The 57,671-nt window shown below is 42.6% G+C and carries 26 protein-coding genes and 12 pseudogenes (1 of these 38 running past the window's edge); 14 read left to right on the top strand and 24 right to left on the bottom strand.

Features of this window, described 5'->3' with window-relative positions:
- The 8 genes and pseudogenes from DXA05_RS11995 to DXA05_RS11960 all read left to right on the top strand — a co-directional run.
- Positions 1-893, top strand: a pseudogene (locus DXA05_RS11995) (SusC/RagA family TonB-linked outer membrane protein); it begins 1,940 nt to the left of the window's first position.
- A gap of 33 nt (positions 894-926) precedes the next feature.
- A complete protein-coding gene (locus tag DXA05_RS11990) occupies positions 927-2,714 on the top strand; it encodes a RagB/SusD family nutrient uptake outer membrane protein (RefSeq protein ID WP_008024359.1) in 1,788 nt (595 codons plus the stop codon).
- Positions 2,715-2,740: 26 nt separating this feature from the next.
- A pseudogene (locus DXA05_RS11985) lies at positions 2,741-3,798 on the top strand (DUF5627 domain-containing protein).
- A gap of 19 nt (positions 3,799-3,817) precedes the next feature.
- Positions 3,818-6,016: an endo-1,4-beta-xylanase gene (locus DXA05_RS11980; RefSeq protein ID WP_004324537.1), complete on the top strand. Its 2,199-nt coding sequence runs from the start codon at positions 3,818-3,820 to the stop codon at positions 6,014-6,016.
- 115 nt (positions 6,017-6,131) lie between these two features.
- Positions 6,132-7,457 (top strand): annotated as a pseudogene (locus DXA05_RS11975) (cellulase family glycosylhydrolase); the annotation flags it as partial.
- A 33-nt stretch (positions 7,458-7,490) separates the two neighbouring features.
- A complete protein-coding gene (locus tag DXA05_RS11970) occupies positions 7,491-9,407 on the top strand; it encodes a sialate O-acetylesterase (RefSeq protein ID WP_049701723.1) in 1,917 nt (638 codons plus the stop codon).
- A 7-nt stretch (positions 9,408-9,414) separates the two neighbouring features.
- Positions 9,415-10,803, top strand: a complete 1,389-nt coding sequence (locus DXA05_RS11965) for a glycoside hydrolase family 43 protein (protein WP_128859182.1) — start codon at positions 9,415-9,417, stop codon at positions 10,801-10,803.
- A gap of 101 nt (positions 10,804-10,904) precedes the next feature.
- Positions 10,905-12,337 (top strand): annotated as a pseudogene (locus DXA05_RS11960) (ATP-binding protein).
- A gap of 34 nt (positions 12,338-12,371) precedes the next feature.
- Here the strand turns inward: DXA05_RS11960 and DXA05_RS11955 are convergent.
- From DXA05_RS11955 to DXA05_RS11860, 20 genes and pseudogenes are all read right to left on the bottom strand, one after another.
- Complete coding sequence (locus DXA05_RS11955; protein WP_128859181.1) at positions 12,372-16,388, bottom strand: two-component regulator propeller domain-containing protein; 4,017 nt, start codon at positions 16,386-16,388, stop codon at positions 12,372-12,374.
- A 159-nt stretch (positions 16,389-16,547) separates the two neighbouring features.
- A complete protein-coding gene (locus DXA05_RS11950) occupies positions 16,548-18,983 on the bottom strand; it encodes a glycoside hydrolase family 95 protein (protein WP_117683183.1) in 2,436 nt (811 codons plus the stop codon).
- A gap of 702 nt (positions 18,984-19,685) precedes the next feature.
- Positions 19,686-22,222: pseudogene (locus tag DXA05_RS11945) on the bottom strand (glycosyl hydrolase 115 family protein).
- Positions 22,223-22,730: 508 nt separating this feature from the next.
- A pseudogene (gene murQ, locus DXA05_RS11940) lies at positions 22,731-23,545 on the bottom strand (N-acetylmuramic acid 6-phosphate etherase).
- Between the two features lie 40 nt (positions 23,546-23,585).
- Complete coding sequence (locus DXA05_RS11935) at positions 23,586-24,422, bottom strand: ATPase (protein ID WP_008024377.1); 837 nt, start codon at positions 24,420-24,422, stop codon at positions 23,586-23,588.
- Between the two features lie 13 nt (positions 24,423-24,435).
- A pseudogene (locus tag DXA05_RS11930) lies at positions 24,436-25,718 on the bottom strand (MFS transporter).
- A 14-nt stretch (positions 25,719-25,732) separates the two neighbouring features.
- Positions 25,733-27,091, bottom strand: coding sequence for a SpoIID/LytB domain-containing protein (locus tag DXA05_RS11925; protein ID WP_128859180.1), 1,359 nt, complete (start codon positions 27,089-27,091; stop codon positions 25,733-25,735).
- Positions 27,088-29,553, bottom strand: a complete 2,466-nt coding sequence (locus DXA05_RS11920; protein WP_128859179.1) for a DUF4922 domain-containing protein — start codon at positions 29,551-29,553, stop codon at positions 27,088-27,090. Before DXA05_RS11920 ends, DXA05_RS11925 begins: the two co-directional genes overlap by 4 nt.
- Entirely contained in the window at positions 29,553-31,046 is a 1,494-nt protein-coding gene (locus DXA05_RS11915; RefSeq protein ID WP_128859178.1) for a sodium:solute symporter, read from the bottom strand. The genes DXA05_RS11920 and DXA05_RS11915 overlap by 1 nt, the downstream gene beginning before the upstream one ends.
- Before the next feature lie 92 nt (positions 31,047-31,138).
- Positions 31,139-32,413, bottom strand: a complete 1,275-nt coding sequence (locus tag DXA05_RS11910) for a hypothetical protein (RefSeq protein ID WP_087317054.1) — start codon at positions 32,411-32,413, stop codon at positions 31,139-31,141.
- A 259-nt stretch (positions 32,414-32,672) separates the two neighbouring features.
- Positions 32,673-33,704 (bottom strand): annotated as a pseudogene (locus DXA05_RS11905) (DUF4857 domain-containing protein).
- Between the two features lie 41 nt (positions 33,705-33,745).
- The gene (locus DXA05_RS11900; RefSeq protein WP_015532263.1) at positions 33,746-34,414 is read right to left on the bottom strand and encodes a hypothetical protein; all 669 of its coding nucleotides are present in this window, start codon (positions 34,412-34,414) and stop codon (positions 33,746-33,748) included.
- A 70-nt stretch (positions 34,415-34,484) separates the two neighbouring features.
- Complete coding sequence (locus tag DXA05_RS11895) at positions 34,485-35,372, bottom strand: ABC transporter ATP-binding protein (protein WP_004314891.1); 888 nt, start codon at positions 35,370-35,372, stop codon at positions 34,485-34,487.
- A gap of 23 nt (positions 35,373-35,395) precedes the next feature.
- Positions 35,396-35,962, bottom strand: coding sequence for a PepSY-associated TM helix domain-containing protein (locus tag DXA05_RS11890; protein ID WP_087321566.1), 567 nt, complete (start codon positions 35,960-35,962; stop codon positions 35,396-35,398).
- Complete coding sequence (locus tag DXA05_RS11885) at positions 35,949-36,536, bottom strand: hypothetical protein (protein WP_008642972.1); 588 nt, start codon at positions 36,534-36,536, stop codon at positions 35,949-35,951. Before DXA05_RS11885 ends, DXA05_RS11890 begins: the two co-directional genes overlap by 14 nt.
- A 115-nt stretch (positions 36,537-36,651) precedes the next feature.
- A complete protein-coding gene (locus tag DXA05_RS11880) occupies positions 36,652-38,274 on the bottom strand; it encodes a fimbrillin family protein (RefSeq protein WP_118407379.1) in 1,623 nt (540 codons plus the stop codon).
- Between the two features lie 56 nt (positions 38,275-38,330).
- Positions 38,331-39,842, bottom strand: a complete 1,512-nt coding sequence (locus DXA05_RS11875; RefSeq protein WP_128859177.1) for a DUF6850 family outer membrane beta-barrel protein — start codon at positions 39,840-39,842, stop codon at positions 38,331-38,333.
- On the bottom strand, positions 39,835-41,067 hold the full coding sequence (locus DXA05_RS11870) for a DUF4876 domain-containing protein (protein WP_118407423.1): 1,233 nt from the start codon (positions 41,065-41,067) through the stop codon (positions 39,835-39,837). Before DXA05_RS11870 ends, DXA05_RS11875 begins: the two co-directional genes overlap by 8 nt.
- Before the next feature lie 4 nt (positions 41,068-41,071).
- Positions 41,072-43,907 (bottom strand): annotated as a pseudogene (locus DXA05_RS11865) (TonB-dependent receptor).
- Between the two features lie 240 nt (positions 43,908-44,147).
- Positions 44,148-45,155 carry an aspartate-semialdehyde dehydrogenase gene (locus DXA05_RS11860; protein ID WP_004299708.1) on the bottom strand — a complete coding sequence of 336 codons (1,008 nt, stop codon included), beginning with the start codon at positions 45,153-45,155 and terminating at the stop codon, positions 44,148-44,150.
- A gap of 507 nt (positions 45,156-45,662) precedes the next feature.
- Here DXA05_RS11860 and DXA05_RS11855 point away from each other — a divergent pair.
- The 3 genes and pseudogenes from DXA05_RS11855 to DXA05_RS11845 all read left to right on the top strand — a co-directional run bounded on the left by DXA05_RS11855 (position 45,663) and on the right by DXA05_RS11845 (position 49,178).
- Positions 45,663-47,797 (top strand): annotated as a pseudogene (locus DXA05_RS11855) (cation:proton antiporter).
- A complete protein-coding gene (locus DXA05_RS11850; protein WP_009039800.1) occupies positions 47,797-48,513 on the top strand; it encodes a tRNA threonylcarbamoyladenosine dehydratase in 717 nt (238 codons plus the stop codon). Before DXA05_RS11855 ends, DXA05_RS11850 begins: the two are co-directional and overlap by 1 nt.
- An 8-nt stretch (positions 48,514-48,521) precedes the next feature.
- Entirely contained in the window at positions 48,522-49,178 is a 657-nt protein-coding gene (locus DXA05_RS11845; RefSeq protein WP_128859175.1) for an ABC transporter ATP-binding protein, read from the top strand.
- Between the two features lie 177 nt (positions 49,179-49,355).
- Here DXA05_RS11845 and DXA05_RS11840 read toward each other — a convergent pair.
- Both DXA05_RS11840 and DXA05_RS11835 read right to left on the bottom strand, forming a co-directional pair.
- Positions 49,356-50,275: pseudogene (locus DXA05_RS11840) on the bottom strand (helix-hairpin-helix domain-containing protein).
- Positions 50,275-51,645: a sodium-dependent transporter gene (locus DXA05_RS11835; protein WP_008642982.1), complete on the bottom strand. Its 1,371-nt coding sequence runs from the start codon at positions 51,643-51,645 to the stop codon at positions 50,275-50,277. Before DXA05_RS11835 ends, DXA05_RS11840 begins: the two are co-directional and overlap by 1 nt.
- Positions 51,646-51,748: 103 nt before the next feature.
- On the opposite strand from DXA05_RS11835, the gene DXA05_RS11830 reads away from it, so the two are divergent.
- Positions 51,749-52,174 carry a VanZ family protein gene (locus DXA05_RS11830; protein WP_055235245.1) on the top strand — a complete coding sequence of 142 codons (426 nt, stop codon included), beginning with the start codon at positions 51,749-51,751 and terminating at the stop codon, positions 52,172-52,174.
- Between the two features lie 115 nt (positions 52,175-52,289).
- On the opposite strand, the gene murF is transcribed toward DXA05_RS11830, so the two are convergent.
- Complete coding sequence (gene murF, locus DXA05_RS11825) at positions 52,290-53,585, bottom strand: UDP-N-acetylmuramoyl-tripeptide--D-alanyl-D-alanine ligase (RefSeq protein ID WP_074909683.1); 1,296 nt, start codon at positions 53,583-53,585, stop codon at positions 52,290-52,292.
- Between the two features lie 77 nt (positions 53,586-53,662).
- Positions 53,663-55,677 (bottom strand): annotated as a pseudogene (locus DXA05_RS11820) (HAMP domain-containing sensor histidine kinase).
- A 117-nt stretch (positions 55,678-55,794) separates the two neighbouring features.
- Between DXA05_RS11820 and folP the strand changes: the two are divergent.
- Together folP and cdaA are read left to right on the top strand one after the other, a co-directional pair.
- Positions 55,795-56,661: a dihydropteroate synthase gene (gene folP / locus DXA05_RS11815; protein WP_225450258.1), complete on the top strand. Its 867-nt coding sequence runs from the start codon at positions 55,795-55,797 to the stop codon at positions 56,659-56,661.
- Between the two features lie 11 nt (positions 56,662-56,672).
- A complete protein-coding gene (gene cdaA / locus DXA05_RS11810; protein ID WP_128859174.1) occupies positions 56,673-57,437 on the top strand; it encodes a diadenylate cyclase CdaA in 765 nt (254 codons plus the stop codon).
- Positions 57,438-57,671: the final 234 nt, after the last annotated feature.

Raw genomic sequence — 57,671 nt, 5'->3', positions numbered from 1 at the left:
AAATCGTGACTTCTACTACTCAGTATCCGGAGTATTTCTTCACTTATTATCCGACTGCTTCGTTTCGTCCGTACATCAACTACGATAATGACCGTCGCATGGGATTTGATTTCAACGTAAACTACAACAAACGTTTCGGCAAGGTTGATTTTACAGCGGGCGTTACCGGAACTTACTATACAACGAAAGCTACCAAGCGGGATGAATTGTATCAGGATAAATACCAATACCGTAAAGGATATGCTGTTGACGGTATTTGGGGATTACAGTGCATCGGATTCTTCAAGGATGAGCAGGACATCATCGATTCTCCAGAACAGCGTCTTGGCGGTACAATAAGACCGGGTGATTTGAAGTATGTAGATCAGAATAATGACGGTATAATTGATGATAAAGATCAGGTTTATCTGGCTCGTGGAGGTTGGTATGGAGCTCCCTTGGCGTTGGGTATAAACTTGACTGCTAAATGGAAAGGATTAACTTTCTTTGTATTGGGTACAGGTGAGTTTGGCGGACATGCCATGAAAAACAACGAGTCTTATTATTGGATATCCGGTGAAGATAAATACTCGGCAGTAGTCCGGGGGCGTTGGACTCCGGAAACGGCAGCAACAGCTACTTATCCGCGTCTGACTACAGAAAGTGGAACTAATAACTTTTATTCTTCCGACTTCTGGATGTATAAGACGGATGCTTTCCGTTTGGCAAAAATACAGGTCACGTATGACCTGCCTTCCAAGTGGTTTAAGAATAGTTTTGTTCATGGAGTATCCGCATATATCAGCGGTTCTGATTTGCTCACAATATCCAAGGAACGCAAGGCGCTGGAATTGAATGTTGGCTCCAGCCCGCAATGCCGCTTCTATAATTTAGGTGTGACTGCAACTTTCTAATACAGATTATTTCAATAATTAAAGAACGAAATTATGAAAAATATATTCAAATTATTGGCTTTCTTACCTCTGCTGACTGCTTGTGACGATTTGTTTGAACCGGCACTAGAGAACAACAGAGATCTTGAGGCTATGTATAAAGAACCGAGCTATGCGCAGGGTATACTTGCGAACGCTTATATTATACTTCCTTACGAAACTTCACCTACAAGTGACTTGGCTACGGATGATGCTGTGACTAATGAGATTTCCAGTAACTATCTGCGAATGGCTACAGGTTCCTGGACTGCCAATAATAATCCGGTTTCCCAGTGGCAGAATCGTTTCAATGCTATCCAGTATATCAATCTTTTTTTGGAGAATGTAGATAAGGTAGAATGGGCAAAAGATGAACGTATCTCTACCATGTTTCTTGATCGTTTGAAAGGAGAGGCTTATGGGTTGCGTGCACTGCATATGTATTATTTGTTACGTGCACATGGTGGCAAGATTGCGGACGGCACATTGATGGGAGTACCTATTATTTTGAAATCGGAAGGACCGGATGCGGATTTTAATCATGCTCGTGCCACTTATTCCGATTGCGTGAAGCAAATAATGGAAGATGCTGATAAGGCTATCGAATTATTGCCGCTCGATTATAAGAAATTTGCAGATAGTGAGATACCGGAAAAATATAAAAACATCGGTGTGACGAATGCGAGTGATTATCGGCGTGTTTGTGGTGAAGAATATAGAGGGTTGATGAGCGGACGGATTGCATTGGCAGTCCGTGCACAAACGGCTCTGTTAGCTGCCAGTCCGGCATTCCAAAGCGGGTCGGGAATGACTTGGGAACAAGCTGCCGATTATGCTGCTGAAATTATAGAGAAAGCTAACGGTGGCGGCGGCTGCGGGCTGGATGCAGATGGATTGGAGTGGTATACACTTGCGGATAAAGATTATGGAACGGGCGGCAGTCCCGCCGAGGTTATTTGGCGTAGTAGTACAGATGATAATAATACATTGGAAACAGCTAACTTCCCTCCATCACTTTACGGAAACGGTCGTGTCAATCCTACCCAGAATTTGGTGGATGCCTTTCCTATGGCGAACGGTTACCCTATTTCTGAAACATCAGGCAATTACGATGCAGAAAACCCGTATGATAACCGTGATCCGCGTTTGGCAAAATACATCGTTTACAATGGTAGCAAGCAAGGTCCTAGTGATACGGAAATTATTACAGGAACTTACGGAACGAATACAGACGTTGTGAATAAGGAAAGCGGAAGGTCTACTCGTACAGGTTATTACTTGCGGAAACTATTGCGTAAAGAGTGTAACCCTAATTCACAGTATAATACAAAGAAGAAGCATTATACCGCACGTATCCGTTATACAGAGATGTTTCTGATTTATGCGGAGGCGGCTAATGAGGCTTGGGGACCACAGAATAATCATGGACATCTTTTTAGTGCTTATGATGTAATCAAAGCCATTCGTACGCGTGCCGGTTTAGGTATCGATAATGGAGATGCTTATTTGGAGAGCATAAAGGATAATAAAGACAAGATGCGTGAACTAATCCGTAATGAACGCCGTATCGAACTTTGTTTTGAGAATTTCCGTTTTTGGGATTTACGTCGCTGGAATGTTGATTTGACCAAACTGAATGAAACTGCTCTTGGGGTGGAAATAAGCAAGAATGGTTCTGTAATGAACTACTCTCCGCTTACGGTAGAGAAAAGAAAGTATGAGGAGTATATGATTTACGGGCCAATACCTTTTGCTGAAGTAATGAAGTGGAGCAATCTGGAACAGAATGTCGGTTGGAAATAATTGTAAAATAATAAATAATGAAGCATATGAAATTAATTAAATTAATATTTGCCATGTCAGTTGGAGTCTTTGTTTCATGGACGATGACATCCTGTGAAAATCAAGATAATGAATTTCCTGATTATGAGGGCGGCACTTCAGTCTATTTTGCAACCCAGTATCCGGTGAGAACGTTGGTTATGGGTGAAGATGAGTATGATACGACGCTGGACAATGCTCATAAATGTAAGATTAATGCTACTATGGGCGGTGTTTATGCTAATAAGAAGGATATCACGATAGATATTGAAGTAGACAATACATTATGTGATAACCTTTATTATTCGTATACTTCTGCATCTGAAAATGTGCCGGTAAAAGCTATGCCTCCAACTACTATACATTATCTGATGATAAGATCACTCTGAAGAATGTATTGATGGATGGTGTGGAAGTCTCATTTACTGATGCTTTTTTTGCTGATCCCGAAGCATTGACCGCTACCTATGTTATACCTTTGGTAATGACAGGTGTGACTAATGCTGACCGTATTTTGAATGGTACTTTGTCCGAAGGGGCAGAAGCCGTCAGATGTAATTCGTCAGTGTGGTTGGTGCAACCACAGGATTATGTACTTTATTGTGTGAAATACATCAATAAATGGACTGGTAAGTATCTGCGTCATGGCGTGGACAAAGTGACAGAAAACGGGACAACTACCGAGAATGATCGCCATAACGAGTATGTAGAAGATGATGAAATATGTCAGACTGTAACAAAATCTTTGACTGAAACCATTCTTACAGTTACTACCAATTTAGGGACAACAGACAATCCGCGTAATATCAGTTATAAGTTGCTGCTGGTTTTTAATGGCGATGAATGTGTGGTTTCCGGGTTGGACGGCGTTACGGCTACTGGTACTGGTAAGTTTGTTCAAGACGGTGAGAAGAATAGTTGGGGTAATAAAGACCGTGATGCCATTTATTTGAAGTATACTGTGGATTTCAGTAATGGATTAAAGCTTGAAACAGAAGATACACTGGTTGCGCATAGTCGTGGCGTGGCAAGAGAAGATTTTACGCCGATCTATGTGAAGAATTAATCGTTAAATCTAGAAGAATATGAAATACTATAATAGAATTTTACTGCTTGCTATGGTTGCCGGAATAACTGTATCTTGTGCAGATGCGCTTTTTGCGGACTACAAGACAGAGAAACCGGAGAGTCTGAAAAAGTATGAGTACTTGAACGAATATGGTGATTTGAAAACATATATTGACCGTATCTCCCATCCCGACTTCAAGTTGGGAACGGGGGTCACGGTGAGTGATTTCTTGAAGCAAGATTTGGTTTATACTTTGACTGTCAACAACTATGACGACGTGACGGCTGGTAATGCCATGAAATATAGCTCCTGTGTAGATGCCAAAGGAAATATGGATTTCGGCACAGTCAAGAAGTTTGTGAAAACTGCAAAAGAAACAGGAATTAGTATTTATGGGCATACGCTCTGTTGGCATTCACAGCAGCAAAATGCTTATTTGAATGGGCTGATTGCGGATAAAGAACCGGAACCGGTTCCTGGTAGTTCAGAAATCGCACTTCATATAAAAACCTCGAAACCTCAAGCGAATGTATGGGATTGGGAATTGTATTATGATTTGGATGAAGCATTAATAGCAAATCAAGAATATACTATAAGTGTGCGGATGAAGGCTTCTTCGGCTATAACCTTTCCGTTCTGGCCGGGGAAGAAAGATGGGACTGACACTCAATATGGTGCAGGGACCTTTTCAGCGGGTGAGCAATGGTCAACTAACACATTCACGTTTACGCCTTCTGCTGATATCGATAGGTTACGGTTCTGTTTCGGTTTGTTTGGCGGTGATTTGTATTTTGATGATTTAACATTGACTGCCTCGGGCTCTGATAGAAATTTGATTATGAACTCTACTTTCGAAGAAAGCAAAGATCTGTCCCGATGGAGTAAAGCGAGTTGGATTGATTTTGCTTATGGGATAGAGGAGGTCCAGGAAAGTGGATCCGTGTTAACTAATGTATATATATTAGAGGATGACTTTTCAAGCGGAACAGCTATGATGGGTTGGGGAAATAACTCGACTCGGCAGGTGATTGACGGAGTACATCAAATGACAAATCCGTCGGAAGTAAATTCTTGGGAGGCACAGGCTGGCTATGATTTTTCAGCTCCTTTGACAGAAGGGACTACCTATTTCTTAAAGATGAAGATTAAAGGCAGTGTAGCAGGTAGTATTGGAGCGGTCTTTCAAAAACCGGACGGATTTGCCGGGCGTGGTGACTTCCCTTCCATACCAATTACAACAGAATGGGAAGAGGTTACTGTATTTACCAACTGCACGGGAGATGCGGCTACTCGTATTCTTTTTAATTATGGGAAGTATGCCGGTACCATCTATATTGATGATTTGTCTATATATTGGCAGAAGTCGGGTAATACGATTCCTCTGACTCCTGAAGAGAAAGAAGAAATCCTCACGAACGAACTGGAACGTTGGATTAAAGGTATGTTGGAATCTTGCGGTGGTTATGTTAAGGCATGGGATGTCGTGAATGAACCTATTTCCGGAAAAGATTCGGATGGGGATGGCTATTACGATCTTCAGTCAGCTTCTCAAACAGATGATAATGGTGTTTCCGGTGAAAACTTCTATTGGCAGGATTATTTGGGTGATGATTACGCCCGTATTCCGATTAAGTTTGCGCGTAAGTATTTTGCGGAGTCCGGTGGTAACCCTGATGAGTTGAAGCTTTTTATTAACGACTATAATCTGGAATCCGACTGGGATCAGAATAAGAAGTTAAAGAGCTTGATACATTGGATCGAACGTTGGGAGTCTGACGGGGAAACAAAGGTGGACGGTATCGGTACTCAAATGCATGTGTCTTACTATATGAATCCTGCTACTCAGGCTAGTAAGGAAAACGCCATTATCAATATGTTTACCCTGTTAGCTTCTACCGGTAAGCTCATAAAGATCACAGAATTGGATATGGGTATTGTCGATGCAGCTGGTGAAACGATACTGACAGAGAATCTGACAGACGAAATGCAGCAGAATATGTCTGATTTCTATCAGTTCATTATTGAGAAATATTTTGAGATTATTCCGGTGGCACAGCAATATGGCATCACTCATTGGAGCCCGACAGACAGCCCTTCTGAAAACTCCTTCTGGAGAAAAGGACAGCCAATTGGTCTGTGGGATTTGAATTACAACCGCAAACCTGTCTATGTCGGTTTCCTTGAAGGTTTGAGAAATGGTACTGCCAGTAAATAAATGAGATAGAAAACTATCATGTAGTTTATGCTGATTTAGATTAGGCACGCTCGTCCGGATAGCGGAGTCTCTCGATAGAGCTCCGCTATTATTTTAAATAGATGTAATTAAATAGATTGATGAAATTATGAAAAGAATAATAGGTATATTAACTTTGTCTTGTCTGTTGTTTTCTGCTTGTGGCAAGGATGAAATTCCGCAAGAGGAAAACGAAAAAAAAACAGAAGAAACAACACCCGGTGATGATACCGGCGGTGATGAATCGGATGATGATCCTGATTCTCCGAAGCTGGTTGTTCCTTTACATGTAGAGGGACGTTATCTGAAAAATGAACAAGGGAAAATTGTCAACTTGCATGGATTTACGCAGACTTATAGTCCTTATTTTAATAACAACGCATGGAGTAATTATGATGTAAGCAGTTGTCTTAGCTATAACAAAAGTATGGTGGATAAAATACTGGCTGCCGGATGGAAATTTAACTTTGTACGTCTGCACATGGATCCTTATTGGAGTGATGATACTACGTTGCCTTATGTGCGTTATGAAGGACATGAACGTTTCTCGGAAACACGTTTCAAGAAGTACCTGAAAGAGTTATTTGTCCCAATGGCGGAATATTTTATTTCTAAAGGGATGTATGTGGTGATGCGCCCGCCGGGAGTTTGTCCACATGCAGGTGATACTGAAGATAACAGGTATCTAGGTATAGAGTTGGGAGATTCTTATCAGGAGTTTCTGCTGAAAGTATGGGACATTGTATCGCAGAATGCTGTTGTGAAGAATAATCCCGGGATTATGTTCGAGTTGGCTAATGAACCCGTTCATATAAAAGGTACAGACGGTAAATATGGTGGTGACGGTGATGCTTGCTTCATCAATATGCAAAAGTATTTTCAGGCGATTGTTGATAAAATACGTGGAAATGCTTGTAACAATATCATTTGGGTACCCGGATTGGGCTGGCAATCTCAGTATAGTGGCTATAAAGACCATCGTATCGAAGGAGGAAATATTGGTTTTGCCGTACACTGTTATCCGGGCTGGTATGGAAGTGATGCCGAACAGGACAGTGGTGAAGGAAATGGCTCCTCTACAGGAGGGGGATATGAACCTTTCCAACGTGGTTGGGACAAGCAAGTAGGTCCGGTAGCTAGTTTTGCTCCTGTCATGGTGACTGAGATAGACTGGGCACCGAAGAAATATGATGCAACATGGGGGAAAAGTATTACGGGAGTGGCGAAAGGCGAAGGTTTTGGAGCTAATTTCAAATACATAGCCGATCAATCCGGCAACGTTTCCTGGCTGTTCTTTACTACAAAGTCTCATGAATTGGCTGCTTTTAAGGATGTAGCGGGTGAACCGGGAAACTATACTTTTTTGAATGATCCAGAAGCGTGCCCGTGGGCTATTTATCACTGGTTTAAAGAGTATGCCGAAATGGATGAATAATAATATCAGTTTTGTTACAAGATGAAGAAGATTATATTATTAAGTTGTTTGTTATGTGCAGGCATATTTGCCTTTGCACAAGACCCTAATTTCCATATTTACCTTTGTCTGGGACAATCCAATATGGAAGGAAATGCAAAGATTGAGGCCCAGGATACATGCAATGTCAATGAACGCTTTCTGATGATGGCGGCTGTTGATTGTCCGTCTTTGGGACGCGTCAAAGGACAGTGGTATAAGGCTGTTCCTCCGTTGGTACGTTGCCATACAGGGTTAACACCGGCCGATTATTTCGGACGTACGTTAGTGGAAAGGCTGCCTGATAATATTAAGGTAGGTGTCATCAATGTAGCTGTAGGTGGTTGCAGGATTGAACTGTTTGATGAGGAGAATTGCGAAGAGCATATTGCCTCTCAACCGGAATGGCTGAAAAATACCGCGAAAGCGTATGGTAATAATCCTTACCGTAGACTAAAAGAATTGGCTGTAGAAGCACAGAAAGCCGGTGTGATTAAAGGTATCCTCTTGCATCAAGGCGAGTCTAATACCGGTGATAAAGAGTGGCCTCAAAAAGTAAAGAGAGTCTATGAGAATCTGTTGAGGGATTTGAATCTTCAGGCAAAGGATGTTCCCTTACTGGCAGGAGAAGTGGTACATGCCGACCAGAATGGCAGATGTGCAAGCATGAATGAGATAATCAATACGCTACCGCAAGCGATTCCGACTGCGTACGTGATTCCTTCTTCGGGCTGTTCTGCCGCAGAAGATAATTTGCATTTCACGGCAGAAGGATACAGGAAATTGGGAGTGCGGTATGCCGAGAAACGACTCCTTTTGTTGGAGAAGGAACCAAACTCCGGGATTACTACCGAACCGGCATCCACTAATATTCCGGGATATGACTATCCCCGGGTGGATAAAGAGGGGCGTGCTCATTTTCGTTTCTATGCTCCGCAGGCTACCAAGCTACAAGTGGATTGTTGCGGAAAGAAGTATGATATGTGGAAAGATGCCGGAGGACTCTGGACGGCAACGACCAACCCTCTGCCTGTAGGATTCCATTATTATTTCTTGATAGCAGACGGAGTGTCGGTAACAGATCCTTCCAGCTACACGTTCTTCGGTTGTTGCCGTGTGGCAAGTGGTATCGAAATCCCTGAAGGTGAAGAGGGGGATTATTATCGTCCTCAACAAGTACCTCACGGGCAAGTTCGTTCCTGTACGTATTACTCCGAAATGCAGAAAGAGTTCCGTCGGTGTATGGTATATACGCCGGCAGAGTATGAAACTCATCCGAAGAAGCGCTATCCGGTATTGTATCTGCAACATGGCATGGGTGAAGATGAAACCGGCTGGAGTACGCAGGGAAAGATGAATCATATTATGGACAACTTGATTGCATCCGGTCAGTGTGTGCCGATGCTCGTGGTGATGGATAGCGGTGATGTGGAAGCTCCGTTCCGGCCGCGTCCGGGAAAAGATGTGAACGAGGAGCGGGCTTTGTATGGCGCCACCTTTTATGACGTTATTCTGAAAGACCTGATTCCTATGATAGACCGGACATTCCGTACGAAAACCGACCGCGAACACCGTGCTATGGCAGGACTCTCGTGGGGAGGACATCAGACTTTCAATACGGTTCTGCCTCATCTCGATAAGTTTTCTTATATCGGAAGTTTCAGCGGGGCGATTTTTGGTCTGGATATGAAGACTTGTTTTAACGGAGTGTTTGCGGATGCGGACAAATTCAATAAGAAAGTGAATTATTTCTTTCTCGGCTGTGGCACGGAGGAACAAATGGGAACAAAGAAGATGGTGGATTCACTCCGGAAACTGGGTATCGAGGTTGATTATTATGAATCGCAAGGCACAGCGCATGAATGGCTCACGTGGAGACGTTGCCTGAAAGAATTTGTACCACATTTATTTAAACACTGAAAATAGCATGAAAATGAAATCTACATTTATTGCAGCCACATTGTTGCTCGTTTCGGTTATGACCGAAGGAGGACTGTCGGCACAAAACCCGATTGTGCAAACTTGCTTTACTACAGACCCGGCCCCTATGGTGCACGACGGCACCTTGTATGTGTATACGGGACACGATGAAGACAAAGCGGATTTTTTCTGGATGCAGGAATGGCGTGTATATTCTACCAAAGATATGGTGAACTGGACCGATCACGGCTCTCCTCTTGCCATCGAATCATTCGACTGGGCGGACGACCGTGCCTGGGCAGCACAGTGCATCGAACGTAATGGTAAGTTTTATTGGTATGTCTGCCTGCATTCCAAACTTTCCAATACGATGGCAATCGGTGTGGCGGTAGGCGATTCGCCTGTCGGTCCTTTTAAAGATGCCATCGGCAAACCGCTTCATGACGGGAGCTGGGACTATATTGATCCTACGGTCTTCATTGATGATGACGGTCGTGCTTATCTGTATTGGGGAAATCCGAATATCTATTATGCAGAACTGAATGACGACATGATTTCCTTGAAAGGTGAAGTGGGCAAACTGGAACAAACTGTTGAGAGCTTTGGTGCACCCAATCCGGAAAAGCGTGTCAAAGGTGTTAAGTATAAAGATACTTATACAGAAGGTCCATGGCTTCATAAACGGGAAGGAAAATACTATCTTCTTTATGCTGCCGGAGGTGTACCCGAACATATTGCCTATTCCATGAGTGACGGACCTCTTGGCCCGTGGAAGTATATGGGAGAAATCATGCCTTTACAAGATACGGGTTCGTTTACTAACCATTGTGGAGTGATAGACTATAAAGGCAATTCTTATTTCTTCTATCATACGGGTAAGCTGCCGGGTGGTGGAGGCTTCGGGCGAAGTGCGGCGGTGGAGCAATTTAAGTATAACGCTGACGGCACTTTCCCGATTATTAATGCTACCCGGGAAGGGGTGTCACCGGTAGGTACGCTCAATCCTTACGAAAGGGTGGAAGCTGAAACAATTGCTTTTTCTGAAGGTGTGAAGTCCGAACCAAATGTGAAAACCGGTATATATATATCTGAAATTCATAATGGAGATTATATAAAGGTACGTGAAGTGGATTTCGGCAATAAATCCCCCAAACGGTTCACTGCTACCGTTGCCAGTGCCCTTCGTGGCGGAACACTTGAAGTACGTACAGACAGTATAAGCGGACCATTAATTGCGGAACTGACTATTCCTTCAACGGGAGGTTGGGAATGCTGGAAAACATTGCGGACTGATATTGTAAAACCGGTCACAGGAATACAAGATATTTATTTTGTATTCAAAGGACGTAAAGGCTGCAAACTTTTTAACTTCGACTGGTATAGGTTTAGTAAATAATTACTCTCAAGCTTTGTGAATAAACGAAAGATTCATCATGGTCTTTCGTTTATTTATGTACTTTTGTATATGAATACACTTTTCGGTATTCATATTGATTTATGACACATGATGATATTATAAAAATAACGCAAACGGCGGAAAGTGCTGTATTGGAATTTAAGGAAACGACCGGTCAATTAGAACGTGGTATGGAGACTCTCTGCGCATTCCTTAATGCACGAGGAGGGACTGTGCTATTCGGTGTAAGTGATAGCGGTAGAATCAAAGGACAAGATATAAGCGACAAAACCAAGCGCGACATAGTTGAAGCTATCCGGCGGATTGAACCGACAGCGCCTATTGAAATTTCTTATGTTTCTGTTCTCAATACCGATAAATTCGTCGTGGCTCTCAAGCTGAAGAACTGTCTTATTTACGCCCTTTTACATATAAAAGCCGGGCATATCAACGCATAGAAAGCGTAACTACTGCTATGCCGCAGGAAATGTACAATCAATTGTTGATGCAGCGTGGCGGTGCTTATTGTTGGGAAGCGATGACCAACGTGAACCTGAAAATCGAAAATCTTGATGAAAACGCCATAATGGGTGCAGTAAGAGCCGGCATTCGGAGCGGGCGCTTGCCTGAAGCTACTATACGTGAAGAAATTCCTGCTATCCTCGAAAAGTTCAACTTACTGTATGACGGGAAGTTGAATAATGCCGCCGTCGTGCTTTTTGGAAATAAATTTTATGACTATCCACAATGTCTGTTGAGGTTGGCTCGCTTCAAAGGAACAGGTAAAGAAGAGTTCATTGACAATCAGCGCGTACAAGGTAATATTTATAAGCTACTGGATGCCGCTATGGCTTTCTTCTTCAAACATCTTTCTATTTCTGGCAAAATCGAAGGGCTTTATCGGGAAGAAGAATTAAGTATTCCTTATAAGGCATTGAGAGAGAGTTGTATTAATGCTTTTTGTCATAGAGCATACGGCCATCCGGGTAGTTCGGTCGGAATCGCTATCTATGATGATCGAGTAGAGATTGAAAATACAGGAACTTTTCCTGCTGATGTGACATTGGAGAATTTGTTAAAAGAACATCATTCCAAACCTCAAAATCCGCTTATTGCTAATGTATTGTATAAAAGTGAGATTTTGGAAAGCTGGGGACGGGGTATTGGACTCATGATGAGTGAATGTCGTCGTGTCGGTATTCCTGAACCGGAATTTCATACTGATGGAAGTTTTGTATGGGTGGTGTTCAGATATGAAGAAGAGAACACCAATAAGCATCCGACAAGCATCCGACAAGCACCCGACAAGTACCCGACAAGCACCCGACAAGTAAAGACTCTTGTCGAGTTGATTGGTGAAGATATGTTTTCTGTAAAGGAACTGATGGGATTAATGCAATTGAAAGACCGAGAGAACTTCTTGAACAATTACCTTAATCCGGCAATAGAAGCTGGTCTGGTTGCACCATTGTATCCGGAAAATCCCAAACACCCTAAACAGAAATATCACTTGACGGAAAAAGGAAAAGAATAGTCGGAATAATATAGGTAACTATAATTCTTGAAGATTATTCTTTCTTCCCCAACTGCTCTTTCATATACATTGAAGGCGGCATTCCATACAATTCTTTGAATGTTGTCGAGAAATTATTAGGATCAGTGAATCCTGTTAACATGGCTATCTCGGATATGGTATGCTGTTTTTCGGACAATAAACGAGCGGCTTCTTTTAAACGTATATTACGTATAAAGTCACGGGTTGTCTGGTTGGTGAGCTCCTTGAGTTTCCTGTGAAGATGTACGCGGCTGATACCTACTTCGGTGGTGATTGTCTCTATTGTCAAGTTAGGGTTACCGATGTTTTCATTGATCACTTTCATAATACGTTCCATCAATTTCTCATCGGGTGATTTCACTTCCAGTTTCTGAACCTTGTTCTCCAGATTTTGCTGGCCTGTAAATACTTTGCGTAACTGCTGCCGTGTATTAATCAGATTTTCTACCGTCTTTTGCAGAATTTCGATATTGAATGGCTTCATGATATAGGCGTCGGCTCCTGTATTCAGACCTTCAAGGTTGTCTTCTTCCCTCGTTTTCGCGGTAAGCAAAATGACTGGGATATGGTTGAGATTTACATTCTGCTTGATCTTCCGGCATAAGGTAAGTCCGTCCATTTCGGGCATCATGATGTCACTAATGACTAAATCCGGAGTCTTTTTAAATATTTGCTCTAATGCTTCTTTACCATTACGGCTTTCCATGATATGAAATTTGTCCCCAAACTCCTTCGCTATATAATTTCGGATTTCTTCGTCGTCTTCTACAACTAATACGCGATATTTAGTTTTTACCCTGACTTTCTTTTCTTCCTCATTTTCTATAATGGGAGAGATGACAGGAACAGTTGGTATGGTTACTGTTACCTTTTGCTCATTGTTGTCAACTTCTTCAGGTCGTAGATGCTTGTTACCCAACGGCAGCCGGATAATAAAACGGCAACCCGGTTGTTCTTTATTATTTTCTACATAGATAATTCCATGATGTAATTCCACTAATGAACGAGTAAGATGTAATCCTATTCCTGTTCCGCCTTTCGGATTCTGTTGGCTGTTACGGATCTGATAGAAACGTTCGAAGATATGTTCTTTTTCCTGTTCATCGATGCCTGTTCCGGTATCCGCGATAATTATTTCGGCATATTGTTTCAAGGGATCGGGCAGTGTATTATCTTCTCCCGTACGGATGGTAATATCTATGTTTCCTTTTTCAGGAGTAAACTTGAAGGCATTAGACAGAATATTCAGGATAATCTTATCAAAATTACCTGTGTCTACCCATACATTCAGTTCCCGGAGCGTACTGTGAAGTTGTAGTTGGATATTTTTTGTATTTGCCTGTTGACCGAAAGTTGTACATAAATCTTCTATAAAAGGAATAATATTGGTCTCCCGGAACATCAGGAACATTTGTCCTTTATCAATTTTCCGAATATCCATTAGTTGATTGACAAGATTCAGAATACGTTCCGCATTTCTGTAGATAATATGATATATTTTCAGGCGTTCATTGTTCTCCTCATTCTTAATCAGTTTCTGTAGAGGGCTGATGATTAGAGACATCGGAGTGCGTATTTCATGAGAGATGTTGATAAAGAACTGCAATTTTGCTTCATTGATTTGTTCGGCATGGATATGTTGCAGCATTTCCTGATGCATTCTGTACCGATGTCTGATCTGAAGAATAATGATAAATATAATGGTCAGTAATAATAAGGAGTAGATAACTTTGGCCCACCATGAAGCATACCATGCAGGAGATATAAAGATGGTAATTTCTTTTATATTTGAATACACAGTGTTGTCTTTTGCTCTGATTTTAAAGTTATAGGTACCGGGTTTCAGATTGCTGAATGAGATACGGTTTACACCTTTGGGCAAACTAATCCATTTTTCATCGTTGATAGAATAAAGGTAGTTGATGTGTTCGGGGGCATTTAATTCCAGAGTGGCAAACTCGATACTGAACACATTGTCTTTATGGGATAGATAAAACTCTTTAGCGTTGAATACAGGGCAGTTGATAATATTGTGAATACCGGATTTCATTCCTTTTCTAACCGGATTGTTATGCAGGAAAAAGTCGGTAATCCGGATATTCCATGTTTTTGCCGGATTGATAATGTCTTGCGGATTGAAATAGGTGATACCATTCATTCCGCCAAACCAGATAATACCTTGTTTATCTTTGAAGGAGGCATTCTTGTAGAACTCATTTCCCTGTAATCCGTCGCTGACATAATAATTGATAAATTTGTCGTTTTTCTTTTGGAATTGGGAAATTCCGGCATTGGTGCTTATCCAAAGAAAATCTTTTCCATCTCCTTGTATGGCATATATTGTATTACTGGGCAATCCGTCTGCAGTAGTATAAGTGGTTAGTTCTTTCGTATTTTTATTCCAACCGGATAATCCTTCGGAACTGCCCAACCAGACAACTCCTTCGTCATCTTCAAAGATTGAATAAATAACATTTTGTGAGAGTATCTTATGACTTTGAAAATCAGGACTGTCAAGGTCTATACAGTTGACGCCGTCATAAGTTCCGACATACAGTTTATTATCATCGGAATAGTGCAGGCAACCTATCCATTCGTTGATTAGAGATGTCTGAGATTGTACGGATGTAAATTCTTTCGTTTTCAGGTCATAGTAGAACAAACCGAATCCCATTGTCGCAATCCAGAGACGCTTGTTTTTATCTTCTGCGAAATCATATACACGTTGTATATAGTTGTTGTTCTTATCTACCAGTTTGTACTGGTAATCGCATAATCCTGTCTGTTTGTTCAGTTTTCCCATACCGTTGATAAAGGAGCCAATCCACATATTGTGTTCGGAGTCTTCATACAATTTAATAACAGTTGAGGGAACTGAATGAGGATGGGTGGTGTGTGAGAAATGTTTTGCCGGCTCCAATTTTTCTGTAAGGGCATAAATACCGTCGTTATCCGTTCCCACCCATAGAGTCCCGTTATTATCTTTGCAGAACGAAGTAATGCAACAGGATCCTATGCAATTTTTATCTGTTGATTTATGTCCGATATACTTAAAGCTGTTGGTGCGGGCTGGGATTAATATAACTCCTTTCTGGTAAACTGCTAACCATAAGTTACCCGAATTGTCCTTTAGGATGGAGTGTATTTTCGAGTTCCCCGAATCGAAATAATTATTGTCAAACTTGTATTCGGAGATTTCGTGTGTTCGGATATTATAAATGACTACTCCCTTGCCGTCAGTGCCGATATACAATTCATTGGGTATCCCGGAATAAAGGAAACAAACAGGAAGTTCGCCTTTCTCTTTCAAATCGATTGGAACAAAGGTTTTACGTTCTTTATCGTAAATGAATAGTCCTTTTCGTATACTTCCTACATAGATGTTGCCTCGTTGATCCTCACATATACTTTTGACGTATCCGTTGTCTTTAGACAAGTGTAACGTAAGCTGATTGTCGGGAGTGAGTTGATATACTCCTTCTTCCCCTTTTGCCATCCATACATTTTGTTTTTTATCTTCAAACAGGCTTCCGGGTGAAGTGACTGCAATATCGACTTTCCGGACAGTCAACAGATGGTCTTTGATGTCCAGCTTGCACAACACATTTCCGGATACCCATATCTCTCCGTTTTTTCGCTCGATGAAAGAATTAATGTTGCTTTCAAGCGTTTCTCCGGTATCTTCCAATTTGGCAAGTGGAGTAAAATTGTCCGTGGCCGGATCATACATTTGAATTCCTATATATGTGCCGATAAGCAAATGACCTTTGCTGTCTTCAAAAACAGTACGAACAAAATTGTGGGCTAACGAATGTTCGTTATTGGGCTCATGTTTGTATATGGTAAATTTAGCACCGTCATAACGGTTCAGACCATCTTCTGTTGCAATCCAAATGAAGCCGTTCCGGTCTTGATATATTTGATTAATCAGACTACTGGAGAGCTCTTTGTCAGTAGTGAATAACTTAGGAGATTGCCCGTTGCATAACAAAGAAAACAATAATAATAGAAAAGTCAATACATTTCTCATAGTCAATAGATCGTTGTTGGTAGTACAAAGAAAACTAAAAACCTACATATAACCTAATAAAAGATGAATATTTTCATTAGGCTCCGGGAGTACAATCGGATGTTGTAACATCGTTTGTAAATAATGTAACATGAGAAAAGATTTACCTCTCGTTATGTATTATTGTTTTCCTTCGGTTGTACTTACAATATAGGTTTTACCGGGCTTTGTTTCAATGTCATATTCATAAACCTTCTGCAGTTTGGGAGATTGCGCACTTACCCCTTTGGCTACAAGAGGTCGTTTGATAGGAGTGGTGGCGAATAATCTATTTGAGCACTCTTTCCCGTTTACTTGTTTTAAGCCTTTCCCTTTCAGTGGGACATAAGACCGGATGCGGAGCGTACCGCCTATATTCGATCGGATGATCGCTTTATTTAACACATTGTTTTTCCACTCCATATCGACAGTAAAGTTTCCACGTGCCACCAGCCCCTTCACACTTCCTTCTTCCCATGCATCAGGCAATGCTGGCAATAAATGTACGGCACCGTCATGACTTTGGAGCAACATTTCCGCTACTCCGGCTGTATAACCGAAATTACCGTCAATCTGGAAAGGCGGATGGGCATCCAGCATATTGGGATAGGTACGCCCGTTCGGATATTCTTTAGCCAAGTGATCGTTGGGCAATAGTTGAATCATATTTTTGATAATTTGGAAGGCATGGTTTCCATCCAGCATACGTGCCCAGAAATTGACTTTCCAGCCGATACTCCAACCGGTAGCCTTATCACCGCGTTGAAGCAATGTGTTTCTTGCTGCCTGGAATAACTCGGGATTCGAGTATGGAGAAATTTGATTACTCGGATATAGCCCGTACAAATGTGAAATATGACGGTGCTCGTCCTTGGGATTGTCAACATCTTCCAGCCATTCTTGTAGTTGGTTATGTTTTCCTATTTGCATAGGTGGCAACTTCTCTAGTGTTTGTTTGAGAGAATCTTGGAAAGAGGGGGCTTCGCCTGCGATGTATGAAGCCAATAAGGTATTATACAGCGCATCGAAAGCAATCTGATTGTCCATGGTGCAACCGGCCGTGATAGGTCCGTGTTCCGGCGACACAGAAGGCGACACTACCAACCATTTATACACTGGATGTTCTACCAAGAAATCCATGTAGAACTGCGCTGTTCCTTTCAGGATGGGATAGTACTCTTTCAGGAACTCTTTATTTCCTGTAAAGAGGTAATGTTGCCAGATATGTTGTGCTAACCAGGCTCCCCCACTAGGCCACATGCCGGCTGCAGCAAAGTCTACAACTCCGCAAATTCGCCATAAATCAGTATTATGATGCGCCATCCATCCCCTACAATCATACATGGTTCGGGCTGTTTCTGCTCCTGTGACGGATAAATCTTTCAACATAGAGAATAGCGGACTATGTGTTTCACTTAAATTAGTGACTTCTGCCGGCCAATAGTTCATTTCTGTATTAATGTTGATGGTGTATTTACTATCCCAAGGTGCATGTGTGCTGTTATTCCATATTCCTTGCAGATTAGCCGGTTGTCCACCCGGTTGCGAAGAAGAAATCAGTAAATAACGTCCATAATGGAAAAGTAGAGCTGCCATTGCCATGTCTTCCCCATTTCCGAAGTTTTCAATTCGTTTGGGAGTCTCCAGTTGGGAAGTTTTGCCTGTCGGTAATGTAAGGCGTACACGGTCAAATTGTTTTTTATAATAAGCGATATGGCTTTTGAGAGCTTTTTCGTAAGGTATTTGCATTGCTCTTTTCAGATATTCGCTGGTCCGTCGGGATTCATCGGCGCTGACATCCTGGTAGTTTACGTAGTTGGTTGCTGCCGATATATAAAGGGTGGCTTCTGTTCCTTCATTAATTTGGAGCGTATTTCCTGCCGGGCGGAGAGTGCCATTCGTTTTTACCTGGATTTGACATTCTGCCCGTAGTGCGGCTTTCAAACCTTCCTGCTCCTTCCCTTGACAGGTGACGGTCAGCTGATCATTCTGAACATTCACCTTATGTACTAGAGGGCAGTTATATGCAATAGTAAAGTTCAGTGCGTTTGCTTTACTTGCTTTGATATGCATAATAATGACATTATCAGTAAATGAAGCAAAAGTGGTGCGGGTATAAGTGACGTCATCCACTTGATAACGGGTAGTTGTCGTTGCATTCTCCAGATTCAGATCGCGGTAAAAGCCGGATGCGTTTTGGTGTTCCGGAAATTCCAGGTAAAGACTACCTAATGTCAGATAGCTCATTCCGTGTTGCTGGGTTAAGAAGTTGGCGTCAATGAGTCTTTGCGCTTCCTTGTTTCTCCCTTCAAAAATCAGTTTGCGTACAATCGGTAGCACATGTACGGCATTCGGGTTATTATTATTGTATGGAGAACCTGCCCAAAATGTTTCTTCGTTGAGTTGTAGTTCTTCGCGTTCGATTCCGCCATATACCATGGCTCCAAGACGGGAGTTGCCAATAGGGAGAGCTTCCGACCAATTTTGTGCAGGTTGACTATACCACAGTTTCAGGTCCTGTCCTGAAACAAGGTTGCTTATTAATAGGAATAATACAAAAAAAGTGTTTCTGTTCATATTGTATGGATTTGTAGCAAAGGTAGCTCATTTACCAATACAAAAGGCAAAAAACTGTTTCTGAAATCTACCTTGGAAGTAACTTCTTTCCATATTTATGTTACTAATATATATGTTGTATGTTCCAAATGATAAAATAATAACTGCCGGTTTCTTTTTGATTTATTATCAGCCTTGCCCTCTTGTCATATAGCTTATTTGCAGGCTGATTAAGTGGGAGGTATAAAAAGAGAAGCTGGTATAGTTGCGTTGGGATGCCGGTATCGTTCCATTAAAGTACCGGTATCATTAATTTCCCACGCGTGACAAGATCTTCCCACGCGTGGTAGGAAGACTCTTCACGGCTGTGGGAAGAAGCTACCACGGCGTGAAGAATTAAGTATACCGGTATCCTGATCGAACAATAGTTATTGAATGATATAAGTATGCCGGTTGTATGACGGATGTTTAATGGAGGCTTTTCTTGAAAAGTAAGTAAAGCTGGATAGGAGATATGGGAGAGCAAAATCATAAAATAATAGGCTGACAATAAAACTTATAAAATGTTATTGTCAGCCTATTGTCAGGGCTTATTGTCAGCATCTAATGGATTGAAAATCATTTATCTAATGAATAGGAATGACGGCTGACAATAAGAACTGCAAAATTTATATGTAAATATAATCAGTGTGTAGTAATTGACTTGTTTCTACATGGATCTTTTTATCTATTATCTCTCTTGCTTTTCGATTCATTCATAAACAGATAAGATTTCTTGTAGCCTCCGTAGTCTACAACCAACTTTTCCAGCACGATGCCCGGATCAAGAGGTTTGAAAATTAGTGTCTGCATGCCGTCTGATGTATTCGGCACATTCAGTTTGACCTTTTTCTCGACGATACGTCTTGCAACTGTCGGATAGTATATGCTATACACATTTTCGGGAAGTTCATTCAAATTCTGATTGAAATTGATAGTCTGTTCCTTCGCCCCTTCGAATCCGATACTGTACTCATGTCCTTTCCGGTCGTGGAAAGCAAGAGTCGATTTCACTATCACGTGAACAGTCACTTTGTCGACTCCTTTAGGCAATTTTATTTTGTAGGAGATAGAAGCTCCGTCGGTCGGCTGGGTATAAGGCATCAGAGCCATGCCGCTAAGGGTTCGTCCCATGTAGGGGATCACTGTCCATTCCGTACTTGGTGCTGCTTTAGTGCTGTAATAGTGTTCGGCTTCCATAGCTACATATCCGTCTTGTCCGGTGAAGACGTATCCGCCGACAGCCTTTTCCGGATGCTTGATTCGGTAGGTTTGTGGTAGTGTATCAGCGGGGAAATTATCATTCCATGAGGTATAACCGATATGTTTCTGAATCATCATGTTCTTCCATTTACCGCCGGACATAACATTGTTATAATCGTCACTCAATGCTTTATCCCGTGCAAAAGCCTGTTCCACTTTATCTGCCCATTCGTTAGTTTGCGGATTGTTTTCTTTGTACAATTTATGGTTCATGGCTTGTGCATAATACATCTCGTACAGGTTTGCATGGCTTGAACAGGGAAGAGGATTAATTGCTTGTAGGCATCTTTATATTCTGATTTCAATGATATGTATTGTCTCAAAGCTTCCGCTTCCAGTTTCAGATATTCATCAGATACTTGTTTCCATTCGCCGGTCTCCAGGTTATAAGTATTCCGGTCGAGCATTTCTCCCGTTACGCGACCGTTATATTTGCTGTACAGGTTTAAGATTCGCATAGCTTCATCCGCTTGATCTTCGCCAAACTGCTGTGCGCAGAAACGACGGGGATGGTCCAGCAAGTTGGAGACGTTGAATTGCTTGGGATTCCATGCCATATCCATGAAGAGCGTGATCGGATATTCCATTGGTTTCAAATCGCCTACATTCAGTATCCACAGCTTTTCTACTCCGTAATCGTATGTGAGTTGAAGTTGCTCCCACATATTTTGTATAGGGGTTACGTTCAGCCATTTGGAGTTTCTCGGAGCACCTACGTAGTCTACATGGTAATACATGCCCCAACCGCCCGGATGCTTACGTTCCTTGGCATTTGGCAGACGGCATACATTGCCCCAATTGTCATCACATAATAGCATGATAACATCATCGGGCACACGCATACCTTTATCATAGTAATCCAGTACTTCTTTGTATAGTGCCCAGACTTGCGGGGTTTCTTTGGCAGGACGTTTAGTCACCTTTTCAATAATTCTGCGTTGGTTCTTTACTATGTCTTCCAGTAGTTTCACGTTGGTGTTTTCGCTCATGGCTGCGTCACCGTCTCCGCGCATACCGATGGTTACGATATCTTCTGTGCCCTGCATCCGTTCGATACCTTCACGGAAAAACTGATCGATCACTTTTTTGTTAGTTGTATAATCCCATGCACCATATTCTTTGCGCTTGCGTGACCATTCCTGATGGTTGCGTGCCATCGGTTCGTGGTGGGACGTGCCGATAATGACTCCCATTTCATCAGCAGTCTTACTATTCTCCGGGTCGTCTGCATAGAAAGCCCAACTCCACATGGCAGGCCAAAGAAAATTACCTTTCAGGCGTAATATCAGTTCGTAAACTTGTGTATAAAAACGGTGGTCACCGTAGTTTGTGCCGTAGGTTTGTTTTACCCAACCAGTCAGACAGGGCGCTTCATCATTCAGGAAGATACCGCGGTAGGTCACCGCAGGTTCTCCGTCTGTATACTGTCCCGGCTTTACATATACATTCTGTTGCTTTCGGATAGGGACGTCTGCCCACCAATACCAGGGAGATACCCCCATTTGTTCGGAAAGTTCATAGATACCATAGATCGTACCGCGTCTGTCGCTGCCGATGATAACCACTGCTTCATCTACTCCTTCACAGGGATTAGTGACAACTTGCAGGATATATTTCTCATTTTTCCCTTCCAGCTCTTTTTTATCTATTTTGTTTGCAGCTATCAGTTTTTTTACAAAAGGAGTATTATAGGTACCTACAATGACACATCGCTTGGCTTTTGCGCTTGTCAGCGACTCGGGCTTCGTTCCGCATATTTGTAGGATGTCTTGCCTGAGATTGTCGACAGCTATCAATACCCCTTTGTTTTCGGAAGGGTCCACATATACCGGACAAGGAACTCCTTGGGATATCAACGGAAAATGATTATCGGTCGGTGTGAATACTACGAATTGTTCAGCGGCAAATGCTGCTATACTCATAACAGAGAGGTAGAAGAATAGAAATAATCTTTTCATGGTTTCAATATTTAATAATTTGTTGTTAATCATTGATCTTACGTTTCACTGTAACCGGATATTCTACTTTGTAGATAATTGGTAATTGAAAAGTATATAACAGCAGGCTCAAAATGATGCAAATATCCTTCTTCATAAATACTATATTTAATGAAATTATCTTCTTTGTGTCTTTAATTCCAAAAATGGTTTATTTTTTGTCTGTACTGTGACACGATGCAAAGATAGTTGGTATTGATAAGAACGGGCTTTGGGTATGTTTCAATTATTTATACTGTTGATACCAATTTGCTTTTTCTTGAAGTTTTTTCTTCGGAGATAAAATGAAGAAGTGTGAACAAACCGGTTTGTTCAATAAATGTTTTTGATTTTGTTTCAAAATCTTTTTGTATTGTATCTATGAGGCTGTCGGATGAATAATGATGGTTAATGTGTCATATTCCGTATTAATAAGATTGGTATGTGATGCGTATAATATAAGTTGGTTAAACAAGAGTAAGTAGAGATTTTAATGATCTTGAGAATATCGGTAAGCGTCAATTGCATTCTTAACCGAACCATGTAACAGTAACAATTTTTGTGCATGGTCATGATTTAATCCTAGTTCCTCCATAATCATCCTGGTGCCTCTTTCTACCAGTTTATGATTACTAAGCTGCATATTTACCATCTTATTTCCTTTCACCCGTCCAAGTTGAATCATCACCGACGTACTAATCATATTCAGAATCATTTTCTGTCCGGTGCCTGATTTCATCCGGGAACTGCCTGTCACATATTCCGGCCCTACAATCATTTCGATGGCGACATCCGCTTCTGCTGCCATTGGAGAATCGGGATTACTGGTGATACAACCTGTCAGGACACCGTGTTTACGGGCTTCCCGTAAAGCACCGATTACGTACGGGGTAGTGCCGGAAGCGGCAATGCCGATAACGGTGTCTTTTTCGTTGATCTGGTGTTCGACGAGTTCTTCCCAACCTCGATTTTCATCATCTTCGGCTCCTTCTACCGGATTGCGCAGGGCTGTATCGCTCCTGCAATCAGTCCGATAATCCAGTTGGGAGACATTCCGAAAGTAGGAGGGATTTCGGAAGCATCCAATACTCCCAGGCGACCGCTTGTGCCGGCCCCCATATAAAAGATGCGTCCGCCTTGTTTCATGCGGGGTACAATCTGATTGACAAGCTCTTCAATTTGTGGAATAGCCTTTTGTACGGCTAACGCTACTTTCTGATCTTCCTGGTTGATATCTTCTAAGATCTCTCGCACAGATTTCTTTTCCAGATGATCGTAAAAGGACGGTTGTTCGGTTATCTGCATTTTTATAATTACTGGTTATAAATTACAATAGGTAAAAGAATTATTGTTGATGGTATTGAATCAGCCCTTCCATCGGACTTTGAAGAATCTTACCGATCTGAATACCTGTTGTTTGCGCAGCCTCCTGCAAAATCTCCTTGTAACAGTGAGCTACGGAACCAATAAAATGTACTGGATATTGCTTATAATCATATTGCATCACGTTTCTGCGGAGAAAAGCGATAAAGCTGTTGAGTACTAGTGAACGGATAGCCGGTTCTTCCAAGTGCTGTGCAAGGAAAGGGGAGAGACTAGCCAGAAAACGGTTCGGAAAGGGTTGGCGGTAAACGCGGTCGATGATTTCGGGGGCCGTCAGGTCGAACTGTTTTAAGAAAGCTTCTTTGATGGCGGGTGGAAGCTGGTTTTTCAGTACATCGCCTACCAGTAGTTTTCCTAAGACTGCGCCGCTTCCTTCATCTCCCAGGATGAATCCAAGAGGGGAGATGTTGTTGACAATCTCTTCACCGTTGTAGAAACAGGAATTGGAACCTGTGCCGAGGATGCAGGCAATCCCTGCTTCATGTCCGCATAGTCCGCGGGCAGCGGCAAGCATATCCGAGTTGGCTTTGATATTTCCGATGACAGGCAGGCTGTCGGCGATGGCCCGCCGGAGGACGGGAGCCTTTTCGGGAGTGCAGCCTGCACCATAAAAAAAGACGGAGTTGATCGTTCCTTCCGGTAGTTGTGGCAGAAGGGAATGTGTCAGCTCTTGTTGAATTTCTTCTTCTGATTGGAAGAAGGGATTAATTCCCTTCGTTCCCATTCGTTTGATTGGGGTGTCGTTGAAAACGATGCACCAGTCGGTTTTTGTAGAACCACTATCTGCAATGAGTATCATATCTTTGAGTTTTTTATTGTTTCTTTCCGAAAGAATCCTCCAGTCGGTTGCGAATCATTAATGAGGCGACGATACCGGGTAGGGTACAAATACAAACCCAGATAAAGAAGTTTGTGTATCCGAGATGTTCCTGTATCCATCCGGCAGGCATACCGGGAATCATCATGCCTAGTGCCATAAATCCGGTTCCGATAGCATAGTGCGCCGTTTTGTGTTCACCTTCTGCTATATAAATCAGATATAGCATATAAGCGGTAAAACCGAAACCATACCCCAACTGTTCGATCGCTACACAAATGGCTATAAATATAGGATTGTCCGGGGTGGCGGCAGCCATCCATACATATAATAGATCGGGAATGTTGATGCTAATGCCATGGGTAATATCCATTTCTTGAATCCGTCACGGGAAACGAGGAAACCACTAATGATTCCACCGAGCAATAAAGCTATGACACCTATCGTGCCGTAGATCATTCCGACAGTTGCTGTGGATAAACCCAGTCCACCTTTATCGGTCGTGTCGAGCAGGAAAGGAGAAGCTATTTTGGCTAACTGTGATTCTCCCAACCGGTAGGTGAGGAGGAAAAAGAACATGAGACCGAGGTTCTTTTTCTGAAAGAATGTGACAAAGGTCAGGAGGAAATCTCCCAACAACTTACCCGGTGTGAGTCCGGGACGTTTAATGTCCGAATCAGGATGGGGGAGGATAAGCCGATGATAGATAGTAAGAGTCAGAAATAATCCGGCAAGGAGGTAGAATGTAATACTCCATGCTAAGGGAATATTGTTCTGTGATGTTTCCAGCCATCCTGCCAGCATGACTAGAATTCCCTGCCCGAAAATATTGGCAAGCCGATAAAACGTATTTCGAATACCGACAAAGAAAGATTGTTCTTTATTATTGAGCCCGAGCATATAGAAACCGTCTGCAGCGATGTCATGCGTAGCGGAACTGAACGCCAACAACCAGAAAAAAGCAAGAGTCAACTGTACATAATGAGCCGTCGGAATAAAGAAGGCTATCCCTGCAAATCCGGCAGCGATGAAACCTTGCATGGCAATAATCCAGGCGCGTTTCGTTTTCACCAGGTCGACGAAAGGACTCCATAGCGGTTTGATAGTCCAGGGAAGATAGAGCCAGGAAGTATATAAGGCTATTTCCGTATTGGATAATCCCAAACGCTTGTACATGATAACAGCAATCGTCATTACCGCTACGTATGGCAGCCCTTCTGCGAAGTAGAGGGTGGGTATCCAGCTCCAGGGATTTCTTTTTGTAGTGGGTGTTGTCATGGTATTATTCTTTTTTATTGATATTGTTTTTCGAGTGTACTGCCGGGGTAATAGTGAGACAGTATTTCTTCATATTTGTAACCTTGCTCTCCCATTACGGCAGCACCAATCTGGCAAAGTCCTACTCCATGCCCCCATCCGGCTCCGGTAAGGATGAATCGTGAAGGGATTTTATCCTCTTTATGTCCTTTTTCCTCATATTCCTTGTCTACTACGAAGGCGGAACTATACAGATGAGAAGTAGATAAGGTACGGCGTATTTCCAACTCTTTTCCAATGATGAGTGTCTGTAAGGTTCCTACAATCTTTAGTCGGACAAGACGTCCGGATGTTCCCCGTTCTATAGGAATTAAATCCAGAATTTGTCCGAAGTCAATTCCCGAACGTTGATGAATCAGTGTTGAAAGTTCTTGTTGGGTATAACTGACTTTCCAACGATAGAAGTCTGCTGTTTCCTGATCGTAGTTGTTTAGTACTTGGCTTAGAATTTTCTTATCCTGCGTATTACAAAAAGCAACAGGTGAGGTACGTATCCATTTATCAGCTTCCGCCTCTATGTTCAAATCGGGAAGTTGTTTTTCAGTCTTGCTATCCCGTTGTCTGATTAGATAAGGATGCTTTACGTTTTCCCAACAATTTTGGAACTCTTCAAAAGCTCCGCCACAACATTTAGAGAAACGGGCATCACAAATCGCTCCTTTATACATCAGCACTTCCCCCCGCGTGGCGGAGACTGCTTCGATGGCTTGTGGTGTTGAGGCTCGTGTAATTCCCTGATAACGCTGGCAATGATCATCGGCACATACATCGAAATTTCTATGTGCTTCATGGTCATACCACTTAATAAATGAAGAATTAGGAATGAAGAATGAAGAATTGGCTGCGCTGTCTTTTTGCAAAGTTCTTTTAAATTCTTCATTCTTCATTCTTAATTCTTTATTTTTTTCGAGTAACCAGCTTCGGGAGATGACGGCGTGAGCCTTTAGTAGCTCTAAAGAAGCTGTTGCGCTCATTTCGGATGAAATTACACTGGTAAGATATTCTTCAATGGAAATCACATTGATGGCGGTTAGTTGTTCTCCTTCGATGATAATCTTTAATTCCCCTTTGAATTTCTGGACTTCTTTGCGTTCCCAATGGAAGTTGATTCCGATGGTTACATCTTTCAGTTCAAAGAAAGCATGTGCACCTTGTTGGGGAGTGAAAGATAATTCATTATATTCTTTCCCTTGCCAATGAATCTTCCTATCCTGATAAATAACTTTCTGTGTCCCGGAAATTTCCGTTCCGACAGAAGAATTAAATTTTTCCGGGAAAGAGAATTCAATCTCTTTCCCGGAAAGAATGCCAACTGCTATTTGAGGCTCTGTCATAAGGCGGCTTTAATGCGTTCTATTATTTCTTGTAGCTTTTCTTTAGATATCGATACTTCCCGATAGATATCATATACCTTTTCAGGAGTCAGTTTCTCCATATCCTCTTCACGTACTATAGGGAATATGCCGTTCATTTCAGCAATAGCAGGACTGATGAGAATTTGTTCGTCTCCTTTTGCGTAATAGCAGTCAGGACGATGTTTGCTGCGTAAGAAGATAATACAATTGTAAGGGTGTTCGGCCACTGATTCAAATTCTTCTTCGTAGCGCTCTCTAAAATCCTCTTTGGTGCGTTCCAAACCATACCAGGCAAGAATATTCATCATTGGTTCTTTTCCGTTATTATTGGCAGCTAAGATGTCGTAAATCAGATGAAAGGTTTTCGACATTGTTTTCTTATTTTTCGCCTGAATCCTGATGAAACTGTACGGGAAATCTTCATAACTAATTCGCACCTTGTCGTTATCTATTAAATCTATGTGATCGTAATATGATCCCTGCATACTTTCCTCTTTACTGCAAGCTTGAAAATGGGCATGATCGGGAGCGGAAGCTCCACATTCCGGTCCATTATACAAAAGGAAGTATTCTTCCATAATGTCGGTGAATTCTATCATATCTTTAAAACGCCCGACTATGGATTGTGACTTGTGTTCCTTATCTACAATTGTAAAGTGGTGTTTAAATATGGGATAGGGATTAACCAGTATCTGATAATTCCTGTAACTGATGAACTCTTGTTCCTGCGGTCGGTTTGTTTGGCAGAGGAAGCAAGGCCGTGAGTGAATGGAGGCAGTATCTGTCTGTGCGGTAGCCGAAAGAATACGTTTCGGATTAAAGAATAGTTTCGCACTTAAACAATTGTTACCAAACCATTTGGATATTTTTTTTGTTCGTGACCGATACTGTTCCAGTGCTTGGTAATTTTCTTTGGCTAGTTCCCAAGAAAGAGTTTGCTTTTGGAATAACTGTTCGATACTTTGCTGAATTTTCTCTAATGTCGTTTTTTGTTGCAGGATGCGCTGTTCCAATTCCCACGTACGAAGCCGGTCTTTATATAGATTATTCTGGTTGATTTTCTCAACAGGCAGTGCAGCATCCGAGTTGCCTTCCCAACGGCGACAAAGGTAAATCACGTCGTATATTCTGCCTATCTGATAATCGTGTGAAATTTTCAATCCAAGGGCATAATCTTCTCCATAGCTTGTGTTCGGGACTTTGATTTCCCGAAGAATGGGCGTGTAGAATGCACGGGGAGCTCCCAGACCGTTGATACGTAATGCATTATTTCGTCCGTTGTCGGGCGTCCATTCCTTATGATCGATGATGCCGGGGGCAATTTCCTGCATATCAAAGTTAGTCATCATATAAGTGCCGATTACCATTGCACATTTCTGTTTATAGAAAGTATCAATGATGATTTGCAGGCTATGTTCGTCTTTATACACGTCATCGCTATCAAGTTGGACGGCAAACTTTCCACATTTCTCGTGATGGATACCTATGTTCCAACATCCGCCTATACCGAGGTCATTTCTTTCGGGAATGACGTGAATCAGGCGCTTGTTCGAACTAAGTTCACGGAGAACTTCACTGGTCCCGTCTGTCGAATGATTGTCGATGACAATGACATTGAACGGAAAGGTCGTTTGCTGGTTCAGTGCCGAGCGTACGGCATCTTTGACTGTACGAATACGGTTGCGTACGGGTATAATGACAGAAGCTTCATACTCAAAAGTGTGGGAAGAAAAGTCTACAGGACGGAAGATAGGATAAAGATATCCGCCAATTTCCTTCAAATGGTTGGTGCATGCCTGTTCCATTTCGATCTGTACCTGACGGTTTTTAGGGTCTACATAATCGAACTGCTTCTCACCGCTTTTCCGCTTGTCACTTTCTACTTCGGTATATAGATATTCGTTGATATGTACCAGTTTGCTCTTTTGGGATATTTTGAGTCTCAAATCATACAAGCCTGCATATTGATATTCCTCTTCCGTATTTTCTATAACTTCCTTGAATGCGTTGGCATTGAACAGTAAAACCGAGCCGAAATTGAAGTCGTCACGCAGGCTACCGGGTTGGTAATCAATGACCGGAGCTGTTTTTTGCACACCGTCTATCTGTTGGTAATGGTCTGCATATACCATGCCAGCTTGGGTCATTTCCATTACTTGAACCATTCTTTCAAGAGCGAACATGCCTATTTTTAGTGCAGTGTATTTGGTATAGAGCAAGGTATATGTTTTATCAGAATGTTCTGCAATAGCTCGCATCGCTTGTGTAGACTGCATTTTCTCTACAGAGATGAGTTCGCATCCGGGAATACAGACATTGGTAATTGGCGATGCTAATAAATAAATTTTGTCTACCAGCGTCGATGCACGTAACTCCTTAACTGTTTGCATAGTTTCTTCCAACCGGCTGAAAGGAAGAAAACAGTTGATTGTTGTTTTCATTATTTTACTTCTTGTTTTGTAGTATGAGTTGTGTAAGATGTTTCTTTGTCTTGTTTTTTGATGAACAAACAAAGTCCAAGGAATGTGAACAGGGCATTGATTATCAACAACTCGTAACTAATTTGGTAACCGTTGAGCCATGCTTCCGAATTTCTTTGCAGGATATAGCAAAGAATAGGAGAAGCGATAGCTACCAACGGAATATATTTATCATAAACTTGTTTCTTGGTGAAGATGCCGAAAGCGAACAGTCCTAAGATAGGGCCATACGTATAACTGGCCAATGTGTAAATCGCATCAATCACATTGGTGTTGTTCAGCAGATTGAATACGAAAATGACTGCTCCCATCACAACTGCCATACCGATATGTACATGTTTGCGTATTTGGCTAAGTGCCGCCTCTCCTTTTTTCTGTGCATGTAAAATATCTACAGTAAAGGAAGTGGTCAGTGCCGTCAAGGCAGAACCCGCTGCAGAATAGGCGGAGGCTATCAGTCCGATAATGAATAATATTCCGACTATGCCGGGAAAATAATTTCCGGTAGCAATCATCGGAAACAACTCGTCGCTTTTTTCCGGATTCCCAATGCCTTGTTGTGCTGTAAACGTATATAATAGTACTCCCAGCATCAGAAAAAGCAGAATGACAAAGAATTGTGAGATACCGCTTGTAATCATATTCTTTTGAGAATCCCGGAAATTCTTGCAACTAAGATTGCGTTGCATCATATCCTGGTCGAGCCCGTTCATGGCAATGACAGTGAACACTCCTGCCAGGAACTGTTTGAAGAAATAGCGTTTGTCGTTCACGTCGTCAAAAAAGAATGTCTTGGAAAAGTCACTATCTGATATGGTAGTAGCCAGGCCGCTAAAGTTGAGGTGCAAGTTGGAGGCTATATAATAGATACATAGTACCACAGAGACTACCAGGCAGAATGTTTTCAATACATCCGTCCAAATCAATGATTTCACTCCGCCCCGGAAAGTATAGAGCCATACTATAAATACGGTAAGCATGACATTCAACAGGAAAGGAAGATGGAAAGGCTCGAAGATCAGCAGTTGCAGCGTCAGGCATACCAGAAATAGTCGAACGGCAGCTCCCAGCATCTTTGAGATAAAGAAGAACCATGCTCCTGTTTTATAGGATGAAGCTCCGAATCTGTTCTCCAAATATTCATAGATAGAAACCAGATTCATCCGATAGAACAGTGGAACAAGCACAAAGGCGATAATAAACTGTCCGACTATAAAGCCGAGTACCATTTGCAGATAAGAGAAACTACTGGCTTGTACCATGCCCGGAACAGATACAAAAGTAACTCCCGAAATGGTGGAACCAATCATGGCAAAAGCAACAACATACCATGCCGATTTACGGTTTCCTACGAAGAACCCTTCATTGTCAGCTTTGCGTCCTGCTATATAAGAGATAGTGAACAGGATTATAAAGTATGCCACAATAGTGATAGATATAACGGCTGGACTCATATCTGCTATTTAAATTCGTTTGAGGATGAATGATCCGAATTAGTTTATCTTTGTCTACAAAAGTAGGGAATTTATCATAGATATGTATACTCTTACCTATTTTTTATTCCCGGTGTGCCTCCGGTCGCGTGTTTGGACGAACGCCAGTTTTTATTGAGCGAGGACAACTCCGGAGATTTCTTTTCAAGCGAAATGCCGGTTATTTTGTCAATGGTGTGCATTTCATCTCTAAAACAACAAGTGTCAAAAGTATGTCCTGGTGCAGTCTCTTTACTACTCGAAAGTGCCAGATACCCACCATTATTGTTCAGTGCCGGGAAGTTCGGTATAATTATTATATTTTCTCCACCAACTTTATGTTTCTGAACAACTCTGTTGAAGTATTTCGTGAAACAAAGATAAGTTTTGGAAGGAATGGCTAGGGGAGTAGAAGGACTCTCATTTTGAAGGATAGTAGTATTGTATATTGTCCCGTCTTCATGCATTTTATATAGATAAAGTGCGGGTAAAATGACTGCCTGTTCAGTTGGATTATAGATTTCTACATATTCTGCACCATCAGTGGCATTGTTATACATTATTTCATTGAAAAGAAGCATACCTCTCACATCTCTCGGTAGTTCGGGAGTGTCCGGATTATCTGGAAGGTCCGTATCGGGGTTATCGGGTGTTTCGTCGGGTGATGTGTTCGTTTCTACGTCATTAGACAACTGTATGTGATGGAACGTGAATCCTTTACAACGGGTTTTGGTGTAAATGCAGTATATACCGCAGTAGCGGGAAGTCTGTATATCGGTATCTTTTATCTGTTTTTCTTTTACGTATTCATTCTCGGATTCAAGCCGTGTCCAAAAAGTCCAGTAACCGTTATTGTCACATTCTACTTTTATGTATAGTTTCGGTGAAGAGTTTCCTTTCATTAGTTCTCTTCCCGAAGCCAGTAGTTTAGATTGGTTTCCGTTTTGGCGATAAAGAGCTACATTATCTTTTGCTCCTCCAATCTGAATGTAATAGCCGTTTAAATTACCGGAAAGAATGTTTGAGGAAGAAGTCAGATAAAATCGTGCATAATTGTTGGCGGAGGGGTTGAAGGTGAGGTGAACTCCAAATTCCCAACGGGTGTTTTTTACAGAGGTAGAAGGAATGGTGATATATGCTGTTCCGGCGTCTTCCTGTGGATCATTTAGATGGATTCCTTCTTTAGAATTGATGGTGAATTTGTCCATCTCTCCTTCCCAAGGAAGTTCGGGTGTGATAGTGTCTCCTCCTTTTAAATCTCCCTTTTCTTCGTCATCAGCAGGGAGCGAACAATTATAGAACAATATGATGAAGATACTTAGGAAAGCAAATGCTTGGTAAACTTTCATACGGTTTTTAGTTTGAGTTATTTCGTTTTACCGTATTTGTTTGAGTATAATGCAGAAGCAATTGCGGTTTAAATAGTTGATGAGTCGGCAAAGGTAAACCTTTTGCTGGGAAAAAACATACTTATTGAAGAAATAATTGTAAATCCTTTTGTTTTCTCTAAATGCGTGGAAAGGAAACAGTGAGGGGTTATCAAAAGTCACATTTAATTTATTGACTTTTGATAACCCCTCACCCATGTTACATTCAATTATTGAAACATTATTCGAAGCGTGGCATTACATATTTATCTGTGTAAGATGTGAACGTAATACCTGGCATGGAATGAACGTTCGATTCGTTCTCCAACTTCTTTATCAACGAATAATCGTTGGCGTCCAATGCGTAATAGTTATCTGAAGCCGGAGTTGTCACACGGACTGTCCAGTCGAACATATTACCGATGATGGTGAGCGCATCCGTTTCCGGATCAAATGCTGGGATTCCTGTTTTTACGATTTCATACGTCCGGTTCTGCAACACATAGAAAGCGTTGTTGGCATCGGTCATAAAAGCAAGCGTCTTTTTATTTCTGAACTCGGTCAGATACAGATGTTCTAATGTCAGGCCTTCAGGCAAGGTGATGGCACGGACATACGGGCGTCCTTTCACCTGTTTCAGATGAAACAGACGACGGTCGGCATCCAACAGAAGATAACCTTCGTCATACTCCTTTTTCACCGTCGGATTTCCTACGATTTCCGTTGCCGGAAAACGAAAATCCTTCTTAGTCATAGCTTCGGTAAACTGAAGGCTTTTGTCTTCCTTCACGCTGTTGGTAGCCATGTCGATAAATTCGATCCCTTTGGAGGTGATACGGAATACGTCATCCGGCATTTTCAGGTCCACACGTCCTGACATAGATTCCATCAGTGGGTAAAGCCCGATAGAAGGTGCGTTTATATCCGAAGGCACACTGCGGAAGTTGAAGTTTTCTGTCTGCACCATTTTAGGAGTCATTGCGATTCCTTGAATGGTATCCGGAAAACGCTCATCAGACATCAACTGACGGAAATAAAACATAGGCAGGATGCTGTCGAAAGCAGCTTCCGAATAAATGTTTCCTGCAAGGTCGCGGCGCACGGTTCCTTTCCCTTCTTCTTGTCCCATCTGCGAAATCGCCAATTACGAAACTATACAGGGTAAAGGGAGTCTTTTCTGGCTTTACGACAAAGAAATTGTAGCACCAGGCAACTGCCAAAGAAGCAGAAAAGCGATGGTTACATATAATAGTATGGTACTGAAACGTCTCATTTCTCAATCTTTTAATTTTTAATCTTTAATTTTTTTATTGGTTAATCCTGTTTTCCGGCCTTGAACCGTACGATAGAGAGCCACGAGAAAGAGGCTGTCAACAAAGTATAGACCACTAAATAAGGGAGAAACTTGTTGTATGCTTCCGGCGTAGGCGACAGGAAGAAGATTCGGAGTAACAATACTGCGATAATGAGATTCAGGATACGGCGTTTCCATGCCGGTTCGAGGCAAATCCATGCGACGAGCAGATAGCCGGAGATGCCGGCGAGATACCACGTTAAAGCGGTAAGCAGTATGTGGTTTTTGAGCTCATGGGCAAGGATTCCGTTCAGATAGATCTCCATCAACAGGAAATTGGAAGCGAAGCAGACAAGAAGCAGTATGAGTCCGGAGAGTAACATATTGCCCGTCATTTTCAGTTCCGGATAAGGCAGATGGAGGGTCAGTTTCAAACATTTGCGTTGCATCTCGGGGACAAATTGCACGATTGCCATCAGGATTCCGGCAATCAGAGGAATATATTGCAACATATCAATGAAGATGACATCCCGTTGCAGCATGACTTCCCATACATGGGCAGCCCCTTTCATTTCTACCACCCGGTTGATACGGAGCATACAGTAGCCTGTAAAACCAAGTGTGGCGAGCACGGCAAGCAGAAAATACCACCGTGTCTTTATCCATTCTTTATAAAATATAGCGTACATTCTTGAGGATTTATGATTTATGAATGATGATTTATGGGTTACGAGTTGCCAACTCTTATTCTTAATTTAATCAGTATTTCCCGGTGAGGCCGATAAAGGCATCTTCCAAATTGACTTGCTCACAGTGCAAGTCTGTATAGGGCACTGACATTGATTTCAGTTTGGCTTCTGTTTCTGCCGGTTGCAGGAAGGAGAAAGTCTCCAACTGGTTCCGCATGATGGAAGGATGGTAGAAATCATCCGATGCAGGAAGCTCGTAACCTTCGGGAATGGTGAAGGTGTAGCGGCGTCCTTTTTCCAGTAATTCGGCGATTGGTTTCTGAATCAGTATCTTTCCGTAGTCCATAATAATGCAGTCGTCAACGAGACGTTCCATATCCTGAATGATATGCGAGGTCAGAAAGACGGTTTTACCTTCCGAACGGGCATAGTCGCGGAGATAGTCCACAAACAGGCGGCGGTAGCCGGGATCGAGTCCGAGCGAGAAGTCGTCCAGTACCAGAAGTTCCGGGTTTTGTGCGAGAATCAGTCCGAGAGCTACTTGAGAGCGCTGTCCGCAGGACATACGTGAGATGCGCTGTCCGGTAGCTACTTTCAATTTATTCATCAGTTCGTAGTACGCTTCTTTTTTCCACTGGCCGGGGTAGAAGGCTGCGTAGAATTTTTCTATTTCGGTGATGGTCATGAATTGGTATTGCACATGACCTTCGATGAGCAGTCCGATATGGCGGCGCAGAGCCGGTGCCATGGTCTGTATCTCCTGTCCGAAGATGCGACATTCTCCCGAACGGGGTTTCAGGTAACCGCTCAAGATATTGATAGTGGTGGTTTTGCCCGTACCGTTCTTTCCCAATAGTCCCAGGATACGTCCTTTGGGCACTGTGAAACTAAGGTTTTCGTAAATCAACCGTTTACCGTAGTAGTGCGTCAGGTTGTTACATTCGATAATTTGTTCCATTTGATTTTATCTGTTATTTCGATTCAAAAGAAGAAAAGGAAAAGAATGGGAATCAAGATTCCGACTATTAGTTCTATTCCTCCTCTGCCGATAATGCCCTTGTTCCCTTTCAGCATGATAATGCCGGAAAGAGTAATGATAATAAGGGCGATAGCGAAAATATCCGCGAAGTAAGTCCACCATTGTCCCGGATTGTAATGTAAACGGGACATCGCTCCGATAAGCGGGCGACGGGTGACGGATTCATATACCGCTTCTCCTGTCTTCACGTTTACCAGAAGGCTGGAACCGCCTTTCAGGAAGACTTTCATTACGTCCGTTTTCGGGAAGTAAAATTTGGTATAGTTGCCGGTTTCTCCCAACGGTTCCAGTAGAGTAAGTACTTTCTCTTTACTCATTCCTGCTTTGTCCGGTAGCTTTTCCGCTATTTTATATTCTTTCCGTGTGATGGAGAAGTTCGGATTAATCGTGTCACGGTGATTCATTACAATTCCGGAAATGGCATATATCAATACCATTCCGGAAAAGAAAAATGACAGGTCACGGTGTATGAGCCGACTCCATTTACGGACAGTACTACTCCACTTCATACGAGTTGGCTTCCATAAAATAGAAAGATAAATACTCTTTTCCTGTTTCTGCTTTGCGGTCGGCTATTTTTGCGCGGAAGTCTGCGATGCGGGCTTCGGGACTGTTGGCTGTTTCGCCACGCGCTTTCTTTTCAGAGTCGCATCCGGCTTCACCGGTTCCGTGTTTTTCGGCAGCTTGTGCTTTGAGTTGTGCTTCCCAGTTTTGGAGGTAGGCTTCGTCGATGCGTTGTTCTTTCAATGTTCCGGTAACACGGACGATAGAGTTCACGCATTTAGGGTCGAAGGCTCCCAATGTTCCGGCTTCTACACGGATCACTTGGGTATCGTCACTGCCCATCAGGAAGATTTTCTTTGCACCATGTTTGCAGGTATGTGTGCAAACGCCTTCAATAGTTACTTCTTGTCCTGCAAGGTTTTCGGCATTGGCAAGGAGAGAATCAATTTCCAAAGCGGAAGATGCAGACTGTTCTGTAGTCGCTTCTGATGCGCTTTTCTGTTGTTTGTTACCACATGAAGTTCCGATAAAAGTCATTGCCATAAGGGCAATTGCGATTGTTAGCTTTTTTGTTTTCATTGTTATTGCTTCGTTTTTATATAGTTTGTAATCTGTTTTTCGTTTGTTTATAGCTTTTAATAGTTCGCCTTACGGGCGGGGAGTTTCAACCATGCTTGAAACAAATACTACTCCTTTAGTTGGCAGCTTGATCCCTTACGCAACGGAGTTGCATACCGGCTTTAATGCTGACATAAGATAATGATAATCTGCCTTCCGAATACTTTGCATTGATTGTACTCATTAATCCAAAGAACTGTATATTGGTAAGTAGTCCGCTGGTGCTATTGTATACGGGCTTGAAGGCAGTCGAAGTCATAAGATAATTCATTGCCGGTTTTCCGTGCCATGCAGTTTGAATATTGGCATCTTCTGCTATTGCCGTTTTTTGATAGCTGCCGGCACCTGTAAGGCTTGTTGCCATACGAACGCCGGAGAATTGGTAATTGAATCCTGCATTATTCAGTGATGATATTTTGGCGCCGTCATAAACTGCATCATAGAAAAGAGCTTTATCACCATCAGCCGGTACCTTGCCGTCGACATCATTCGTTGTTTTTCCTACCAGATTAAAGTATTCCAGACGTGTTGGTATGTGCCAACCTTTCGGACAAATACCTTGCGCTCCTTCAAAAGAGTTCAGATTACTTTCAGTAATTTCCTTACCGCCCAGTGCAACTTGGAAATCATATAGATAACCTAATTCTTTGATAGCACTTTCCTCTGTTGTGGCTACGGTTGCACCGTCAGCTTTGATTTCATACGGGTACCAAACATGGCTATCAGCAGTAGGATCGGTAGAAGGAGTATATCCTTTCGGAAGATAGATAAGCGGTTCAGCCATCCACGTAGTACCGTTTGCCAAAGTTACCGTGTTATATTTTACATTATCGTATAAGAAATAGTTCTCATCGAGATGTTCTTCGAAAGGAATCTCATTGTCTGCTCCGATTTCACCTTCATCTGTCCAGTTTTCGATGTCACCGATAAGTTTAACCTCTATATCGTCAGGCAATACACGGATGTTTACGCTGTATTGTCCTCCTTGCGCTAAAGTAGTAGATGTGAGTTTCTGCGACAAGGTCTTGCCATCAGAAGTTGCTACTTCGAGCGTCAAAGCTACCGTTTGGGGAACGATGAGGGCGCGGTAAGTTTTGTTCGCTTCAACAACCTGTGCCGTAATGTTTGTAGCTGCGACATTCGCGTCAGCAGTAACTGTAAGGGCAGCCAGATCAAGAGTTGCAGTCGGGATAGAGCCTTTCAATGCAATGGATGTTATGTTGGCTTCTACTTCCTTTGTTACATTAATGACCAGTTTGGTAAGCAGATGCTTAAAGTTCATTGTTATAGTATTTACAGTAGGAAGTACATCTTTATTGCTTGCTGCCATAAGGTCTGATGCCCCATATCCGGTGGTCTGATCGGCTTCTACAGAAAAAGAAGTAGGAGTATTACCTTCTCTATAAGGATAGTATGCTACTATCTGCGATTTGTCATTTCCTTCCGGATACCAAAGCAAGTCACCTGCAAATACTCCGTCATTGAATGTCATCTGTTTATTTTCCGCATATACGAAGTCATCGTTTTGGATGATTGTAACGCCAATTTTATCTCCGGTCTCAAAGTTAACTTCGGTAGCGCGTGTGATAACAGGCGAGATAGTAATACGACTGTTGGCAGGTGTCAGCGTTTCGTTCTCTTCCTGCTGGCAAGATACCAAAAGTGCTGCTGCAAAGATAAATGTTAAACTCTTTTTCATTGCTTAATAATTTAGTTTATATATATTCATTGTTTTCAAAAAGCATATCCCGGTCCTCAAAAAGTATATCCTAACTTGATAGTCTCATTCCAACGGCTCGAACCATCTATATAGTGAAGGTTGAAACCGCGTGTATAACTTCCCTGTACTTCAGCATAGATCCCATGGTTGAAATGATAGCGTAAACCGAGACGAAGCGTTGCTTGTGGAGCGGTAGCATATTCATTCTGCAGATTATAATAATCTGTCAGACGATAAGGTGGATCACCCGGCTCCGTATCTGTTGCAACGACTCTGTTTTTCTCGGTAGAGTTTCCTATGGCAAAGGAAGCGGCTGCCTTTAAGTCAAATTTCCCTATATGAAACACGCTGGATACATAAGTCTGCGTACAAAGCATCTTTTCCGACGCTACATACGGATACATCTGGGTAGTCAGTCGTTTGAAAGTTGAAATATGTGTTCCCAAACGAACTTCTGTACGAGGACTTATAAATTCATATTCGGGATGGACCGAGAAAGCATCTCTTTCGAAAATGCGGTTGGAGCCGTTGATATAAGTCGTCGTTATTCCGTTAACAGTCTCCTTATTAATCACATTCTCGTTGTTGACCAAATGTGACCATTGCAGGTTCAATCGTAGAAAATGCTCTTTCTTTCCCTGTTTGAAATGATAACTCAAATGAGAGGCAATCCGGTGAGTGGGGAATTTGAACCAGATAGCATCTCTTTCACCGGCAGACCCCGAAGAATAGGTATATTCGATATCTCCATAAAATCCCTTCCATTGAAGTTGCAGTGCTCCCCCGTTAGACAGTTCTTTGATCGGAAAGCCGTTGATTCCCGATTCGCTTAGATGAATCCCGCTGCCGTCCCATGCTTCATAAGCTCCATATATCAGTCCTTTATCCAAGAAGGCGTTGTAAGAGTTTTCGGTAGTCCCGATTACTTCCGCCTTGATCGATTCGCTGTTTTTGCTGAATATATAAGAAAAACCAATGGCTAGATCGCCCGAGTGATACATCACGCTGGGGGCTACTTTCAAATCCAGTCGATAATTGGTATGTCGCAAGTCTTTCCGTTTGGAATAGTTGGAGGCGGCAAAGTCAACCTTTCCTCCCAATCGCCAGTTAGGTGCAATATCTGATGCAATACCGCCCATAAAAGCGTATCGTTGCAGGTCTTTGCGTCCGGGGGTGAACTCCAGAATGTCTACCGGATAAAATCCCGGCTGGATAAACATGGAACCACTCATGTCCTTACCGGAAGTATGATCGAATGAGAAAGAACCAGTCAGCGAATACCCTTTCAGATGAGTGATAGACTTGGCTATTGCTCCGGCATTCCATGATTTCTCCGCTTCGTAAGAGTGGTGGAAATCACCATGGTTATTCTTACCATACAGTTCGGCATAGGAAGAAGAGATGCTATCCATCCTGATACCTGTGACATTTTCTCCGGCATTCCAGGGATTACGCCGTTCTATAATGTCGTAAGTCTGTGCCGAAACGCCGTACACTATACATAGTAACCAAAGACCTGTTATATATATTTTTTTCATCTCACTCATGCAAAGATTGTTTTTCTCTTTCATAAAAATCGGTAGAAGAGTTGTTGGTGTCCATCAATACTTCATAACCTGCTTCCTGCGTAGCTTCTTCGTCCACATGTCGATATAAGCTGCGTCCATTGTATGTCGCACTTTGAGTGACATATCCTGCGTCGATGGAAGGAGATATACGTTTCTTGTTGTTGGAGGAACCACCGTAGTACACTTCCGCTCCGTCAATCACCCAGTCGAGCGGAACTGCTATCACCCGGTCGGTGGTACTTCCCGGTTTTTGTATCACACTTCCCTCTTTTAGAACAAAGTCCTGTATCGTGGTATCCTTAGCTTTAAAGATAACCGTAGCAGGAGAAAAAATAGAGAACGAGTAAGCATTTGCCTGTCCGGTTTTCAATACCACATTCAGATAATGATCCGGTGTGATCTGATCGCCCGGAGCCGGATGATACTGCGTATTCGGAAAATAAACGTTATTGTAGCAGACAAAATATCCCGGTTTGTTCAGATTGACAGATTGCGGGTATTGCGCTGCATGGTCAACTGCTCCATTGATGGCAATCACTGCATCTTCTCCCGGTTGAAGCGGGAAAGTCTTGCCGGTACCGCCAAACTGCCAGATGCACTGAACGATGGGAGCAAAATCCCGGAAGATGGTTGCTCCGGTTATTTCATCCTGTGTTACCCATACATTGGTAGCTTGTGAGTTGTAAGGATCGAGCGCTCCGAAACATAAACTATCGAGATATTGCACTTCCGAATCGTTATTATGCAGGATTATATATTTGTCGGACTGGTAGTTTCCCTCCAGCGGCAACTTTGTACATCCTCCGCAATAAATCTCCTTAATAATAATAGCCCCGGCTCTGGAATGGATGAGCGGGAGGTTGAACGCCATGTTTCCGCTGGTCAGTTTCACATTATCGGCCAGTCCGTTGAAAATATCCTGTCCGTCCTTGTCGCTGACCTGCACGCGATATATACCTTTAGTCAGAGAGAATTGCGCCACTCCGTTCTTGTCGGTTTTAGCCTTATAAGAATTTCCACGGTCGACGTCTTCAATCTTTACGGTCACTCCTTCCCGGAGATATTCCGAGTATCCATCCGGGTATACGGCAGTCACTTGCAGGCTGTGCAACTGATCGTCGTACGGATTTTCTTTATCAAGATCCGTGCATCCTGCAAGGAGGCCGGTCACTGTTAGTAATAATATGTAGATAGACTGCTTCATATCTTTAAAATTTAATACGGCAAGTAAGTCCATAATAGAAATCCGGGGTAAAGAGCGCGCTCACACCGGTTGCATGAGATTTTACATACGGCCGTGAATTGGTGAAATTGATAGCGTTAAGAGAAAGAGACACATGGTCGCCAATCTCTTTGGTTATGTTGATATTGGCGGAGAAATAAGGATCATATCCATCTGCTGCAAATGTGTAGGCATTGCCCGATTTGCGTATCAGATAAGAGAATTCCGGATTCTCGGCTTCGGCTGACGTGAAAGGATGCATCTCATTGTTCAGGTCGAGATATGCCACCGGCCAGATAGCCGTATAAGAGTCGCCGTTATAAATGCTTCCACCCGTTTGGGCATTGCTGCTTTCACTTACGTTGAACGCGTATTCTTTTCCCTTATATTCGGAGATATTCTGCGAACGCTTCACAAGCGAAGCCTCCAGTCTGCATGAAATAATCAGCCTGGCTTTCGGAATACGGGTGATGGCTGTGATATTGGCATCCAATGAGTGGGTACGTTTACCGTTGGCAGTCGTCGATAAGTTGTCGCCATTGGCATAGATACCTACATATTGGTAGGAGCGGTTGGCAAGACTGGTGTGCGACCATCCGTTCTGATAATAATAAGACAAAGAATTGTCGATATATTTAGTATAAGCATAGGAGGCATCTAACCGGAATTGCGTACGGATAGGAGTTATTTCCGGGAAATCAACAATCATTTCCGCTCCGCGGCGAATGACGTCCATTCCATTATCGGGAGAGGTTGACTTGATAAAAGTCTGGTCGGTCACCTTTACGTCCATAGGAGTCCAGTAGCTCGATGCATTGTCACGTATGTACACCATTCCCGTCTGATTATCCACATTGATTTGCGGATTGGCCGGCATAGTGAATCCCTCCGGTAATTGGAGAACATCGTAAGAGAACGGGTTATAGGAACTCGTGTATTTATACGGTAACTTGGTACGGTTGAAATAACCGACTAGCGAAATCCTGGTCCGGGCTATGTGGACGTCAATGCCCAATTCCGAATTCTGATTCCGTTGCCAGCGTAGATTCTCATTGTGCAGTAATGTGTAGGGCTGGCTGTAATAGATATAAGATGATTCATTGTTATTATAAGAAAAACCGAATGTCTGTATGTCCCGGTATTCCTGTTTGGGGTACAAGGTATAGAAAGAGGGAAGCTTTTCAGTGATTCCCCAACCGCCACGGATAGCGATATGTTCGTTCAACTGCCATCTGGCATTGAAACGCGGTGAAAGAGTATTCAGGTTTTTATAGTTCGTTCCCTTGATAAACAAATGTTCCCAACGCACTCCCGCCATCAGTCTAAGCATCGTGTTTCCCACTGGTAACGACAGACTCTCTTCTGCATAAAGCGAAACGTTATGCATATATGGATAAGCGGTGTAAGGGCGGGGGCGATAACCGTTCGGAGCCAGTGAAGGGTCTTTGTAATATTCTCCTTCACCCACATTCCCTGTTGCTTTCCACTGAACACCCGCTTTCAGGTTGCTGTTTACAGTCTTGAACCGTCTGTTCCATTCATATTTTAACGATGCGGCATAATCCAGTTCTTTGGAGTCGATGATCTGGTCCGCAAAGTAGGTATATGGCAGTTTGCTTGCCATAAAATATCCTTCCTGCGTGGCATGAACAGCAGGTTGTTCCGATGCATACGAATAGAAAGTATGTGCATGGGAGTTATTGTCATTGTAGTATACCGATGCGTCGAACTTGAGGTTGGTAATCCACGATTTATTGAGCAGCCAGGCCAGTGAAGTGTTTGCCCGGAATACGTTATCCCTCACTTTGTTGTATTCTCCCGAATAGGCATCCGGGTCATCTTTGGTATTCATTCCTCCGATATTACCTGTCACACCGATATCGAATCTGAACACTTTGCTGAAAGTGTTGCTATATCCGGCAGAGAATCCCCTTCTCGTATAAGACGAATAGGGAGATACCAACTTTTGGGTAGCCTTTGTCCATTCTCCGTTTATATTGATAACGCCTTTGTCGTTTCCTAAATCCAATCCTTTGGAGAAGGAACCTGTTCGGTGCGGGGATTGATGGACAATAATATGTTCCAGGGTGTTTTCCCTTTCCGGGTGTGAATCTTGACTATTCCGCTATTCAAGTCCCCATATTCAGCCGAAGGTACTCCGGTGATGACTTCAACCGATTCAATATCCGCCACGGTGATATTACGGGTATCCACTCCGTTCATATTTCCAAATGAGCCATTATTGCCAATACGTACCCCATCCACTTCAACGGCTGTCCCAAAGGCTGCATTACCGGCTGTCGACCCTCCGTCGCGCAATGAGAAGATATTATTAGTGGTGAGATCCGGCACTTTTGTTTTTCCTCCCGGAAGAAGAGCGGAGATATCGCTCACGTTGGATACCTGCAAATGTTCCAGCGCATTATTACCGATAGTGAGCGTAGTGTTTAACTCATTCTTGGGTGCTTGTGCAGTAACGACTACATCATCCAGTGCAAGCGTGTTTTCTTTGAGTTCTATATGTAGGTTTTTGATATTACTGTGCACATTTACCGGAATTGTTGCCGGTACATAACCCAGAAAAGAAACTTCCAGATTATATTTTCCCTCCTGCACTCCTTGTATCGTGAATTCGCCTTTCTGATTGGATACAGTCCATAAATAGGTGCCTTTAATGAGAATGGAGCACCGGGCAAGGGGGAATTCGTTTTGGGCTCGGTCACACGTCCCGAGATTGTATAGATGTTTGAATTAGCTGCGGCCTCAAATAAATTGAAAAATAGCAGCCCCCAGAATGCTATGTTAAAAAGACAATATTTCATAGATAAGTTTTGTGCAAAATTCGATAAAAACCAAGTTTATATCAATCACTATAAATAGTTATTTTCACAAATCTTAATACCTGTAGCTGGGGATATTTTACCTAATAATAGGTACCTTTTCTTTAATAGGTAATTTAGAAAATAAAAAACCGCTTGCATTGCGATCACTATCACATTGCAAGCCGGTTGATTTATTTGGCTTATCTGTCATTGACCGGATATTATATCCAGTCTATTGTATTAGATATTTTTTACTTTAATCAGATATTCGGCAATCTGAACTGCATTCAGAGCAGCGCCTTTCTTGATCTGGTCACCTACAATCCAGAAAGTCAATCCGTTTTCGTTTGTCAGGTCTTTGCGGATACGGCCTACGTATACCGGATCTTTACCTGCCAGGAACAGCGGCATCGGGTATTCTTTTTCTGCCGGATTGTCCTGAAGAACCAGCCCTTCACCGTTAGCGAATGCTTCACGAGCTTCTTCTACGGAAATCGGACGTTCTGTTTCTACCCAGATACTTTCAGAGTGAGCGCGTAATGCAGGAACACGTACACAAGTTGCACTAACCTTTACGTCAGAATGCATGATCTTACGTGTTTCATTATACATTTTCATTTCCTCTTTCGTATAACCGTTTTCTGTAAATACGTCAATTTGCGGAATCAGGTTGAAAGCCAACTGATAGGCAAACTTCTCTACAGTCACAGGCTCGTTTGCCAATACCTGGCGATATTGTTCGTACAATTCGTCCATAGCAGCAGCACCCGCGCCACTTGCTGCCTGATAGGTAGACACATGCACGGTTTTTATATGAGAAAGCTTTTCGATGGCTTTCAGTGCAACTACCATCTGGATAGTCGTACAATTCGGGTTAGCAATAACGCCACGCGGACGTTCCAATGCATCTTCGGCATTTACTTCAGGCACAACCAAAGGTACATCGGCATCCATACGGAATGCGCTGGAGTTGTCGATCATCACAGCACCATACTTGGTGATTGTTTTTTCGAACTCCTTGGATGTTCCTGCACCGGCAGAAGTGAAAGCAATGTCTACCCCTTTAAAGTCATCGTTGTGTTGTAAGAGTTTCACCTCGATCTGTTTACCGCGGAAAGTATAAGTTGTTCCGGCACTACGTTTAGAACCGAACAAAACTAACTCGTCCATCGGGAAGTTTCTCTCATCGAGCACGCGCAGGAATTCTTGTCCTACGGCTCCGCTTACGCCAACAATAGCTACTTTCATCTTTTTCTTTTGTTAAATTGTGAATATTGAATTTCTTTCCTGTCGAATAGAAAAGATTTGGCTGCAAAATTATAACAATTTAGCATATAAACATCGCTTTTGAGAGAAATATTTCAGTTTTTCGGCGGATTTCTTTAACCTTACGTATAATCAAGTGTGGTTGTTGGATCGGATAAATGCACCAAAAGGGATGCGTTCTCCGTCGCGATGCGAATCGGATTGGTTTCGTAGCTTGATAAGATTATCTTTATTGCCTAATATTACTTCGTTTAACTATAGTGTAACGTAAGGGTAACTATAGTCTCCCTTGCGTATAACTATAGTCATACGCAAGAGACACTATAGTAGAACGAAATAAAAGTGCCTAATGAAATAGATCTTGATAGGTAAGCGGGGGAAGAAAAGTAGTAAAGTGAGTAATTGACTACTGAATAATACGTCTGGACATTCATTGTGATTCTGCAAACTTTTTTGTTCCTTTGCATTGAATTCCTAAAGCCACAGCCTATGAACCTGTTTGATTTTAATTTAACCTTACCGATTACCGACCGACTTGGGTATTCTTTTTGGTATTGATTATCATTCTCTTTGCTCCGATGATCCTCGGACGTCTTCATATACCTCATATTATAGGCATGATTCTGGCGGGTGTATTGATTGGCGAACACGGCTTTCATGTGCTCGACCGTGACAGCAGTTTCGAACTCTTCGGCAAAGTGGGATTATATTATATCATGTTTCTTGCCGGGCTCGAAATGGATATGGAGGACTTTAAGAAAAACCGGACGAAAAGTGTTGTGTTCGGCTGGCTCACCTTTCTGATTCCGATGGCGTTGGGAATATGGAGTAGTATGAGTATGCTGGGTTATGGCTTTCTCACGGCGGTGTTATTGGCAAGTATGTATGCTTCTCATACCTTGATTGCCTATCCTATTATTAGCCGTTATGGATTGTCGCGTTTGCGCAGCGTCAATATAACCATTGGGGGAACGGCTGTCACCGTCACCCTTGCTTTGATTATTCTAGCCGTCATAGGTGGTATGTTTAAAGGCACTGTTGATGGTTGGTTCTGGGTATTCCTTGTGGCAAAAGTGGCTTTTCTCGGATTCCTGATTGTTTTCTTCTTTCCCCGCATCGGACGTTGGTTCTTCCGGAAGTATGATGACAGCGTGATGCAGTTTGTGTTTGTACTGGCAATGGTTTTCCTTGGAGGAGGGTTGATGGAATTCGTGGGAATGGAAGGAATTTTAGGCGCTTTCCTGGCAGGCTTGGTGTTGAATCGTTTGATTCCTCATGTATCTCCTTTGATGAACCGCCTGGAGTTTGTGGGAAATGCCTTGTTTATTCCTTATTTCCTGATTGGCGTCGGGATGATTATTGATGTAAGGAGCCTGTTTACCGGAGGTGAAGCATTGAAGGTGGCTATTGTAATGACAGTAGTGGCGACTTTTAGTAAATGGTTGGCTGCCTGGATCACGCAGAAGATATACCGGATGCAGTCGAATGAGCGGAGCATGATATTTGGCTTGAGTAATGCGCAGGCTGCGGCTACACTGGCAGCAGTACTGATCGGCCACGAAATTATTATGGAGAATGGAGAACGCTTGTTGAATGATGATGTATTGAACGGCACGGTAGTGATGATACTTTTCACTTGCGTCATCAGTTCTTTGGTGACCGAACGTTCGGCCCGCCGTTTCGCTCTGGATGAAAATGTGCAAGCGGAAGAAGAAGCTAAACAGATAAATAAGGAACAGATCCTGATTCCGGTCGCTAATCCGGAGACGATTGAAGATTTGGTTAATCTGGCTTTGGTGATAAAGGATGCCAAGCAGAAGAATGCATTGGTTGCATTGAATGTGATTAATGACAATAACAGTTCGGAGAAGAAAGAGCAGCAGGGTAAACGTAACCTGGAGAAGGCTGCTATGATTGCTGCCGCCGCCGATGTGCCTGTCACGATGGTGAGCCGTTATGATTTGAATATTGCTTCGGGGATTATCCATACGATCAAAGAGTATGAAGCTACGGATGTTGTGATCGGTCTGCACCGGAAGGCCAATATTGTCGACTCTTTCTTCGGACATCTGGCTGAAAGCCTATTGAAAGGTACGCATCGTGAAGTGATGATTGCCAAATTCCTGATGCCGGTTAACACCCTGCGGCGAATTAATATTGCCGTTCCGCCAAAGGCTGAATATGAATCGGGTTTCTCAAAGTGGGTGGAACATTTCTGCCGTATGGGAAGCATCCTCGGCTGTCGGGTGCATTTCTTTGCCAATGAGCGTACATTGATGCGCCTTCAGCAACTGGTGAAGAAAAGACATGCAGGTACCCCGACAGAATTTTCCATCCTGGAAGAATGGGAAGATCTCCTGTTATTGACAGGACAGGTGAATTATGACCACTTGCTGGTGGTTGTTTCTGCCCGTCGCGGGTCTATCTCTTACGATACCTCTTTTGAACGTCTGCCGGCGCAACTGGGAAAATATTTCTCTAATAATAGTTTGATTATCATCTATCCCGATCAGTTTGGAGAACCGCAGGAAATTGTGTCATTCTCTGATCCTCGCGGGCATAATGAGTCTCAACATTATGAGAAAGTGGGTAAATGGTTCTATAAATGGTTAAAGAAAAACTGATGGAAAGATACGACTGGCAACAGAGAACAGCACTCCTGTTAGGAGAGGAAAAGATGGAACGCATCCGGAACGCGCACGTATTGGTCGTGGGATTGGGTGGAGTGGGAGCTTACGCCGCCGAGATGATCTGCCGCGCAGGAGTCGGACGGATGACGATTGTAGATGCTGATACAGTGCAACCTACCAATATGAATCGTCAGTTGCCGGCTATGCATTCCACATTGGGAAAGGCGAAAGCGGAAGTATTGGCTGCCCGTTATAAAGATATAAATCCGGATATCGAATTGACCGTTCTGCCCGTCTACCTGAAAGATGAGAATATACCGGAACTGTTGGATGCCAATCAATATGATTTTATAGTAGATGCTATTGATACAATCAGTCCGAAATGCTTTCTGATTTATGAGGCGATGAAACGTCGTATAAAGATTGTTTCCAGTATGGGAGCAGGAGCGAAGAGTGACATCACCCAGGTTCGTTTTGCCGATCTTTGGGAAACGTATCATTGCGGTTTGAGCAAGGCGGTACGGAAACGCTTGCAGAAGATGGGAATGAAACGGAAACTTCCGGTAGTGTTCAGTACGGAACAAGCCGACCCGAAAGCCGTGTTGCTGACGGATGATGAACAGAATAAGAAATCGACGTGTGGAACAGTCAGTTATATGCCGGCCGTGTTTGGGTGCTATCTGGCTGAATATGTCATTAAACGATTATAAAGGCTATTATGATAAAACTAGAAGGTATAACGAAGAGTTTCGGCTCATTACAAGTGTTGAAAGGCATTGATCTGGAAATCAATAAAGGAGAAATTGTCAGTATCGTAGGTCCGAGCGGTGCCGGTAAAACGACTTTGTTGCAGATCATGGGCACTCTCGATGAACCGGACGCGGGTACGGTGCAGATTGACGGAACAGTAGTAAGCCGGATGAAAGAGAAAGAACTATCTGCGTTCCGTAATAAGAATATCGGTTTTGTTTTCCAGTTTCATCAACTGTTGCCGGAGTTTACGGCATTGGAAAATGTGATGATTCCCGCCCTTATTGCAGGCGTTTCTTCCAAAGAGGCAAATGACCGTGCCATGAAGATTCTGGATTTCATGGGACTGGTTGACCGGGCTTCTCATAAACCGAATGAACTGTCGGGAGGTGAGAAACAACGGGTAGCGGTAGCGCGGGCTTTGATTAACGACCCGGCAGTTATTCTGGCAGACGAACCATCCGGTAGTCTGGATACACATAGTAAAGAAGATTTACATCAACTGTTCTTCGATTTGAGGGACCGTCTGGGGCAGACTTTTGTCATTGTGACGCATGACGAGGGACTTGCCAAAATCACGGACCGGACAGTCCATATGGTGGATGGTATGATTAAAAAATATTAATTAGAGAACCTAACTTCTAAAAATGTATACCAAAAAGGTAGAGCCTTGCAAGTGTTCTATCTTTTAGCTATATATTTATAGTCGCTTCTCTACGGAAGTCTGTGAAGATGATAGTAGAGTGTTTGTTTTGTTTGTGTGTGATGCATTCTTGTCTGGTGTGATAGGAATGCATCTTTTTTATTTATTATAACAAATGTAGGGCTCGATCCGTTCAAGATCAATAGGAGTGAACTCCTCATAAAGGGATAATTGCTTTAGACTTTTTAAGATTCCTTTCTTTTTCCGATATTCTATGATGACCTTCGCTTGATAGTAGTTTATATATGGATGACGCATCATTCGTTCCATACCGGCTTTGTTTAAATTGATACGGTGTATCTGATGGGTGTCAATAGAAAACCACGGGCGGAGCTTTCTGCTTTTAGATGAATCTCCTGTAACTGCTCTATCCGGCAAAAGCCCCCCAGCCGTTCGCGGTAATTTACGATCATCCGGGCAATAGTGCTTCCGACTCCCGGAATCTTTTTAAGTTCGGTGGTATCAGCAGAGTTGAGGCGGACGACAGTTCCCGGTTGGTATTTCACAAGTGTGTCCCGTTGTATGCTTTGTACGGTTAATAACCGTATTGTATCTTTATCTTTCGAACTGAAATCTTCTGTAATTTGGATATAAGGATGAAGAATCTGGTATTGTTCTTCTGTGAGTCCGTATATCTTCTGAAAATCCTCCGGATGGCGGAATTTGCCTTGTTTATGGCGATAGTGCAGGATATTCTTTATCATCCAGGATGGTAATCCGAGTGAAAGGAAAGTAGTAGAGTCCGCGGTGTTCGGATCGAACATCGTAAGCTTGATTTCCCTTTGAGGGGTTGATGGAAAAGAATGACCGAACCTGTTGTGAGGTTTTGTTTCCCGGAGAGAGGCAATAAAGTCATTATATTCTTGATCGGATTTCTCATTCTTTGTGCAGCCGGTATCTTCGGTACGAGTGAAAAAGGCAAAGAGTTCAGGAGCTGCATATACTCCTAAAATAAGAACGACAAGGACGATAATGCCTTGTCGTTCGGTTTTAGTATAATAAAGGAAGTCTTTCCACATTATAGCTTGATTAGCCCAAGTTCATTGATAAATATCAGTGAGATGGCGATTGGTGCGATATATTTTAATATAAAGATGATAAGCTTGTATACCGGTATCTTTAACGAGCCGTCATTGGTAATCTCTGACCATACAATCTTTTTATCCAGATACCATCCGGTAAAGAGGGAGATACACAGTCCGCCAAGTGGTAACATGATTTTAGCTGTTACAAAGTCGAAGAGATCGAACATCCCCAGTCCGAAAACGGTGAATCCTTTCATGACTCCCAATGATAATGAACAGAATATTCCGAGAAAGACACAACCGCCGGTGACTAACCTTGCTGCTTTTCCACGGGAAAGATTAAACTCCTCGTGAAGATAAGCGGTTACTACTTCGTGCAAAGAGATGGTAGAAGTTAAAGCAGCCATCGCCAACAATGCGTAGAACATTACAGAGAATATGTATGCTAGTACGGGAACTCCGCCAAATGCCTGTTGGAATACATTAGGCAGCGTGATAAAGATCAGACTGGGACCTGAATCCGGTTGTATGCCAACCGAAAAGGCTGCCGGGAAGATGATAAATCCGGCTAGTATTGCCACAAAAGTATCAATGATTCCTACACTGAAAGCTGTTTTAGTCAGGTTGGTTTCTTTACTGAAATAAGAGGCGTAGGTGCAAAGGCATCCCATACCCAGACTCAAAGAGAAGAAAGCCTGTCCCATAGCACTTAAAAACACATTTCCGTCCACTTTGCTAAAGTCGGGTTTGAGCAGGAATTCAATACCCGCACCAGCTCCCGGTAGAGTGACCGAACAAACTACCAGTATGAGGATAATGATAAACAAGGTAGGCATCATGATCTTCGAAGACTTTTCAATCCCTTTTTCTACTCCTTTCACGATAATGAAATGAGTAATCAATAAAAATGCTACCAGCCATACGACCGGTCGCCACGGGCTACTGGAGAATTGTTGGAAAGAAGAGATAAACTCTCCGGAGTTTTTTCCGGCAAAGCCATTGGTGGCAGCCTCAAGAATATATTCAAGTGTCCACCCTGCTACTACTGCATAATAACTAAGTATCAGGAAACCTGCTAATACTCCCATGCGTCCTACCCAACGCCAATGCGTTCCCGGAGCTAATGTTTGATACGCTCTTGCAGTGTTGGCTCTTGATCGGCGTCCTATCAGGAACTCGGCAATCATAATAGGCAGTCCCAAGAGAAAGATACAACCTAAATAGATCAGTATAAAAGCGGCACCTCCATGATTTCCTGTTTCGTATGGAAACCTCCATATATTACCCAACCCAACTGCAGAGCCGGCAGAAGCGAGTATGACCCCTAATTTGCTGCCGAAGTTCGCTCTATCAATTTTTGCCATAAATCTTGTTTTATCTTACAAATCGTTATAAAATATGCGAGTTAAAGTGCAAATATAGAAAATGATACTTATATTTGCACGAAAATTGTAATATTATTTAGATATGCTATCTTATATTAAGAAATATCCTATCTCGCTTTTTATCATTTTGACAGTGATTTATCTGTCGTTCTTTAAACCGCCTAAGACGGATTTGAATGAAATTCCCAATTTAGACAAACTGGTTCATGTTTGTATGTATTTCGGTATGTCGGGGATGTTGTGGCTGGAGTTTTTGCGTGCACATCGCAGGGATCATGCTCCGATGTGGCATGCGTGGGTAGGGGCGTTCCTTTGTCCGGTGCTTTTCAGCGGTTGTGTGGAGTTGTTGCAGGAATACTGTACTACTTACCGGGGTGGTGACTGGTTGGATTTTGCGGCCAATACAACAGGGGCGATTCTGGCTAGTTTAGTGGCCTATTATGTCGTACGGCCGAGGATGAAAATAAATAGTAAAAGGCAACCTATGAACAACAAAGGTGAACGATAAGCCGTGAACGATAGCAAATAATAAACGTGAATAATGGATATGATATAGTCAACCATTATTCACCGTTTATCATTTATCATTTATCATTTATCATTTGAAGTGTACCATTCCGGCTTTATAGAAATTCTACCGTTGAACTAAGCTTGATTCCATTGGAACCTTTAATAAGAATGGTATATCCTTTGGGTTTATCTTCTTGCAAATCCTTTATAACTTCCTGCACATTTGCATAAGTTTTAAAAGAATGTTCACGTGCGGCAAACTGTTCTCCCACGAGCCATACTTTCTCAAAATCACTTTCTTTGATGTAGTCAACGATTTTCTGATGCTCGGCCGGTCCTTCAGCACCCAGTTCGCGCATATCTCCTAATATGAGCATCTTGTGAGGGACTGTCATGTTCCGGAAGTTTTGCAAGGCAGCCATCATGCTGGTTGGGTTTGCGTTGTATGCGTCAATGATAAGCGTGTTATCTTCCGTCTTTTTAAGTTGGGAACGGTTGTTCTGTGGCGTATACTCTGCCAGAGCTTCATCGATCTTCTTTGCTTCCACTCCAAAGAAACGTCCGATAGTGATTGCAGCCAGGGCATTGGGGAAATTATATTCTCCGATCAATTGTGTACAGACTTGATGAGCTTCACCGTCTTTACCGGCTTTCCATTCGAAAGCAAGATAAGGCGAATTGCCGGTAATCCGGCCATTGACATAGAGATCATCTTCTGTTCCATAAGAAATCAGGTTCAATCCCTGTGAAATATTCATCAAATAGGCGTTATCGTGATGGATAAAGGTGATGGCATCTTTCTTGCGGAGGAAATCATAAAGCTCTCCTTTGGTCTTGATAACTCCTTCGAAAGAACCGAATCCCTCCAGATGAGCTTTGCCTACGTTAGTGATAATACCATAATCCGGTTCGGCTATTTCGCAAAGAAACTTGATTTCCCCCGGATGGTTGGCGCCCATCTCAATGACGGCAAGGTCATGCTCCGGTTTTAACCGTAGCAGGGTAGTCGGTACACCGATATGGTTGTTGAGATTACCTAAAGTATAAAGCACATTATGGTTTTGGCAGAGAACGCTGGAAATTAACTCTTTGGTGGTTGTCTTCCCATTAGTGCCCGTAATGCCGATCACTCGCGTTCCGAGTTGGCGGCGATGATAGTTGGCAAGCTGCTGCATGGTTTGCAGGCAGTCGTCTACAAGTATATATCGTTGATCGCCTTCTATGGCATACTGTATTTCATCGATAATGGCAAACGCGCATCCGGAGTCCAGCGCTAATTTGGCAAATGCATTACCGTTGAACGACTCACCTTTCAAGGCGATAAACAAAGAACCGTCCGGGCAGTTCCGGCTATCAGTAGTTACTGATTGGCAATCCAGAAAAATCTGGTAAAGAGCAGAAAGTTTCATAACCTGATCTTTTATTTAAAACGTTGCAAAGATAGGCTATTCTTTCGGATTTGATGGGAGTTCGGACAGTTTTTTGCTTAGGCATATATCAAAGGAAGAGTCAGGATCATCCGGCATCCTTCTGTATAAGAAGTATCGATCCGGAGGCTGCCTCCTAACTTTTCGGCAATACTCCGGCATATCGGAAGTCCGAGCCCGGTGCCCTGCGTGAAAGAGTTCATTTTGTAGAAACGTTCAAATACTGCTTCTTGTTGGTCTTTCGGGATGCCTGTTCCTGTATCGGTGACGCTGATTTCAATTTTCTTTTCTGCTTCCAATACGGAATAAGCGATGCGAATACTGCCACGAGTCGTAAATTTAGCGGCATTATGTGCCAGGTTGTTCAATACTTGTGATATACGTTCCGAATTACTGCGTATGAGCAGGCTTTCTCTTTCAGGTTCGAATAAAACTTCTACATCTTTCTGCGTGTTATCTTTGGCAACTTCAGATGCAAGTTGACAGATCGCATTAAGGTCTGTTTCGGGGTCAGTGGGCAGTTGTTCGTATTGATCCAGTTCGGACAGCGTGAGTACATCAGTCACCAGTCGAAGCAAGTCGTTACTGTTGCTTTTGATGATATTGACAAACTCTTGTGTTTCCGGACTGTTGCTGTAATGGTCGCTTAATACCTGCGAGAAGCCTACGATAGAGTTGAGCGGTGTGCGGATTTCGTGCGTCATGCTTTGGATAAACGTTGTTTTCATCCGGCTGCTTGCCTCCGCTATATCTTTGGCTTTACGCAATTCTTCCCTCGATACCATAAGTTCTTCATTCCTTGTTTTAAGTTCGGCTTCCGAAACTTTCAGTTTGCGTTTCAGGAAGTTTTCTCTATAAAGGAATATGAATAAGATACCTAATAAAATAATCAATGAAATAATCAAGGTTGTTTTATTATGCAACTCCTTCTCTTGTGCCTGAAGCATGAGTTCTTTCTTTTCGGCATTGAGTTTTTCTACATTTAATAAGGTGGCGAATTCGCTGCTGGCCACTTGCTCATTGGCTATTTTCAAAGAGTCATCCGTGTTGATGTACATTTGCAGATATTTGACCGCCAGGTCATATTTCCCATCTTTTGGTAGATTTCTCCCTGTGTGCGATAATGGCTGCTGCTAAGTATGCTTTCGCTTAAACGGCGTTCTTCTTTTTCCTGCATTTTTGCGGCTTCCAGCGCTTTCGGATATTGTTTGGTCTGCTGGTAGTATAGACATTCTATATTATACAGTCTCTTTTTGATAGACTCCAGTCTTTTGTCCTGTTCAAATGCTGCCTGACACTCCTTCAGTAATTTTTCGGCAGCTTGAAAGTCGCCGAACTTGCTGTAGTAGTTTACGAATTCCAACTTGGCAGATATTTGTTGCGTAGAGGAATTGGCGGTCGCAATGGCTTTTTCCACAGCAGCTAATGCTTCTTTTTGCTTTTTCTGGTTGATGTAATAGTTGGCTATCTGGGCATAAGTCTGGGAGATGTTGTAGTTTTCGATCTTGTATTTTTCAGTCAGCTCGATTTCTTTCAATCGCCACTCGAACGCCATCGAATCGAATCTTTTGATGGTGTAGATTTGCGACATGATGTTATAGCAACGGGAGAGGCCGGTCTTATCATCCTCTTCTTGAGCTTCTTTTAACATGTTTTGCACTTCATAAAGTGCTATGTTTGTTCTGCTTGTTTTTAGGTAATAGGTAATTAATCTATTAGCCCATGCGAAGTAATAGTATTTAGGCTGATGAGTGGCCTTGGCGAATTCTTTTACTTTGTTGGTATAGTGGATTACGCTGTCTTCATTGGTTCCCTGGAAATAATAATAATCCAGTTGAGTGGCTATGGCTACTGCCTGCATTCGTTCGTCCTGCCGTTCGCCGGCCATTCGGAATAAAGTGTCGGACATATTAAGTACAACAGGCTCTAACAAGTATTCTTGACAACGTTGATAATATTCATAGAGAGTAGAGTCAACATTGAAAGTTTCAGCCTCTTTTTGAGCTTTAGCAGTAGTGGTAAAGAACAAAATGAGGAAAAGAAATCCTACGCGAAATAGGGTTAATCGGCTCATGGTATGAATTTTTCGGGTTCTTCTATAGTTTGCAAATATACGTTTATTTCTTCTTTTTAGTACGAATACTTGCTTTTTTTATCTACATTTGTAGGCGATCTAAAAGGAATGTTGTCAATGATGAAACCTATATCTCCTATTTATATAAATGTAAAAGGGCGGTTGCTCGATCTTGCTACTCCGCAGGTAATGGGAATTTTAAATGTTACTCCCGATTCTTTTTATTCCGGCAGCCGGATGCAGACTGAAGAAGACATTGCTGCCCGGGCCCGGCAGATACTTGATGAAGGTGCTTCAATAATTGATATAGGAGCCTATTCTTCACGGCCGAATGCCGAACATATTTCTGCTGAAGAAGAGATGCGAAGACTGCGCACCGGTTTGGAGATCCTGAATCGTAATCATCCCGAAGCCATTATTTCCGTTGATACTTTCCGGGCTGATGTGGCGGAAGAATGTGTGAAAGAATATGGAGTGGCTATTATTAATGACATAGCTGCCGGTGAAATGGATCATCGGATGTTTCAGACAGTAGCCGACTTGGGAGTACCTTATATAATGATGCACATGCAGGGAACTCCCCAAAATATGCAGAAAGAACCGTCTTATGATAATCTGATAAAAGATGTTTTCCTGTATTTCGCCCGTAAAGTGCAGCAACTTCGCAACTTGGGAGTGAAAGATATCATTCTCGACCCGGGATTCGGATTCGGAAAGACACTGGAACATAATTATGAACTATTGGCACATCTGGAAGAGTTTCATATCTTCGAACTTCCTGTTTTAGTGGGAGTTTCACGAAAATCAATGATTTATAAATTGTTGGGAGGAACTCCGCAAGATTCATTGAACGGGACAACCGTATTGGACACTGTTGCGTTAATGAAAGGAGCGCATATCCTGCGGGTGCATGATGTGCGTGAAGCGGTGGAAGCTGTCCGGATCACAGAGAAATTAAAAATAGAGAGTGGATATGACAAATAAGAGGAGGGTGCATGTTTTTTGAGTTTGGCATAAAAGATTTTATCGATATTCTGCTGGTAGCTTTTGTTTTGTACTATACCTACAAATTGATGAAAGCTTCCGGTTCTATCAAGGTGTTTACCGGAATTCTGGTTTTTATCCTGATCTGGCTGGTGGTGACGCAAGTGCTGGAAATGAAATTGTTGGGCTCTATTTTCGACACATTGATGAATGTGGGTGTGATCGCGTTGATTGTTCTTTTTCAGGATGAGATACGCCGTTTTCTCTTGACTTTGGGATCTCACCGACATGTCAGCGCACTGGCCCGTCTTTTTAACGGTTCGAAAAAAGAGTCGTTAAAGCATGACGATATCATGCCGGTGGTAATGGCTTGTTTGAATATGGGGAAACAAAAAGTCGGTGCATTGATTGTCATTGAGCATAACGTTCCTTTAGACGAAGTCGTCCGTACGGGCGAACTGATTGATGCGGTGATCAACCAACGTTTAATCGAAAATATATTCTTCAAGAATAGTCCGTTGCACGATGGCGCAATGGTAATCAGTAAAAAACGTATCAAGGCGGCAGGATGTATTCTTCCTGTATCTCATGATTTGAATATACCGAAAGAACTTGGCTTGCGACATCGCGCAGCAATGGGAATCTCTCAACAGTCGGATGCTCATGCTATTATTGTTTCGGAAGAAACAGGCGGTATCTCCGTAGCCTATCGCGGGCAATTCTACCTTCGTCTGAACGCGGAAGAATTGGAAAGTCTGCTGACAAAAGAAAACTGATTTTATAGTGATAGGCCAATGGTCAAATAATGATGGTTGTTTTATGACTATCATTATTTGACCATTGGTGTTTTATTTATTATCTTTAGGGCAATAACAATAGATATGAATAATCCTTTTGTGACTAATGGTTATGTTTCTGCCAGGTATTTCTGCGATCGGGAATAAATGAAATAAAGCAAAATAGCGCCAAGTTGCGCTTATTTTGCTTTATTTCTAACCCTTTTTGAATGA

Source organism: Bacteroides sp. AM54-2NS (genome assembly GCF_003602935.1).
GTDB lineage: Bacteria > Bacteroidota > Bacteroidia > Bacteroidales > Bacteroidaceae > Bacteroides > Bacteroides xylanisolvens.
This window is presented reverse-complemented; position numbering and strand designations above follow the sequence as displayed.

Excerpts from the sequence above, each read along its gene's own strand:
- DXA05_RS11880 (WP_118407379.1), bottom strand. The coding sequence starts at position 38,274 with ATGAAAAAGAGTTTAACATTTATCTTTGCAGCAGCACTTTTGGTATCT.
- DXA05_RS11835 (WP_008642982.1), bottom strand. The coding sequence starts at position 51,645 with ATGGCAAAAATTGATAGAGCGAACTTCGGCAGCAAATTAGGGGTCATA.
- DXA05_RS11910 (WP_087317054.1), bottom strand. The coding sequence starts at position 32,413 with ATGAAAGTTTACCAAGCATTTGCTTTCCTAAGTATCTTCATCATATTG.
- DXA05_RS11925 (WP_128859180.1), bottom strand. The coding sequence starts at position 27,091 with ATGACAGAGCCTCAAATAGCAGTTGGCATTCTTTCCGGGAAAGAGATT.
- DXA05_RS11890 (WP_087321566.1), bottom strand. The coding sequence starts at position 35,962 with ATGAAGTGGAGTAGTACTGTCCGTAAATGGAGTCGGCTCATACACCGT.
- DXA05_RS11970 (WP_049701723.1), top strand. The coding sequence starts at position 7,491 with ATGAAGAAGATTATATTATTAAGTTGTTTGTTATGTGCAGGCATATTT.
- DXA05_RS11990 (WP_008024359.1), top strand. The coding sequence starts at position 927 with ATGAAAAATATATTCAAATTATTGGCTTTCTTACCTCTGCTGACTGCT.
- DXA05_RS11900 (WP_015532263.1), bottom strand. The coding sequence starts at position 34,414 with ATGTACGCTATATTTTATAAAGAATGGATAAAGACACGGTGGTATTTT.
- cdaA (WP_128859174.1), top strand. The coding sequence starts at position 56,673 with ATGTTTTTTGAGTTTGGCATAAAAGATTTTATCGATATTCTGCTGGTA.
- DXA05_RS11885 (WP_008642972.1), bottom strand. The coding sequence starts at position 36,536 with ATGAAAACAAAAAAGCTAACAATCGCAATTGCCCTTATGGCAATGACT.
- DXA05_RS11950 (WP_117683183.1), bottom strand. The coding sequence starts at position 18,983 with ATGAACAGAAACACTTTTTTTGTATTATTCCTATTAATAAGCAACCTT.
- DXA05_RS11830 (WP_055235245.1), top strand. The coding sequence starts at position 51,749 with ATGCTATCTTATATTAAGAAATATCCTATCTCGCTTTTTATCATTTTG.
- DXA05_RS11860 (WP_004299708.1), bottom strand. The coding sequence starts at position 45,155 with ATGAAAGTAGCTATTGTTGGCGTAAGCGGAGCCGTAGGACAAGAATTC.
- DXA05_RS11895 (WP_004314891.1), bottom strand. The coding sequence starts at position 35,372 with ATGGAACAAATTATCGAATGTAACAACCTGACGCACTACTACGGTAAA.
- DXA05_RS11850 (WP_009039800.1), top strand. The coding sequence starts at position 47,797 with ATGGAAAGATACGACTGGCAACAGAGAACAGCACTCCTGTTAGGAGAG.
- DXA05_RS11935 (WP_008024377.1), bottom strand. The coding sequence starts at position 24,422 with ATGATACTCATTGCAGATAGTGGTTCTACAAAAACCGACTGGTGCATC.
- DXA05_RS11980 (WP_004324537.1), top strand. The coding sequence starts at position 3,818 with ATGAAATACTATAATAGAATTTTACTGCTTGCTATGGTTGCCGGAATA.
- murF (WP_074909683.1), bottom strand. The coding sequence starts at position 53,585 with ATGAAACTTTCTGCTCTTTACCAGATTTTTCTGGATTGCCAATCAGTA.
- DXA05_RS11955 (WP_128859181.1), bottom strand. The coding sequence starts at position 16,388 with ATGAGAAATGTATTGACTTTTCTATTATTATTGTTTTCTTTGTTATGC.
- DXA05_RS11915 (WP_128859178.1), bottom strand. The coding sequence starts at position 31,046 with ATGAGTCCAGCCGTTATATCTATCACTATTGTGGCATACTTTATAATC.
- DXA05_RS11845 (WP_128859175.1), top strand. The coding sequence starts at position 48,522 with ATGATAAAACTAGAAGGTATAACGAAGAGTTTCGGCTCATTACAAGTG.
- DXA05_RS11965 (WP_128859182.1), top strand. The coding sequence starts at position 9,415 with ATGAAAATGAAATCTACATTTATTGCAGCCACATTGTTGCTCGTTTCG.
- DXA05_RS11870 (WP_118407423.1), bottom strand. The coding sequence starts at position 41,067 with ATGAAGCAGTCTATCTACATATTATTACTAACAGTGACCGGCCTCCTT.
- DXA05_RS11875 (WP_128859177.1), bottom strand. The coding sequence starts at position 39,842 with ATGAGTGAGATGAAAAAAATATATATAACAGGTCTTTGGTTACTATGT.
- folP (WP_225450258.1), top strand. The coding sequence starts at position 55,795 with ATGATGAAACCTATATCTCCTATTTATATAAATGTAAAAGGGCGGTTG.
- DXA05_RS11920 (WP_128859179.1), bottom strand. The coding sequence starts at position 29,553 with ATGAAAACAACAATCAACTGTTTTCTTCCTTTCAGCCGGTTGGAAGAA.